The sequence below is a fragment of the Psychrobacter sp. UBA3480 genome (assembly GCF_002377945.1).
Classification (GTDB): Bacteria; Pseudomonadota; Gammaproteobacteria; order Pseudomonadales; family Moraxellaceae; genus Psychrobacter.
The window spans coordinates 1-57,671 of the sequence record NZ_DFQV01000019.1 but is presented as its reverse complement, the minus strand read 5'-3'; the positions used below and the strand labels follow the sequence as shown (position 1 = coordinate 57,671).

49 protein-coding genes (1 of these 49 running past the window's edge) are annotated in these 57,671 nt (G+C 40.8%); 14 read left to right on the top strand and 35 right to left on the bottom strand.

All coding sequences use genetic code 11. From position 1 onward, the window contains the following. The 6 genes from B2863_RS07195 to B2863_RS07170 all read right to left on the bottom strand — a co-directional run. On the bottom strand, positions 1-69 hold the 5' end (the start) of the coding sequence (locus B2863_RS07195; RefSeq protein ID WP_296208731.1) for a hypothetical protein. 570 nt of this gene lie to the left of the window's left edge; 69 of the gene's 639 nt are visible here — the first part of the coding sequence; its start codon is at positions 67-69; the stop codon falls past the left edge of the window. A 197-nt stretch (positions 70-266) separates the two neighbouring features. Beyond that, entirely contained in the window at positions 267-614 is a 348-nt protein-coding gene (locus B2863_RS07190; RefSeq protein ID WP_296208728.1) for a hypothetical protein, read from the bottom strand. A 43-nt stretch (positions 615-657) separates the two neighbouring features. Beyond that, positions 658-1,185 (bottom strand): hypothetical protein, encoded by a 528-nt coding sequence (locus tag B2863_RS07185; RefSeq protein WP_296208724.1) that lies wholly within the window; start codon positions 1,183-1,185, stop codon positions 658-660. Positions 1,186-1,221: 36 nt separating this feature from the next. Then, on the bottom strand, positions 1,222-2,031 hold the full coding sequence (locus B2863_RS07180; protein WP_296208721.1) for a hypothetical protein: 810 nt from the start codon (positions 2,029-2,031) through the stop codon (positions 1,222-1,224). Between the two features lie 12 nt (positions 2,032-2,043). Next, positions 2,044-2,547, bottom strand: a complete 504-nt coding sequence (locus tag B2863_RS07175; RefSeq protein WP_296208718.1) for a hypothetical protein — start codon at positions 2,545-2,547, stop codon at positions 2,044-2,046. Positions 2,548-2,661: 114 nt separating this feature from the next. After that, positions 2,662-4,785, bottom strand: a complete 2,124-nt coding sequence (locus tag B2863_RS07170; RefSeq protein ID WP_296208715.1) for a hypothetical protein — start codon at positions 4,783-4,785, stop codon at positions 2,662-2,664. Between the two features lie 685 nt (positions 4,786-5,470). Here B2863_RS07170 and B2863_RS07165 point away from each other — a divergent pair. From B2863_RS07165 to B2863_RS07150, 4 genes are all read left to right on the top strand, one after another. After that, on the top strand, positions 5,471-6,106 hold the full coding sequence (locus B2863_RS07165; protein ID WP_296208712.1) for a hypothetical protein: 636 nt from the start codon (positions 5,471-5,473) through the stop codon (positions 6,104-6,106). Between the two features lie 137 nt (positions 6,107-6,243). After that, positions 6,244-7,029: a hypothetical protein gene (locus B2863_RS07160; RefSeq protein WP_296208709.1), complete on the top strand. Its 786-nt coding sequence runs from the start codon at positions 6,244-6,246 to the stop codon at positions 7,027-7,029. A 46-nt stretch (positions 7,030-7,075) separates the two neighbouring features. Continuing rightward, positions 7,076-8,599, top strand: a complete 1,524-nt coding sequence (locus tag B2863_RS07155; protein WP_296208706.1) for a 3'-5' exonuclease — start codon at positions 7,076-7,078, stop codon at positions 8,597-8,599. Positions 8,600-8,767: 168 nt separating this feature from the next. Then, the gene (locus tag B2863_RS07150; RefSeq protein ID WP_296208703.1) at positions 8,768-10,036 is read left to right on the top strand and encodes a CAP domain-containing protein; all 1,269 of its coding nucleotides are present in this window, start codon (positions 8,768-8,770) and stop codon (positions 10,034-10,036) included. Between the two features lie 105 nt (positions 10,037-10,141). On the opposite strand, the gene B2863_RS07145 is transcribed toward B2863_RS07150, so the two are convergent. The 23 genes from B2863_RS07145 to B2863_RS07035 all read right to left on the bottom strand — a co-directional run bounded on the left by B2863_RS07145 (position 10,142) and on the right by B2863_RS07035 (position 41,634). Further along, positions 10,142-15,580, bottom strand: coding sequence for a calcium-binding protein (locus B2863_RS07145; RefSeq protein ID WP_296208700.1), 5,439 nt, complete (start codon positions 15,578-15,580; stop codon positions 10,142-10,144). A gap of 24 nt (positions 15,581-15,604) precedes the next feature. After that, entirely contained in the window at positions 15,605-16,171 is a 567-nt protein-coding gene (locus B2863_RS07140; protein ID WP_296208697.1) for a hypothetical protein, read from the bottom strand. 310 nt (positions 16,172-16,481) lie between these two features. Beyond that, positions 16,482-17,042, bottom strand: a complete 561-nt coding sequence (locus tag B2863_RS07135; protein WP_296208694.1) for a hypothetical protein — start codon at positions 17,040-17,042, stop codon at positions 16,482-16,484. Between the two features lie 108 nt (positions 17,043-17,150). Further along, the gene (locus tag B2863_RS07130; RefSeq protein ID WP_296208692.1) at positions 17,151-17,855 is read right to left on the bottom strand and encodes a hypothetical protein; all 705 of its coding nucleotides are present in this window, start codon (positions 17,853-17,855) and stop codon (positions 17,151-17,153) included. A gap of 101 nt (positions 17,856-17,956) precedes the next feature. Further along, complete coding sequence (locus B2863_RS07125) at positions 17,957-18,916, bottom strand: hypothetical protein (RefSeq protein WP_296208689.1); 960 nt, start codon at positions 18,914-18,916, stop codon at positions 17,957-17,959. 82 nt (positions 18,917-18,998) lie between these two features. Then, on the bottom strand, positions 18,999-19,556 hold the full coding sequence (locus B2863_RS07120) for a hypothetical protein (protein WP_296208686.1): 558 nt from the start codon (positions 19,554-19,556) through the stop codon (positions 18,999-19,001). A 42-nt stretch (positions 19,557-19,598) separates the two neighbouring features. Continuing rightward, positions 19,599-21,887 (bottom strand): M23 family metallopeptidase, encoded by a 2,289-nt coding sequence (locus B2863_RS07115; RefSeq protein WP_296208682.1) that lies wholly within the window; start codon positions 21,885-21,887, stop codon positions 19,599-19,601. Between the two features lie 32 nt (positions 21,888-21,919). Next, positions 21,920-22,807 carry a hypothetical protein gene (locus B2863_RS07110; protein ID WP_296208680.1) on the bottom strand — a complete coding sequence of 296 codons (888 nt, stop codon included), beginning with the start codon at positions 22,805-22,807 and terminating at the stop codon, positions 21,920-21,922. Next, positions 22,807-23,397 (bottom strand): hypothetical protein, encoded by a 591-nt coding sequence (locus B2863_RS07105; RefSeq protein ID WP_296208677.1) that lies wholly within the window; start codon positions 23,395-23,397, stop codon positions 22,807-22,809. Before B2863_RS07105 ends, B2863_RS07110 begins: the two co-directional genes overlap by 1 nt. Positions 23,398-23,412: 15 nt before the next feature. Then, positions 23,413-24,492, bottom strand: a complete 1,080-nt coding sequence (locus tag B2863_RS07100; protein ID WP_296208675.1) for a hypothetical protein — start codon at positions 24,490-24,492, stop codon at positions 23,413-23,415. Between the two features lie 8 nt (positions 24,493-24,500). Further along, the gene (locus B2863_RS07095; RefSeq protein ID WP_296208674.1) at positions 24,501-25,496 is read right to left on the bottom strand and encodes a hypothetical protein; all 996 of its coding nucleotides are present in this window, start codon (positions 25,494-25,496) and stop codon (positions 24,501-24,503) included. Between the two features lie 122 nt (positions 25,497-25,618). Further along, a complete protein-coding gene (locus B2863_RS07090) occupies positions 25,619-28,375 on the bottom strand; it encodes a type IV secretory system conjugative DNA transfer family protein (protein ID WP_296208672.1) in 2,757 nt (918 codons plus the stop codon). A 106-nt stretch (positions 28,376-28,481) separates the two neighbouring features. Beyond that, a complete protein-coding gene (locus B2863_RS07085; protein WP_296208669.1) occupies positions 28,482-31,712 on the bottom strand; it encodes a hypothetical protein in 3,231 nt (1,076 codons plus the stop codon). 147 nt (positions 31,713-31,859) lie between these two features. Further along, positions 31,860-33,146, bottom strand: a complete 1,287-nt coding sequence (locus B2863_RS07080) for a hypothetical protein (RefSeq protein ID WP_296208667.1) — start codon at positions 33,144-33,146, stop codon at positions 31,860-31,862. A 6-nt stretch (positions 33,147-33,152) separates the two neighbouring features. After that, positions 33,153-34,118, bottom strand: coding sequence for an HNH endonuclease (locus B2863_RS07075; RefSeq protein ID WP_296208666.1), 966 nt, complete (start codon positions 34,116-34,118; stop codon positions 33,153-33,155). After that, positions 34,115-34,519: a hypothetical protein gene (locus B2863_RS07070; protein ID WP_296208665.1), complete on the bottom strand. Its 405-nt coding sequence runs from the start codon at positions 34,517-34,519 to the stop codon at positions 34,115-34,117. The genes B2863_RS07075 and B2863_RS07070 overlap by 4 nt, the downstream gene beginning before the upstream one ends. 3 nt (positions 34,520-34,522) lie before the next feature. Beyond that, entirely contained in the window at positions 34,523-34,990 is a 468-nt protein-coding gene (locus B2863_RS07065) for a hypothetical protein (protein WP_296208663.1), read from the bottom strand. 31 nt (positions 34,991-35,021) lie between these two features. Continuing rightward, on the bottom strand, positions 35,022-35,459 hold the full coding sequence (locus B2863_RS07060; RefSeq protein ID WP_296208662.1) for a hypothetical protein: 438 nt from the start codon (positions 35,457-35,459) through the stop codon (positions 35,022-35,024). Positions 35,460-35,712: 253 nt separating this feature from the next. Then, positions 35,713-36,330, bottom strand: coding sequence for a hypothetical protein (locus B2863_RS07055; protein WP_296208660.1), 618 nt, complete (start codon positions 36,328-36,330; stop codon positions 35,713-35,715). 29 nt (positions 36,331-36,359) lie between these two features. After that, positions 36,360-37,475, bottom strand: coding sequence for a hypothetical protein (locus B2863_RS07050; RefSeq protein ID WP_296208658.1), 1,116 nt, complete (start codon positions 37,473-37,475; stop codon positions 36,360-36,362). Between the two features lie 40 nt (positions 37,476-37,515). Continuing rightward, the gene (locus B2863_RS07045) at positions 37,516-39,492 is read right to left on the bottom strand and encodes a DotG/IcmE/VirB10 family protein (protein ID WP_296208656.1); all 1,977 of its coding nucleotides are present in this window, start codon (positions 39,490-39,492) and stop codon (positions 37,516-37,518) included. A gap of 96 nt (positions 39,493-39,588) precedes the next feature. Continuing rightward, the gene (locus B2863_RS07040; protein WP_296208654.1) at positions 39,589-40,593 is read right to left on the bottom strand and encodes a DotH/IcmK family type IV secretion protein; all 1,005 of its coding nucleotides are present in this window, start codon (positions 40,591-40,593) and stop codon (positions 39,589-39,591) included. 15 nt (positions 40,594-40,608) lie between these two features. After that, positions 40,609-41,634 carry a DotI/IcmL family type IV secretion protein gene (locus tag B2863_RS07035; protein ID WP_296208648.1) on the bottom strand — a complete coding sequence of 342 codons (1,026 nt, stop codon included), beginning with the start codon at positions 41,632-41,634 and terminating at the stop codon, positions 40,609-40,611. Positions 41,635-42,163: 529 nt separating this feature from the next. Here B2863_RS07035 and B2863_RS07030 point away from each other — a divergent pair. Then, entirely contained in the window at positions 42,164-42,757 is a 594-nt protein-coding gene (locus B2863_RS07030; protein ID WP_296208645.1) for a hypothetical protein, read from the top strand. Positions 42,758-42,822: 65 nt separating this feature from the next. Here the strand turns inward: B2863_RS07030 and B2863_RS07025 are convergent, their stop codons facing one another. Further along, positions 42,823-43,719, bottom strand: a complete 897-nt coding sequence (locus tag B2863_RS07025; RefSeq protein ID WP_296208643.1) for a hypothetical protein — start codon at positions 43,717-43,719, stop codon at positions 42,823-42,825. A 73-nt stretch (positions 43,720-43,792) separates the two neighbouring features. Next, positions 43,793-44,497, bottom strand: coding sequence for a hypothetical protein (locus tag B2863_RS07020; protein ID WP_296208641.1), 705 nt, complete (start codon positions 44,495-44,497; stop codon positions 43,793-43,795). A gap of 119 nt (positions 44,498-44,616) precedes the next feature. On the opposite strand from B2863_RS07020, the gene B2863_RS07015 reads away from it, so the two are divergent. Both B2863_RS07015 and B2863_RS07010 read left to right on the top strand, forming a co-directional pair. Further along, positions 44,617-46,251: a hypothetical protein gene (locus B2863_RS07015; RefSeq protein WP_296208639.1), complete on the top strand. Its 1,635-nt coding sequence runs from the start codon at positions 44,617-44,619 to the stop codon at positions 46,249-46,251. 37 nt (positions 46,252-46,288) lie between these two features. After that, positions 46,289-47,095: a hypothetical protein gene (locus tag B2863_RS07010; RefSeq protein WP_296208637.1), complete on the top strand. Its 807-nt coding sequence runs from the start codon at positions 46,289-46,291 to the stop codon at positions 47,093-47,095. A 101-nt stretch (positions 47,096-47,196) separates the two neighbouring features. Here the strand turns inward: B2863_RS07010 and B2863_RS07005 are convergent, their stop codons facing one another. Further along, on the bottom strand, positions 47,197-47,805 hold the full coding sequence (locus tag B2863_RS07005) for a hypothetical protein (RefSeq protein ID WP_296208634.1): 609 nt from the start codon (positions 47,803-47,805) through the stop codon (positions 47,197-47,199). Between the two features lie 153 nt (positions 47,806-47,958). Between B2863_RS07005 and B2863_RS07000 the strand changes: the two genes are divergently transcribed. Both B2863_RS07000 and B2863_RS06995 read left to right on the top strand, forming a co-directional pair. Beyond that, a complete protein-coding gene (locus B2863_RS07000) occupies positions 47,959-48,648 on the top strand; it encodes a hypothetical protein (RefSeq protein WP_296208631.1) in 690 nt (229 codons plus the stop codon). A gap of 91 nt (positions 48,649-48,739) precedes the next feature. After that, entirely contained in the window at positions 48,740-49,360 is a 621-nt protein-coding gene (locus B2863_RS06995; RefSeq protein ID WP_296208628.1) for a hypothetical protein, read from the top strand. Between the two features lie 162 nt (positions 49,361-49,522). On the opposite strand, the gene B2863_RS06990 is transcribed toward B2863_RS06995, so the two are convergent. Next, positions 49,523-51,025, bottom strand: coding sequence for a hypothetical protein (locus tag B2863_RS06990; protein ID WP_296208626.1), 1,503 nt, complete (start codon positions 51,023-51,025; stop codon positions 49,523-49,525). A gap of 34 nt (positions 51,026-51,059) precedes the next feature. After that, positions 51,060-52,337, bottom strand: a complete 1,278-nt coding sequence (locus tag B2863_RS06985) for a hypothetical protein (protein WP_296208624.1) — start codon at positions 52,335-52,337, stop codon at positions 51,060-51,062. A 214-nt stretch (positions 52,338-52,551) separates the two neighbouring features. Here B2863_RS06985 and B2863_RS06980 point away from each other — a divergent pair, with 214 nt between their 5' ends. Beyond that, a complete protein-coding gene (locus tag B2863_RS06980; protein WP_296208622.1) occupies positions 52,552-53,511 on the top strand; it encodes a 3'-5' exonuclease in 960 nt (319 codons plus the stop codon). 79 nt (positions 53,512-53,590) lie between these two features. Further along, positions 53,591-54,112: a hypothetical protein gene (locus B2863_RS06975; protein WP_296208620.1), complete on the top strand. Its 522-nt coding sequence runs from the start codon at positions 53,591-53,593 to the stop codon at positions 54,110-54,112. A 79-nt stretch (positions 54,113-54,191) separates the two neighbouring features. Here B2863_RS06975 and B2863_RS06970 read toward each other — a convergent pair whose 3' ends face one another. Further along, positions 54,192-54,761: a hypothetical protein gene (locus B2863_RS06970; RefSeq protein WP_296208618.1), complete on the bottom strand. Its 570-nt coding sequence runs from the start codon at positions 54,759-54,761 to the stop codon at positions 54,192-54,194. A gap of 335 nt (positions 54,762-55,096) precedes the next feature. On the opposite strand from B2863_RS06970, the gene B2863_RS06965 reads away from it, so the two are divergent. The 3 genes from B2863_RS06965 (at position 55,097) to B2863_RS06955 (ending at position 56,829) form a co-directional block, all read left to right on the top strand. Beyond that, positions 55,097-55,522 carry a hypothetical protein gene (locus B2863_RS06965; RefSeq protein WP_296208616.1) on the top strand — a complete coding sequence of 142 codons (426 nt, stop codon included), beginning with the start codon at positions 55,097-55,099 and terminating at the stop codon, positions 55,520-55,522. Position 55,523: 1 nt separating this feature from the next. Further along, positions 55,524-56,330, top strand: a complete 807-nt coding sequence (locus B2863_RS06960) for an ArsA-related P-loop ATPase (protein ID WP_296208614.1) — start codon at positions 55,524-55,526, stop codon at positions 56,328-56,330. Between the two features lie 103 nt (positions 56,331-56,433). Beyond that, positions 56,434-56,829 carry a hypothetical protein gene (locus B2863_RS06955; protein WP_296208611.1) on the top strand — a complete coding sequence of 132 codons (396 nt, stop codon included), beginning with the start codon at positions 56,434-56,436 and terminating at the stop codon, positions 56,827-56,829. Positions 56,830-57,671: the final 842 nt, after the last annotated feature.

The following is a 57,671-nucleotide window of genomic DNA, read 5'->3' as shown; positions in this document are numbered from 1 at the left end:
ATAGATCCAATTATTACTTATTGTATGAAACCATTCGCCACTTTCCTCATCATACCACTCTGCTCTCATGCTGCACCGCCTTCGTTATTAACCTGTGTTTTAAGTGTAGCAGTTGCTAGGAAATCTAAAAGAGATTGTGCTGAATATATTGTTAGAAGGTGTGTCTTTGTGAATATACTGAATACTTGAATAGCCTAGCCCACAAAAAAAGCACTTTGCATTTTAGGCAAAGTGCTTTTTTATTAAGAGTGGTATTCAGTGCAAAGCTATAAGCCGCGGCTTCGTAAAATCCGCTGAATGGTAGAAGCTTTTTTACGGTGATACCTAAAGAGCTGGCAGCTTAAAACAGCAAGAAACAGGCTTAAGATTAAGAACACCGACAGACACTTGAAGTAAGTCGCGTATGCTGAGCCTTGCGCTAAGACTACCACCGTAGTAGCTGATAGAAACACGACTGTTGATATTAATGAGATCTTAAAGAAGAAAAATAGATGTTGAGCGTCAAAAAAATTAAACCCAAGCTCTTTAATCAACTCATGATCTGGCAAGGATTTTATAGTAATAACGGGCACCTTTTGTATGCCCAGAATTATTTTAATAGTGCTTTCAGACATGTTAAGTCTCTTTCCTATGCTATACCCACCTTACCAATTGATTTTAGTAAGGACTGTACTCATGCTTAGCATGTTTTCTGTTAATGATATTGCCCATCGCCAATACAATTAGCACCATATAGATTAAGCGGCGCATCCACATAAAACCTTCAAAAGACAAATAAGCGGTGGCATGGTTTTTCTGTGTCTGATCAAGAACGACCCAATACATGCGCGAGTGGTCAACACCCATACAGCCCGCCTTGGCACGATAATCAATTAACTCAGTGCCTGACATCATTACCTTGGCGTTAGCACCAACGAGTTCTTTGGCTTGAGCAATTTTCAAGGCGATATCGGGGCTAATTGGATTTAACGTCAGCACGCACCATGGCTTTTTACTGTCAGGCTCTCCTATTTTGTGGTAGGTAGCGACCGACTCATGCGGGGAGCGCTGCATCACGCGTTCTTTTACATAAACAACCTCTTCCGCCCACCATAAGAACGGCAATAAAAATATAAAAACATAGGCGATACGCAATGCCGCCTTAGTGGGTTTGCGCTTAAAAAAAGCGTTAATGTGTTTTCTCATAACACCTCTAAATGGTAACGACTACGCAGTAAGAAATTATTTCTCAAAATGAATGAAGGCATTGGCATTAATGTAATCCGCTCTAGCATCAATCCATTCGTCTTCATCAGATTTTCTATTAGTGGCCAAAGGATGCACCCAGGCGCTGATATGGATACTAGAGATCGCTTGAACGTCAGACCATGTAGTGAGGTCCACGTAGAAGGCGCGGTTTTTTACCAATGTCTCTGCACCTGTTTGTGGGTTCGTTGGTCGCTTATACAGAGCAGTCAGTAGGTCATCACGGATGTCGCTGCTCTTAATGGCCTTATCACTGGTCACAATGTATCGTTTGGCCACGTAGGGCTGGCTTGCACCGCTAAACTTGTTGATGTTGTAGCCACCGCGAGTCAAAACAGGCTCAACTTTGTATTTTGTGCTCAGTTTAGCTACCGCCGCCTCGAAAGTTTTTGCGCTCTTACTGGCAAGCTGTGCTGTTGTAGTGGTCTTACTTGACTTGGTTGCGTAAGTTACAAGCATTGATTCAAAAACATCATCATATAACAGGGCGTTTGATTGAGCGTTTTCTGTCACGTATGTTGAAAAATTTACGGGCTTGAGCGGGTGTGATGCCAATTTGCTCTGCACTGGTAGCACATAAGGCAAGTAAGGCAGTAGCTTTTGATAGCCGTTTTGCGGTTTGGCAGTATGTGGATTGAATGTTGGGATCGATGTGCCTTGCAAGTCAAAAACAGGCGTTTCTCTTGGGGTTACAGGCTCTTTTAAATGCGCCGCTGTCATACACCCACTTAGTAGTGAGGCTGAAAACAATATGGCACCGAAGGACTTTAAGCTGGCTGATTTCATGATGTTTACCTGTTATCTTTTTTTAAATGATTGGATTTGGTTGGTATTGGCCAGCAATTCCTGTTCTTTATGATATTTAGCGACAATCATCTCTGACTGTGACTCTGCTTGAAAAACAAGTTGTTCTATCTGCTGTATTCTCAAAAAGAAAATAAAAGCTTCATTCATACAGAACACTACTTGGTCTTCATAAGAGCGATCTTCATAGTCTGCATCTTGAACGTAAGGGTTTTCTTTGATGTAAGCCAAGGCATCCAAAAGGGATCTTGCTGCTGACCTTAGTATCTGCCTATCTACATCAAGGGGTGTTGGTACAAGTTGTTTTATATTCTGCAGCATGTCAATAAGAACGGGCTGGGGCTTTTCGTGTATATTTTCACTTATTTTATCACATAAATAGTTGTAAAACTCACTAGAGCCGCATGATTTAACAATTGATAGAGAGGCATCAAACGCTGGCGTGCCTTCATATCTACCATTAAAACTGACTGATTTCTTTAATTTAGGTATTAGCACAACGCTTCCACTCTTTTCGTTCTTTATAATACATTAGATTATAAATATTAGTTTTATGCAAGAAAAAAGCCTTGTGGACCAACAAGGCTTTGTCTGTATTCGTGCGGTCGAAAACTAAGGGGAGCGGCGTAGTGCTTTTGATGGCTCAGGTTCAGGCTCAGGCTCAACGTTGACTACCTGCTCTTGAGTGGGCTGTGGCTGCTCATTGCTTTGCTGAGCAGTTTGCGCTTGTTTGTTTGCAATGATTTGATGGTACTGCTCAACAAGCTTTTGCGTAAAATCGGTAACAAACATCGGCTCTGGCTCATTCGAGCTTTGGCGACCAGGAGTTACGTTGCTATCGATCTTAGCTAAAAAGGCTTTGGTATAATTAGGGTTAACATCCCAGCTCTCTTTTGTCAGCTCGGTAATCAACATCTTGTTTTCAAAGTTTAAAGAATTGTGAGATTTATTGCTGGTCAAAAGCTCTACCAATGTTTCACTAGAATCAGTTAATACCTTCTTGCGTTGATCTTGGTCTAGCGCCTTCAAAGGCTTGTCATCAAAATCAATGTTGCTTAATAAGCTTGCAACAGTTTTTGGCATCTTCCACTCTTTAGAGTGATCCAAAAAGCCTGCTACATTAAACACAGATGCAGTGAGTTTTCTAAACTCAGGATCTTGTATCGCCAATAGCAAAGTATCCTCTTTAGCACTAGGATTAGAGGCGTTGTTGTTGCGACGACTCTCAACGGTATCTGTGGCTTTTTTGATTAAATCATCAGTTTCTTCGATAACACTATTGAGCGCTTGAAGGTATTCTGAATCGATAACGCGCTTGGCGACTTGGCGTACTGACTCAAAACTGGCTTTAGCTGTCGGGCCATGTTCTTTTTGCGCCTCTATGGTCAATGCTTCGCGAATATTACTAATCACATCATCCCAATCAGATTGACCGTCTCTTAAATAAGGGATAGGCGGCGTGACAACAATAGCACCTTGCTCTTCACGAGCTTCATTGGCATACTTCTGGCCATCATTGTGCTCAGTCTGGTAATCGTTATCTGCAATAATAACCAGGGCAACTTGTGGGTATTTCTCTCTTAAGTCTGCTGATACCTTTGCGATATTGGAAGCGTTATAACAAGACAGTACGCAACTATCTTGAGCATCAGGATCATTTTGCATATCCATCACTGCCGCCCAACTAGCACCCGTAGTTATACCTTCCGATAGGTAATAGGTCTTAATATTTTCTGATGGATAATTAAATACAGGTGTTGCAGAGTTGTTGGCATTGGTGCCCGAGGCAAACTTCTTAACAATTGCAGGTGAACCGTCTTCTTTATACTGCTTAATGAATTTAGTCTTTTCACCAGGCGCAGGTTTTTTCTTTTCAGGAATCGCGTCATGAGAGGTGCGCTGCAGCGCTGTTAACTGGCCTGTCATGATGTCATAGCCTGGCTGATACAGAGGATAAACCTCATCAGGCTTAGCCCAACTAGCAAAGGTGATATCAGAGGCTATTAAAGACTTAAGGTAAGGTGAGTAATGCGGTAAATCTTCGCCATATTTCTTCTGCAGGTAAGCATGATTGGCATGAGGCTCAATATTGTTACCAGAAGCGACGATTTTGGCATGCGCAGCAATCGCTTTGTCGATTGAGACTTTGACGTTTTTTGCACCATCTAATCGTTTTTGCTTTCTCTCAATCTCTTCTTGTTGACGTTTTTCTTTTCGTTCTTGCTCTTTACGAGCACGAGCTTCTTCATCAACAACAATAGTAGGTGCCGTTTCGTTACCTTTAGGAACATACTCAGGCTTAAGCCAGCCTTTGTCGTTAAGCATATCCATAGAGAAGTCAGATAGATATTCAGCACATTTTTCTAAGGTGATAACCTCTTTTTTGATATCTTCACCATTAGGATAGTTGGTGCCTGATACTACTGGCGCACCATCATTATGGAAGTGTGCCCAACCTTTTTGTGAGGTGCGACCACTGATCCATTTGTCTTTTTTCGCATGGTAAACGGAGATATCATCTTTGTTTTTAAACTCACCACCGTCAATTAAATCACTGGCAGCAATGTCGATGCCAATTTCATAAAGCATGGCGCTTGCGACTTCGGCGGTATGTTGAGGGGATAGTCCGGCTTTGGCATACATAGGATGTAAGTACGAGCCAGCTTGTATCTTTTTGGCATAATTCGAGGCTGAATCATCCCAGTTTTTCTTGGGTGGAGTGTTTATATCAGACATGGTGAAATTCCTAATATTCGTAGTTTTGCTAGAATTATTGTGTAGCTACTACTTACTATTGAGCTATCTTGTTAATAATACCATTATTTTATATAGAATGTATTTAACAAAACTTTTTATGCAGGTCAATCACTTGCCAGCATAAACGCCCAAAGTGAATCGCATTTGGTTATTTTTTACGATTACAGGCGCTTTTGTCCGACTTATTTCTTAAAGCTTGCTGGGCTTTTCGCTCAAACCAAGACAATACAGATCTAAATGAGATTGCAAACAATACGAAGAGAACGAGGAATATTGAGAAACCTAGTAGGTTGTAGAACACGACATCAGACAATAAAGGCTGACTCATAATTACTAAAATGAAGTAAATTATCGTTGCTAGTATTGTTTTGCTAATGAGGTATTTACGGGAGGCGGGCTTTTTCATATAACAAACCTCTTTGTCATTATTATTTGTCAATTATAATTGCAATTGACGTAGCGGATGTGGACGTTGCTTTAGTTATGTGTAATACATTTATTAATTAATATCACACATAATAACACAACTTTATAAGTTGCAAGCCCTATACCTTATAGCTTTGTACTAGTTACTTTATAATGTATTATATGATTAACTAAAAACAATCGTTAACATTCAGCATCGCCATCTACCCAGAAAACATAATTATAGTGAAAAAAAATAATGCAAGAGTATAAATCAATCAGACTTAGCCCGGTCAGTATAGAGGTTATCGAAAGTCTTAATGCCAATAAAGACACTAATGATGTCTTTAGACGCAATCTGAGCTTGGTTTTGAATGACTATCAGGTGGTCGAGCGTTTGCTTGGAATTAAATCTTTGACAGAAAGCGAATCTTGGACTGATATCAAAAATGGCATGCAACAAAACAAGGCTGAGTCATCAGAGTACACCATCACCACTGTAACGCTCACATCAGAAGATGTTGATATTATTACTGAGCACTCTATTGGTTCAGACAGCCTAAACTTTAGCGGCACCATCAATGCAATGCTTGAGGACTTCAATACCGCTATTGACCATTTAGGCCAACTCCCCTTCACTAAGAAAGAATGGAACGTCCTAAAGAGCTGCTACAAAAACCTTCCTCTGTCTAAGCTTAGAATAAGTGATGAGATTGTTATCGCGGGCGATACCATCTACATGGCCATTAAACGAATGGCGGGCAAGAACAATCGGAAGTATGACAGAATCATCTCGAAGATCATAAATCTATCAGCAAGCGAAGTACTTATCATGTGCTGTCGGCTAAGAGGCATGCCTGTGGGTAACGGTAAAGAACAACTGATTATCGATTAAACGCACCTGTTATGTGTAACTCTACACTTTATTTCTTATCTAAAACTGCGATAAAGCCTTTAATATTATACTTGCCAGCAAATTCTTTGCTAATATAGATTATTATAACTTACTCAACAAATATAACGGAATACCCAATGGATCGCTTCACTAAGAACCAATCGATATTCATCAAGGGCGTGCTGACTATAGATGCAGCGCATGTCAACGTAGAAGACAGTCTTAGCACAAGACTGGTGATCGCTACCCAAGACCAACTACTAGACACCGTTATAGAGCAATTTCATAACGTAACAGCAATCAAGCAAGCAGCGCTGGATACAAAGGACTTACTTAAAGGCGATTGCGTTTATATCGTTGGCAAGTTGCTATGGCTTGAGAGTGAGTACTTAATACAAAGTATCGAGCAAGAGCGTACTGCAGAAGTTATTGCCATGAGTGCTGAAAAGATATCCGATATATCACTAGATGATAGTTATCAGATGATGGTTGTTTCTGGCCCTGTCGTCACACAGCCTGAATACACAGCAAGCATGACTGGCGCAATCACAAGGTCTTTGATATTAACGACTGATAAAATCATTCATGACGATATCGACCAGAGCCACAATATCTTAGCTATTGATAAGCTAGCCGTAGAACTTAAAGATTTTGTTGATGGTGACGATGTAGAAGTGGTTGCAAGGCTATTGTGGCTGAATAGCGAGGACTATACAGGTGAAACCATCATCGATGAGAGAGCGGTTGAGGTAATAGCAGAACGCATTACTGGCCAAAAGCGCAGTATAACGAGTGTTGAGGAACGGTCAAAACGGGTTGAGCAAAACATACTCAGTCTAAGCAACCGCATCAAAAACAATGAAAACAGTGGCGCGGCCTACATACAGTCAGTACTCAATAAACTAAATGGCGACGATAAATAGCGTCTTGCTTACTTAGCGTCGATCAAACCAAATAGAAGAATTAAAAATGAATCCAACCGTAGAACAAACGAATGCAGTGGCGTTGGCAAGTACTGGTGTTAGCATGAAGCTCATCGCTTTTGCTGGTGCTGGCAAGACATCTACTCTTATCTTAATAGCGCGGGCACTTGGTACTCAAAATAAGCATGGGCTTTACCTGGCTTTCAATAAAGGGATTGCAAGTGAGGCTGCCAATAAGTTACCAAACAACGTGAAGGTAAGCACCTTTCACTCATTAGCCTATCGCAACTCGCCAGCTTGGTTGACTGCTAAGCTAAGAATGCCCGTATTAAGCCCAAATGAGTTCATACGGCGCTTCCAACTAAGACCAATACCAGTAACCGCCTATGACTTCACCAAGGCCGGTGTGAAGCGTGTAGGCATCATAAAGAAGATAAGCGGGTTTGAGCAGATGCTGATTATAGATAAGGGACTAAAGGTCTTTATGAATAGCAGCTCAAAAGCACCTGCTGAGCGTCATGTACGGGCGGCTGTTGATGAGTTGTTTGAGCGCGTGGATTTCAACGATAAAAACTTCTTAGCATCACGATTGTTTGTGATTATGAGAAACATCTGGATGGACTACTTAAACCCAGAAGGGAAAATTGGACTCGGCAACAATCATGGCGTCTATTTGAAGTATTGGGCGCTTAGTGAGCCAAAGATTAATGCGGATTTCATTTTGTTTGACGAGGCGCAAGATGCAGACCCTATTATGATCGGTGTACTGCTTAAACAAGTATGCCCTGTGATCTACGTTGGCGATGCGCATCAGCAAATTTATGGGTGGCTGGGAGCGGTGAATGTCATGCAGAAGCTAGACGTGCCGGTGCGTCACCTCACTCAGTCCTTTCGATTTGGCGACAACTTAGCACAGTATGCTCAGCCAATACTTGACTATTTGGGAGAGAGTAATCAGTTTAAAGGATTAAAGGCCCCAGGTGTTACCCAAATAGATGAAACCAACACCAAACCTAAAGACTTGAGCGTGGTCTTATGTAGAACCAACATGGGCGCGCTTGAGGTAATGATGGAATATGCCAGTAGCGGGTTGTTTGCCTTACCTAAGAACCTTGACCTAAAACATACCATCTCTATGCTTGAAGCCATAAGAGCGTTTGAGCAAAATCCTGCCTCGCAAAAGAATCACAGCGTATTGAAGGGCTTTAAAGACTTCCAAGAACTCACTAAGTATAATGAAGAGTTTTACGGCGATCAGGCTATATCGCCTTACCTAAAGATTTATAACGAGTATGAGTACCGGGATATTCAAAATATGCTGGCAAGATGTAGCAATCAGAGCAAACAAGATAACTGGGCGTTTGAAGTGACCACTGCGCATAGATCCAAAGGGCTTGAGTGGGATAACGTCATGCTGCATAGCGACTTTAACGACCAGTTCTTTAATAAAGACAAATCACCTAAAGACGCTAATGATGAAGAATATAGATTGCTTTATGTCGCCATTACCAGAGCACGAAAAAAACTTTATTCAGCCAACGTGACAAAGATAATTAAAATGCTACATTAAAGATAAGATAAGACTATTAGATGATGCTGCTAATTGTACGAAAAATTAGTCTATTAAGTGTTGCTATTTGCTATTTATTTTAATATAATAGACATTCAATGTTAAGGTTTACCTAACAGCAATTTAATTCAAAATACTGGATATACTAATAATCACCAAGGGCGCATCATGAAACTATCAGTAAACAGCAGTACATTAGCGGGTATTATTTTCTCAAGCGTATTGTTGACCGCTTGTGGCGGCGGCGGCGGTAGTGACGGCGGTGATTCGAAATCAGGTACAGATACGCCAGCGCCACAAAAACCGCCTGTGGTTGTAGATAAGCCTGATACCACAACGCCAGTTGAAGAGCCGACCACCCCTGAACCAACACCACCAGTAACCAATCCTACAGACCCTGAAACTGACCCTGAAACACCTACCGACAGTGATGCGGCGGAAGAAGAATTACGAGCAGGTTTGGCGGTAGACAACTTTTTTAGTATGGAGCGTATTTCTTGTAATATCGGCGGTTACGAGCAAGACCAAGAGCTTGCTCAAGTGTCGAACAAGCATGCCAATTACCTAAAATACCTGTATAAGAATGCCAATATCGCTAATGTAAACCCGCATAGAGAAGATACCTATGCTGACTTTACCGATGTATCAGGTCCAGGCAATCCTTTCTTTGCAGGTGCTGAGCTTATAGATCGTGTTCGAGATGCTGACTATGCTAAAAATGGTCAGTTGGTTGGCGAGAATATCGTTAAACGTACTGAATACAACCCATCAAAAGGCAAAGCGTCACCAGAAGAAGTTGGCATTGAAATGGCTCGTTCATTACTATCAGCGCCTTACCATCTTCGTTCATTGGTTAACCCAAACTTTAAGAACTCTGGTTCAAGTGTTCTGACTTATACGCCGTTTGGCACAAATAAAGACTCATCTTTTGGTTATGTACTGGTTTCTACGTCAAGCTCAAATGAAGACAAGGCATTTGATAGCATCAAGCCTAGTGGTATCACAACCTACCCTTGTGCTGCGACAACAGGCACGAATACAGGGCTATATGGCGAATCGCCAAACCCTGTTAAAGATACCGGCCGTAACCTAGCGACTGACCCTGTAGGCCATCCGGTACATGTTAAAGTATGGCAGGCAGATACTATCAAAGTAAGTAATATCAAGTTTACTGATGTGGCTCGTAACATAGACATTCCTGTGCAACTGGTCGATTCAAGCAATGACCCATACAAGAACACTTACTATGAAATGCCTGAAAACGAAGCGTTCTTCATGCCGCTTACAGACTCATTGCAAAGCTGTGAGCGAGGCACGCGCAAAAACTGTGGTTTATATGGCAACAGCAAATACAAAGTAAGTTTTGATGTTTTATCGGACAATAAAACATTGCTGAAAAAAGAGTTTACGTTCAGCACTGGTGATGTAAATTACTAATTAATTAATGTTGAAACTAAAAAGCCGCTAATATTTATTAGCGGCTTTTTTATTACAGAGTGATTTATTTTACATTTTTTACCAAACCATTAAATTCAAAATGCTTTATATAATAAACGAGTCGTTAATGACAGAACTCATAATATCTTGATTTAACTGCGTGGCGTCATAGGTAGCCATAGTGCTAATTATCTTGCTAATACTTTCTGTATTGAGAATTTGGCCGTTACCCATTTCAATGCTATCTAATGGAGTGTACTTATTATAGAACCAGTCATCTATCGTTACTGAGCTTTCCCCGTCTAAGAAGTCTAACTTTAGATCCTTTCCTTCTTTAGATATCCAAAGACCATCTGTTGTAATCTCTGCACCAAGCTTTAAAGTGTCATGGCTGTTGGAGCTGCGATCATAATTATTGATGATATCTTGTCCATCGCCTAGACTATAGAAATACGTGTCATTGCCTATATCGCCTTTCAGATAGTCGTTACCTTTACCACCAACAAGAATATCGTCATCGCTACCGCCTTCTAGAGTATCGTCACCATCACCGCCAATTAATGTGTCGTTGCCGTAACCACCATTCAGCTCATCGTCACCGCTGCCACCACTTAAGTTGTCATCACCGTAACCGCCGTATAGCTCATCATTACCAGCGCCGCCTGAGATGGTATCTGCGCGATTAAAACCGACAAGTGTATCGTCTTGATCTGAGCCTTGTGTACTTAGCGTTTTTACTTCTTCAACACCCAAGCTTGTACCGTCTTCAAAGACAATACTATGTATATGATACTTAGCATCTGCATCACCGTAGAAGTACCTTTCTACGGTCACACTATCACTGTCACTAAATGTAAGCTCTAAATCATCATTGTTACGGCTAACCTGGATACTATCGATTGTAATCCCCGCGCCCAGCTTCAATACATCTTGACGGTCAGTGCTACGGGCGTAGTTATTAATGATGTCGTGCCCATCGCCTAAATTGTAGATATAAGTGTCGTTGCCGTAGCTACCTTCAAGATAGTCGTTACCTTTACCACCAATAAGAACGTCGTCACCGAAACCGCCATCCAGCTCATCGTTACCATCACCACCAATTAATGTGTCGTTGCCGTAACCGCCATCTAATTCATCGTCACCCTCGCCACCATCTAGCTCATCGTCATCGTAACTACCATATAGCTCATCATTACCGGTGCCACCACTCAAGTTGTCATCACCGTAGCCGCCATATAGCTCATCATTACCAGCGCCGCCTGAGATGGTGTCTGCTCGATTAAAACCGATAAGTGTATCGTCTTGATCTGTGCCTTGTGTGCTTAGCGTTTTGATGGCTTCAACACCTAAGCTTGTACCGTCTTCAAAGACAATAGCATTTAGATGATAACCATAGGCTGCGTCACCTTGGAAATAACGCTCTACGGTTACGCTGTCATTATCGTTAAAGGCAAGCTCTAAATTATCGCCATTTCGGGCAACTTGAATGCTATCGATCGTAATCCCTGCACCTAGCTTCAATACATCGTGACGGCTAGAGCTACGGTCGTAGTTTTTGATAGTATCTTGCCCATCGCCTAAATTGTAGATATAGGTGTCGTTACCATTACCACCTTCAAGATAGTCATTGCCTTTACCACCAATTAATGTGTCGTTGCCGTAACCGCCATCTAATTCATCGTCACCCTCGCCACCATCTAGCTTATCGTCATCGTAACTACCATCTAATTCATCATTACCACTACCACCTAGCAATATGTCAGCACCGTAACCACCGTACAGCTCATCATTACCGTCATCACCGCTCAATTTGTCATCGCCGTTACCGCCTGCCAGCTCATCATTACCAGCGCCGCCTGAGATGGTATCTGCTCGATTAAAACCGACAAGCGTATCGTCTTGATCTGAGCCTTGTGTGCTTAGTGTCTTTATTTCTTCAACACCTAAGCTTGTACCATCTTCAAAGACAATAGCATTTAGATGATAACCATAGGCTGCGTCACCGTAAAAATAATCTTTAACGGTAATGCCGTCATTATCGTTAAAGGTAAGCTCTAAATTATTGCCGTTTCGACCAACTTGAATGCTGTCGATTGTGATCCCAGCCCCTAGTTTTAGGATGTCTTGGCGGTTAGAGCTACGGTCGTAGTTTTTGATAGTATCTTGCCCATCGCCCAAGTTGTAGATATAGGTGTCATTACCATTACCACCTTCAAGATAGTCATTGCCTTTACCGCCAATTAATGTGTCGTTGCCGTCACCACCATCTAATTCATCATTACCATCACCGCCGTCTAGATGATCATCTCCTGTACCACCATCTAACTCATCGTCACCAGCGCCGCCTAGCAATATGTCGTCACCGTAACTGGCCCGAATATAATCATCTCCCGTACCGCCATCTAAAGTATCATTACCGCTTTCACCATATATTTGGTCGTTGCCAGCCCCGCCTATTATGGTGTCTGCATGACTAAAGCCTTTGATGATGTCGTTTTGGTCTGTGCTTAGTAAACTCAGTGCTTTTATAGCATCAACATCCAGACTTGTACCATCATCAAAGATAATATTATTTAGGTGATAGCCATCAGCAGCATCGCCTTGGAAATAATATTTTACGGTGATGCTATCATTATCGTTAAAGGTAAGCTCTAAATCGTCACCGTTGCGACTCACCTGCATACTAGCGATTGCTATTCCCGCGCCAAGTCGTAAGACATCCTGGCGGTTAGAGCTGCGTTCGAAGTTTCTAATGGTGTCATGCCCATCGCCTAGATTATAGATGTAGGTGTCGTTACCATCACCACCTTCAAGATAGTCGTCACCTTTACCACCAACAATAATGTCGTCGCCGTCACTACCTTCTATCTCATCGTCACCATCGCCACCATATAGCTCATCATTACCTTTACCGCCATATAGCTCATCATTACCGCTATCGCCCTGCAATACATCATTACCATCATAACCATATAACTTATCATTACCGGCCCCGCCAGCCATGATATCTGCATGACTAAAACCTTTAATGATGTCGTTTTGGTCTGCACCTTGTAGGGTTAACGATTTTATGGCATCAACGTCCAGATTTGTGCCGTCATCAAAGATAATGTCGTCTAATTGATAGCCATAAACCGCATCGCCGTAGAAGTAACTTTTTATGGTGATGCTATCATTCTCGTTAAAGGTAATCTTTAGGTCATCACTACTGCGGCTAACCTGCATACTATCGGCTGTAATCCCCGCACCCAGCTTCAACACATCGTGACGGCCAGTGTCACGATCGTAGTTTCTGATGGTGTCCTGACCATCACCTAGATTATAGATATAGGTGTCGTTACCCTCTTCACCATAAAGCAGATCATCGCCTTTACCACCAATGATAATATCGTCACCATCACGGCCGTAGAGCTTATCATTACCAGTATGACCGTAGATAACTTCACTGTGGTCTTTACCGATGATAGTATCTGCAGCAGTCGTACCTTGGGTTTCGCTGAACCAGTTATACAAGTCTTCACCAATAATATTGGCATAAGCCTCAAGCTGCTCTGGTGCTAGGCTTTCGACGAAACTTACAAACTGCAATTTTAATGAGCTGACAAAACCGCCATCCAATTCACGGCTACCATAGGTGATCAGTTCAGCTAAGTCTACGATTGCTTTTTCAGCATTAAGGGCAAACGTCTCTTCAAATTTAATGAGTACTGCGGCATAGTCATAAACTATATTGAAATCTTCTGGAGAAAAAGATACCTTAACTTCGTCTAGATATGGCTGTAAACGGGTTTGGAATAACAGTGACTGGTAGACACTAGAAGTAAGGTTGCTAAATGCCTGCTCGACATTCTCCACTACATCTAATGCGCCATCCAAGCTACTAACATACACATCATTAGATGTCATTCCGCTAAAAGCGTTTAAAGCAGCCATCTTGTCACTGGACTCATTGATGATTGCTGTTGCTTGGTCTGCGATTTGCGACCAGTTTGCTTGCATTGCTGCCACTTGTTGTGGTGTTAAGCTAACACCTTCGCTGGCAGTCTTTTCTGAAAAGCTATGAACGCCAAACTCGCCAACCGTACCATGCAATCCTGTTGCGGCCCATTGCTTAATCAACGTGTCAATTAAAGCGATTTGCTCTTGTTTGGTCTCAAGTCCAGCGTAAGTTATCAACGTACTCTCTAACTCTGCAGATAAAGCAGCGGCATCACGTAGGTTTCTGACGTTACCAGTACCATTGATATTGATTAACTGTTGCTGAGCATCAGTAAGAACGGGCGCGTCGATATAATCGGTATAAAAGCCGTTAGAGTTAAAGTTAATATCACCCATGGCGACAGTAGAGCCGTCTTCCTTATTATAAGAACCCAGATGCGTTAATGTATTACCATTACCCTGATCTACTGACTTTTCTTCATAAGTGACATTTAATGACTCAATACCAAGCTCTTCAAGGGTAAACAATTCATTTGCCTGGCTAACACCATCTTGATTAAGGTCTTGCCATACCTTGAGGTCACTAAAGGTTTCGTCATTGGCATCAATAACACCGTCATTATTGGTGTCATGATCTTTTAAAGCTGCAAAGCCATGCGCGGCATTTGAGCCATCTTTTAATTCATAATTATCGCCAAACAGCTCATTACCATTGTTAATGATATTATCGCCATTCTTATCAAAAACTAAGATACCGTCATCAGGGCTAACCCAGCCTGTCGCTACACGGATACCATCTTTGTCGTGATCAAACATCGCGGCATCTTTATCACTTGCGCCAACTGTTTCGATGCCATCACCATCCAAATCAAGCACTAGCGGGTCGTAGATGAAATACTTACCATTATGATCAACACCATTAACCCAAGGATCAACATCACTTTCATCGATATCAGTGACGAACCTATCTCCTATAAAGTGCCCCAAATCACCGAAGTCGCTGACAAATAAGTCATTTAAACTTTCCGACAATCCGGCATTTGGAGATGTTAATCCAACATAAATACTAGCTCCCGCTGCAGCAATGGCTATTGCAGTAAGGCCGCCAATCAACAAAGGCGCTGCAGCAACCCCAGCACTAGTAGCCAATACTACACCTATAGATGCTGACATAGACGCAACGTTTGACGTAAGACTAAGAGTATCTGCTAACTTAACCGAGTCGCCGTCGTCTATAGAGTCTACGATTTTCAATGTATCAACAACCACTCCCAATGCAGCCAACCCTATATTAATTTTAGCTAGAGCGTGAGCCCCTTGGGATAAAGTTCTTTTAGATTCAATAGACGAATCCGCATTACCCAGCGTTTTTTCAGCAATTTTCAATGCGTCCACGCCTGTTGTTAAAAGAGAGTTTCCTAGATTTGCCCAAGCTTGCGCTGACGCAGCTACTTCCAACGCCGTATCGTTACTGTTGTTCGGATTAATTTCATCGTTTGGCTCAACCAAAGCTTTAACACTAGAAAATGTAAGATTGCCAGCAATCGCATTGTTAATAAGGTTTACGAACATATCTAATTGATCTTGACTTAACTTAGTAGCCATAATTACAACCTCTCATATATAAAATTATTTTTCTTTATAGATAAAGTCTTTTGGGTAAATCACAAAAATAAATATAACTGTAAATATTATCGTGAAGAATAAGTAAACAAATGAAAATATTTTATTTTTCCTTTTGTTTTTGTTGACTGTCTCTTCATAAGTTTTAAGGTGTTTACCGTTAACCTCTAACGAAACCAATTGCGGCATATTGTTTTTAAAACCTAAAAAACTAGGTTGGTAATACCATCCAACAGTAGCTTGCTTACCCAAATAACTCTCGACTTTATTGCGACTAATACATGACCCAGTAGTGCTTGATATAAATGCAGTATAGCTACAACCAAAGACCGTATCTTGGCTAGACCCCTCTATTGAGCGTAAAACGGTGAATGACTTGGAGTCCTTGCCGGTAGTGCGCAAATAGTCCAGTACACCTGTGCTGTAATTTATCTCTGATTTTTGAGGAAAATCCCTGCCTTTCCATTCAAGAAAAGACTTTGTGGGCATAAAGGACATAAATAACAAAAACACGATAATATGCGTTTTCTGTGACTTTGTTAGCCCACTAAACTTTCTAATTATTTTTATCATAAACACCTTCTTTTTTAGACATATCACTCCCTTGATTAATGAAATAGTTTATTCGTTACCTATCTTTCGAAAGAGCAAATAGATAAACGCTGCAAGATGCAGAGAGAATAAAACTAAAGATTTATATATTTTATTTTTACCATCAAATCTCTTACGAGTATCCGCGTAGTTTGCGTGTTTTCGTGAGTTAAGTATCATTTAGTCTTATATTAAAATCAATAGCCATTAATAGCTATGCGACAACTGCTGACGCCTGATATCCACGCCCTAGAAGGACGTATTTTTACGGCGTTAGACGATAAAATTATTTTTATTTATGAATGTCGTTTTTTGGGTACAAGAAAAATATAAATATAAATATAGATAAAGCCATGAAGAACAAACATATAAAAAGACCTGATTTATTGGTTATTTTATAAATTCTTTTTGTTTCTTCATACGTCTTGATGTATTTACCATCGACTTCTAACGAAACTAATTGTGGTCTATTATTTTTAAATCCTAAAAACTCAGATTGATAATACCAACCAACTTTAGCCCGCTTAGCTAAATAAGGCTCAACACTCCTAAGTCCCATACATGAGCCAGTAGTACTTGATGTAAATGCGGTATAGCTACAGCCAAAGGCAGTATCTTGGCCAGATCTATCTATTGAGCGTAAAATAATAAATGAGGTAGAGTTCTTACCAGGGGCTCTTGAATATTCCAAAGTACCTGTACTGTAATTCAACTCTGATTTTTGAGGGAAATCTCTGCCTCTCCACTCTAAAAAATTATTAACCGGCATAAAAGACAAACATAATAAAAATAAGATAATACTTGCTTTTTGCAATCTCGATATCTCACTAAATTTTCTAATTTTTTTTATCATAAACACCTTCTTTTATTTATCATTCAGTAAAAGGGTGAAATCAACAAGACGCAACTTACCCGCCGGAAGTTGTTTTACCAGCTAGATGTAGCTAAAAAAAAGGGCTTATTACCGAGTGGTAACTAGGTTTTGCATATTGTTAGATCTTAACCAGGACTGCCACTCACCAAGATACTTCACCAGCTTTTTTCTATAGACAGCATTATGCTTAGGCGTCCAAGAATGGTAGCCTGCAGCTCTCGTATAGATATCTTTGCTTTGCATAAGGTTGTGGTTTAAAGCCTCGCTGAGCAGCATGGCAGCAAACTCTGCGTTATAGCAGCCACGAGTGGCTAAATCTTCACGAGTCGCCTGATACTTTAGTGCGCGAGGAAGGTGTATTGAATTGATTTGGAAAGCGCCTATATCCTGTGTGCCATTGGTATTACCAACAAACTGACCGGTCTTACCACGCTCGATACTGTTAATAGCAAGCAGTAGGTCAACTGGTGCGTTTTGACGTTGAGCAGCTGAAATCACACACTCTAATGTCGGTTTACCTATAGGATAGCGCTCTTTACCACCCGAGCCATAGTTACTGCTTGAGGCCATAGTGGTATTGATAGACGACCCAGCATAAGGATTGCTGAGTTGGGAGGAATAAGAGTTTGGATAGATAGAGCTAGGGCGTTGCGAACTCACATTACCGACGCTCGACCCTGTTTGGTTGGCAGAATTAGCCCAAGCTGCTAACTGATCTCCATTTGCATGAGTATTCATGCTGGCAAGCAGAAGTGCAGCTGACGTAAATATACCGATTAATTGCTTTGTCATCACAACAAACCTCAATTGCTAGAATTATTAGATACTACTTTGCTACTTAATGCAGGTAAGACCCTCTGAAACAGAGGGTGCTTAAAGTACTGTGGAACGGGTTATTTAATAGTGCTGTTGCTATCGCCTTTAGTGCTATTTGCAGCCATTGATTGATCATTAGATGAATGGTCAAACTCAGATTGAAGGGCGGATGTATTTAAAAACTCATTAGATAATAAGGCTTCATTACGTTGCTCTTCTTGATTGCGAAGCAGCTGCTCAGGCGTTAAATCCGACAGGTACTCTTCGGTATCGTATTGACCTGATACATGGTCAAATTCAGCATATTCATCATCGTAATAAGTTTCAGCAGAGTAAGCATTTAAGGATGTTTTATAGTTATGCGGATAAGCAAACCATTTCTCATTAGAAAGCCACCAATGAAACTGTTCTTTAGGATCGGCAACAAAAACATTGTCTGTATATAGCTGCCAAGAGCGATAGGCAAGCATAATAGCAAGCATGAGTATCAATAGAGCGAAAAGCAAAGCGGTAAGACAGAACATGATAGCGCCGTTGTAGACACCAAAAAAGAAAAACAGGGCGGATATAATAGAAACCACTCGCAAACCACGAGCAACTTTTATCTTTGACTCCACTGCTTCTAATAACCGGCCATCTTCTAGCGCATCCAGTCGTTCTTGATAGGCCTCACCATTTTCGTAGTATTCACGGCCTGAGCTTGACAAAATAGCAGCTAGCTCTTCGATGCTGTTATCTGTTGTTTCCAGCTTTTGATCACAATGATTACACTCCCATATTTGAGAGAGTTTTGGCGGAGTGTGTTGCTCTTCGTTGACACTGCTAGGAGGTTTTGGGATGTGACTTTCGGTAATAGGGATTAACTGACCATGCCCACAATAAGGACAACGAAACGCGCGCGCTTTCTTAAGGGTTTCGGCATAATATTTATGCGTCTTAACAACCGCTTTTGGAAAAGCCACACGACCAGGCATGGTGGCTACGCGCACAGGGGCGGATACAAAAGTCTTTTTTAACGCTGTCTTTAAAAAACCCATGATCAATTTCGCTAGTATTATTAATGTTAAATATATTCTAACATTTTTTTTAAATTATATTTACGAAAATAAATAATATTTATTAAGAACTTGGCGCAAAACCAAAGCCTGATTTTTCAGAAAAAGAGAAACAAATAGAAGAGTCCCCGCGCTCTACTGGAAACCCGCCATACGCTTTAAGCATTCTATCACCGCGAAATTTAGCGACTTCATCAGCACATAAAGTTGATTTTTTCGATGATATTTCTACTTGCTCAAACTTCGTTGGATCGTCAGAGTAAACGATAAAATCAAAAGGATAAACCGTCTTGGTAACAGGGTTGACGGCGGCGTACTGCATATACTTCGTGACTGGCGATTGGCCTTTAAAACCAATCAGCACATACTTGCCATTAAAGTTAATATTATTGCTAGTGCCAAGGCGCTTATATGCCGCTATAGCACGCTTGCCACAGAAATCTAAAGCGTTTTCACTCTGATTGATTTGGCAATGCTGTACTGTATAACCACCAACCTTTTTAGTATCAGGCGAGTAGTTAGACACCACCTCGGGCTGGGCTGCGTTCGCAGCACCAACAAAGCCACCTAACACACCTGTTAGGATAAAAGATGCAGCAATCACAGGTTTCATAATATTCATAACATACCTTTTATTTTCAGTTGTAAGCGACGCTATGCTCATTTACGGTGTGGCTGGCGTTGTAGGTGCCGCTGGAGTTTCAGGAGCCGTAGGAGCTGCAGTAGAGCCACCCATACCCTTATCAGCCACCTTACCACTAAGAACGTCTCTCGCCAGCCCTGGGTTCGCTTTATTCCAAGCTTCAATCTTCTTAAGAACCGCCCATGCCATATCAGTACTTTCTTGGTTGCCCTTGTTGATACCATCGCCGCCATAATAAGACTGGTAGTTACCTACCGCATTTCTGCCGTCTGTGTTAGTAGGCAAGCCGTCCGGTACACCAAATGAAGCCCATTCCATCGACAAGTCATACATCGCTGCACGTACTGACGCTTTTGGATCACCTTTAATCAACTTGGTTAGGTTTTTACGCACAGAACCACTCAATAAGAAGTAGTTTCTGGCAGCAAAATCCTGAATCTCTGGGGTAAATGGCACGTTAGCATATTTAGGATATGCAGCAACAAAGCCGCTGTTACCGAAACCGCCAGATGCATAGCCTGCAAGCGTATAGTAAGTTAACTGATAACGCCCAGCTGTAAACTTACGGGTGACATCACAGCTACTAGTCGTTGCAGTTGCCGCTTTCCAAATTTCACGCGGTGTCATTGTTGTTATCATTGGTGTACCAGTAGCACGAGCAGCAGCATCGGTTGAGAAGCCTTTCATAGCACAAGGACCATTCGTACCTGTGTTATAAGCATTGTAACCACCCTCGCCATGACTAATAGCATCCATTAATGAAGAAACTAGCGCATCCAGCTCATCAGGCAAGTTTGCAGCATCAAAGTTTCCACCACCGCCACTGCCGCCATAAGCATAACCCAGATCTTCTAGCTCTAAGTCAAGAACAGCTGGCGCAGCAGAAGCTTGAGCTGTCACCTGTATCGCCTCAATCTGCTTATTAAACTCAAATAAGCGGGCTTGAGTAATACCGGCCATCAACATCTCAACTCTATTTCTAAGAATTTGGTTTTGTTGATGCAAATAGTTTTCGGTGGCATTCATCATTAGGTATTCAGTAAGCATACCTTTAGACGACAGCTTCATCATCGCCTTTTCCCAGTCTTCGTTCCCGAAGCGCTGACCACCAATCTGCTCAATGATTTCTTTTGGTGTCATTGTCTCAAGACTGACAGGTTTCTGTGGTTGTGGGAGCGATCCAAACTGCTCCCCATCCTCAGATGAGATAAATGAAGAAAGCGCTTGGTAAGACATACTACCGCCACCAAAAGCGCCTTGATAACCTGACCAATCTGCGTACTTAGCACCTTTCACAATTGATGTTCTAGCAGCGGCTAGATTTTCTGGCGTCCACTCAAAACCTTGATTGAAGATAGGCACAGCAGGCAGTGGCTTTAGGTTTGATGTGGCACCAGGACCTAAAGGCATACGCGTATTGTATAGGGTGTTAAATTGCTGACGGATAGTTGAACCTAGCCACGGTGTGTACTCATCTGGGGCAACAGCGACATCTTCCGCCAAATAAGGTGTTGGATCTGTGTTATAACCATAACCTGTCTTAAAGATATGCTTTGTGCTGTTTAACAAGCCTGATGATCGCGGCGACTGGCTTAACCATAAATCGCGGCGGCGGGCAGGATCATTGTTGGGCAGAATATAGTCAAAGTGCAAATGGGTTGCATAGCGGATTGGTAGACCAGTCTTTTTACTGGTTAAATTACTTGAGCCACCAGTCACACCAATAGGCTGGCCAGTTGTAATAGGAGTGCCGACAGGGAGCTTGTTTTTTACGTTGTGCTCCATGTGCATATACATGTATTTATCACCGTTTGGGCGCTTAATATTAATAATATTACCGCCACCAGTGTTAGTACCAACGTTAACAACCGTACCATCGCCTGCAGCAAATAGCTGCAAGTCGCCTGCAGGTGTTAAATCCAAACCTGCGTGAAAGTCGTTAGCACTACTACGATCCCTAAACTCACCAAATCGGCCAGCAGATCGTCTAAATTTTTGCGGCATGGCTAAGATAGGAGTACCAGGTGCGACACCGGTATTTGAGAAATAATCTTTAACGTATTGGTCGCTATAGGTACTTTTATCAGGATTTTCTGGCTGAGCAGGATCGTTTGTGGTTTGTACGCCAGTTTTTGCAGCAGCATTGGTACTTGCAGCAGATCTGTTATCAGCATTTTGACTATGTAATTGACCAGTGGTTTGATTACCAGTAGTAGGTGCTGCGCCAACATAGGTGCTAGCAGGCGCTATCACAGATAGCAGTATCCCGATACATATCGGCTTTAGTCTGAATACTGTCGCTTTATCCACGGCTGATCACCTTAATTTATTTTTTGCTAAAATTATTGTATTTCAATGCAACAACCTGAGTCGGAATGTTTTTTAATATCGTCATCAAATTTGGTGATTTTATCAATGACATCTTGACTAATATCAACACGATATCGATAGTTCAACATTCTTAGAGCTGATTGAGAATCGAATTGTAGCGCAATATGGTCTTTTAAAGAGAAGCCACTTTCAGAATGGTCAACCATATTTCCGTTACTTAATAGATTATATAGTATTTTTACGTGAACGACATAGCCAATTAGCTGCTCTAGTCGCTCTTCTAGCGCGATACCCATGACTGGTGCTGGAGATATCAGATGCATAAAGCAATCATGGAACGGGTTCTGATTAAACGCGTCCTGTATTGATATGCCTCTCACGTTTTTTGGCTTAACAAAACTGGTCATCTCAAAAGGCTGTACCAAAATACAAGACTTATCTTTATAAAGACGATTGTTATTAAAGGTGAAGTTATTCACACCCATCAAACGACTAAAACGCTCAAGCTCATTGGCAGGAATTGCATGCGTCAAGACGATCTGCTCATGATTGACGATAACCCATTCATCTTCGGGTTTAGGCGGTTCGATAAGATGGTTTTGGTTGAAGTGATAGATGTTATTTGGGTTCTTATCTAGCACCTCTTGAGTCAACACCTCTTCATTGCCCAAAGCGACAATCTCGCCCTTTATCGACTCAAACACGTCATAAATCAAACTTAACGAGTCGTGATAAGCAAGGAAATCAAGCGGCTGGTCGCTTGGGGCATCAATATCGATATCTTGCGGATCAGCGTTGGGTTCGCGTATTTTGATATCGCCAATTGGCTGTGGAGGGTTTTGTAACGCATATAAAATAGCTTGTTCTAACACAAAAGAAGTTAGCGTACGTTTATTCATTAGGTGAAAGCCTTTGAGAAGGATTTAACATGCTTGTCCTTATTTGGTGCCGACTTAAGCATAGGAACAACCGGGTTGCAGACCTCTCTTACCGTAAAGTTATTTGTGAGCTGACTTTTGGTGATTAGCGTAAACGTCATAAAGTCACACTCATCTTTTATTTTTTTATAAACAAGTGGACTCTTAATTTTAAAACTCAGCATGAGTGGTGGTATTAAGTAATCTGAATACTTAAGCGCTTTAAACATAACGCAGACAGCATCATCCTCAAGCCATGCTCCTTGAGGGGTTAAGATGCTTAACATCTCAAACTCATGGGGCTGCAGATGTATCAAAAAGGTTTGTGGTCGAGCATGAGTGGCGTTAATAAACCCATACGCTATCTGTCGCAACATGGCGTTAGATAGCGTTATGCCACCTGTAGGGCTTGGCGATAAATCATTCTTCTGATTAAAAGAACTCAGCCAATGATAGGTTCGTAAAAAAGCAGTCAGAGTTAGCACTTCATGAGTAGATTGCTCATACACTCTTTCTTGGATTTCTTCGTACTCTGCCTGTTGCTGAGCTCTTTCTTCGGTGGTAAGTGGCATAACGTCCTCAATCAGTTATTGGCTTAAGCAGCCTAAGTCAGACGTTGAATTAAGATCAACATTCATCTTATCAAAAACATTATTCATAGCTGCAGTTTGCATTTGAGCCATCTGCTCAGGACTGGGCATACCTGTTGTAGAGAGCGCATAAGGATCATAATTGGACTGCGGGCTAGCAGATGCAGTTGTATTTGGCATTAACGAGCTAAACGGGGCTGCTGTAGACTGAGTGTTACTTGTACCTGATTTTAATGTCATAGCAAATGCTGTTACACATAACGAAACGAGCAAAATTGACCCAGCTATAATGCCAATTTTTTTGCCTTTAGAATTGTTACTGCTGTTAACGTGTCTACGACTCTCATTGCGAACAGGTGCTACATCTGCAGTGTCAGAGGTCATAGAAACCAGCGCAGAGGCAAATTCACTGTGCCACTCTTCTGAGATATAAGTTTTTGCATCTTCTGCAGACACAAAATCAAGGCCATCTTCACTCTCAGATGGAACCACAGTGTAAATTGGATTGGCAACAACAAAGACTTCTTTATTGCCAAGCTCTAAACACACTTGACCAAAGATAATACCCTCTTCATGCTCAAAAGCCTCTTTGATATTAGCGATCAATGAGGCGTCAAGGGTTCTGTCATTATGATATTCATCCGACGGGAACACCTGATCTTGCAGCTGAGTCATGGTAAGGGTGTTTTTAACAAAGTCTACCGGCTGAGTCTCAAAAGACTCAGTGGTAGGTTCTGTTTTATTTTCAACATCCAATTCTTTAGAGAGACTGTGACCTGTACTTGTATCAACGTTAACAGGCTGACTCAACACATCATCATGAGTTGCTAGACTTTCTGCCACAAGCTCGTCTGAGAATTCATGATAGATTTTGTCAAAACCTTTCACGAATATACGAGAGATATTGGCAGACTGCTTTTCATCAAGGCGCGTTTGAGCGACTTTCTGATTCATATCTTCTTCGCCAGAGTCGATAATGACTTTAACTTCCTTACCTATACTTAAAAAGCTTAGGTAAGGCTCTACGCTAAGGGCGACAGGTTCAGGTTTGCTAAGGAATTGTTTAAAGTTGAACATGGTGGCTCCTATTCGCCAAATATAGATTTAAGAATGGCTGGTTGTTGTGGTCCATAGACCATTCTTGGCTGACCATTACGCTTATCTAAATAGAAAGCTGCAGGTACTGATTTAGGTTGACCTGGGAATGTTTGATCGCTGGCTGCGTATAGCAATTCCAAGTTAGCATCTAATGCAGTTTGATGCGCATCGGTGACTTTACCTACGGTCGGCTTGTTACCTTTGGCTGCAGTAAAGCTTAGAGCGAATTCAGCAGGAGTCTTAGCATCTAGGCCGTAAGCTGCTTGACCGATAACAGGATCATCTTCACCTGATACACCTAGAGCTACCGTTGGCAACCACTTAATCGTTAGACCTTTGGCTTTTAGATCTATATTGCGGCTAACTTCAAACATCTCATGGCAGTACGGGCAGCGTGGATCGTAGATAATATAGACGGTATTTGCAGGTGATACGCTAGGATCTTCTTTAAAGCCACCAAGCAATTCTAAGGTATCAGTAAATACCGCTGGAGTCTCACCTTCCCATTCGCCAAGTGCTTGTCCTGGAGTTAAATCAGGCTCTCCTGGCTGAGCGGATGAGGCAGCAGCTGATGCTGCTGGCGCGTCTGTTGGTTGACCCGCTATTTTATAGAAAGCTTCTTGAATTTTAGCCGTGATTTGGTTGCCAGACTTAACGTCAAACAACTCACCTGATGCAATGGTCTTACCGTCTCTTGTGGTGTAAATCAAAGTTGGCTGACCAGTTTCCTTCAAATTAACCACCCATGCAGTCATCGAAGAATCTGGAACTGGCTCATGAGAAACAACTTTACCAAGGCGTTCTAAATCAGACTCAACACTTGATAAAGAAGCGGCTTGGTTGTTAAACAAAAGGACCAGTAAAACCACGATAGAGCTAAGCATAAACGCGATCAAGATCCAAACGATATACGAAGGGGTTGTACCGGTTTTAACGACGCCACTACTGCGGGTTTTTGGTTTATTTCTTAAAGAATTTGACATAAACATCTGCTCTATTAAGGTTGGTTTTTTTTAGATTTAAGCTAGGCAAGCTCAGCTTGTAATATTTATTAATAAATATTATGCGTATTTTATATGATTACGCAGCCTTTTGCATAACTTAATTAAGAGTCATCTTTTGATGCAAGTATATACGAGGTCGCAGAACGCAAGGTCTGTAATAAGGCCTCTTGCTCGTTGGTATCAAGTATAGAAGACTGCTCTGACTGCATGGAAACAGTGTTGTTGTTATCAATGCATGCCTGAATCATCTCATAGCTCAAACTGTCTGCTTGCTGCTTACTTACCAGTGCCGCTAGTTGGCTTTGTCTATTGTGACCTCTAGCAACACCTTCTGATAGGGATTGTTCATTTAGCTGATCATCAGCGTTGTACTCAATATCATCATGAAGTACATGTTCAGCCATACGACTATCGGTTAACTCTTCATCCTTATAAACATCTTCTGATAATTGGTTAAGTATCGCTTGCTGAGCCGCGCTACTTACATTGGCACCGCCTTGTCTTAACTGGTCTTTAATTTGTTTTGCTTTTTCTGGCTGAGCTTTATCAAATGGGTTGATATCTGAATCGTCGGCATCTTGGTTATAAACGAAGGTCAAGGCGTTATCTTGAGACTCAGGATCATGGGCATAAGCATTAGACTGCAGGTTATCTACAACACGTCCTGCCTGCGTTTTGGTGATTGAACTATTAATTGTCGCTTCTGTGTCAGCATCTAAGTGCGCAGGTACGTCAGCTTGTAAATTGGTAGGCATGTAATACTGAGTTGAGTCAATTGACTTGAGTGTGCTACCAAAAAGACTCAGACTCGTTTCAACAACCACATTGTTATAACTTGGGTTGCTGGCATGTGCTTTAATTTCTTCTGCTGCAGTAATCAGCAAAGAAGTAATATCGCCACTATAACCCTTAGACGACATTAATGTGGCACCACAGCTCGACAGAACTGCGTTATCGATATCAGTACTTAACGTGCCAGAGGCAATCGCTAATCGAAGCTGCTCTTGTCTTAGCTTCGTCTGAGAAGAACCAGGCTCAGCACCAGTAACAGGTATAAGGTCGTTTAGGTACATGTTAGAAGATTCAGCACCGCCGCCAGTGAATAGACCTAATATTCTTGTGACTGAAACACCTTGCGTTTGGCCGCCTTTATACTTCTTAGGAACAATGATTGTAAACTCGCCATTTTCCTGACCAGCCACATCCTGATAGTTGACCTGAGACGTTGACTCACGGCGTACTTCTTTGTTGGTAACATACTTAAAGCCATTCATGCTATCGCGCTGCTCATAACCACCAACAAGCATCTGATTTTTCTCGCCAGCAGCACCTTTAACTTTCTGCCAAGTCTCAGACTGATCACCACCAACAATACGTCCGATAAACTTAAAGTTAGAGTTATCCCAAATCGCCTCTGCTTCCTCTGCACTACCACGTTTGATATCGGTATATGATTGGGCTGCAAAAGTCATTGAGATATTCAACGAGCGGGCCTGAGCGGGAATAATACTCATTCCCGTTACCATCATATAGCCAACTTCATCGAGTATGATACGGAAGCTGTTATTAGCAGTCGTTGGACGAGAATCAACAGTAAGACGAGTAAGACCTTCAAGCTTACTACCAAGAGAACCGGCCATCATCTGCTTAATAGCGCCAATGATGAGCTTGCCAAGCATGTTTAGCGTAGGCAAAGAACGTTCTAGCGATGGCAAGAGTACGGTTAAACAGCGGCGATTCAAAACAACGTCACTGATATCAATCTCACCGATCTCAGTACCAAAGATATGGCCATAGTTATGGCCCAAATCGTTAATAGCACGCGTAAGCTGCATGGTAATGAAACCAAACTGCTCGTTTGTTTCCTGTGCCTGTGCCATCTTCTTAGTAGTGTCATAACCTGGCAACGTGGTTAAGTAACCTCGTAGCGGCTTCAAGACCTGATCAAAGCCTGGGTAGAGGCTGGCTTGCTCATAAACAAGACGCTCTACCTCTGCAAGCTCCATGTAATCCATGTACTTACTTGGCGATAACTCAATCTCACCTGCATCACGCAGATAAGTCAAAGGTCTTGTGATGGCTGCAATAAAGGCAATAGCACGCCCTTTCCACATATCATCACCACCACCATCGCCATCAAGCATGCCTGATAAAAGTTCTATCAACATGCCAGCACTGGTTGACGACATAATATTGAAGGTGTTTGTCGGTCTATCGTGTTGTGCCTTTAAGAAATCTCGGCTACCAACCGCAAACGAGATAGTCAGCAAATCATCTTCTCGACCAAAGCGGCGTAGTAACTGACAGCAACGACGTTGGAACGCGATATCACCTTTAGCATCGACGGCGATAAACCCACTATCTTCAATAAGCTGGTTCAGTAGCAACGCGAAAATAAACTCAGTCTTGCCCGAGCCGGTCGTACCTAGAACCGTACCATGCGTTCTGTTGTCAGAATCCGTACCCCACGTTTGCAGTTTGGTCTCAAGGTCCATACCAAACAAGGTAACGCCTTTACCATAAAACTTATTAGCAATTGCAGGTTTGAATTTCTTGTTAGGCACTTGAACAGAGCCATCAGGGACTTTTAAGTGCTGCGGTACACGTAACGGGAGGTCGTGAAGGCGGTTTTTTGGATCAAGAAACTTTCTCGACAAAACCAAACTTGGGATTGATGAGATGATAGGGCCTAGAGGGATGAATAGCAGTACGAAATTGATTGCAGTGAGAATCATTGCAAGAATGGTAGCGCCATCTGGTGTTGACCACTCAGATGCCATTCTATCACCCCAACGCCGCGTATCTACTCGCTGCTCATTAGGGATGTTATTCTCTCTAACACCTGCAAATCTTGGCATTTTTACTTCCTAATTTGGCTAAAATTATAACTACATGCGCAGAATGTAACTTAAAAAAGCAGAGCTTGGGTTTTGCCAAGCCCTGCATTAATAATGATACTAACGTTTAAGCCGCCGCTTGGCGGGCAGCTACACGTCTACGTGCCAGCTCAGCCTCATAAGCAGCAAGCGCTTGGTTGGCAAGCATTTCAACTTGACCACTGGTACGTTCTTCGATTTCCTCTTTAGAGACGTTAGGCGATGCATCAACGGTCTCACGGATCTCTTTAATACGTGAACGCGCGCCACCTGGGAAGTAATAAGCCAGTGCAGCAATCGCCAAGGTACGATTACCAGCAATCTTAATCATCAGCGTTCGAATGAGTCGATCATCCTGATCTGTTGTTAAAGACCATAGGCGCTTATCCCCTACTGTACTTGTAATCAACGAACAATAGCTGTTGGTCTTAGCAACAATGTAGGACATAAAGGTCAGACCATCACGAGACAGTCCAATACGCGGTAATTGATCTAGAACAGCAGGGTTATCAGTAAAGTACTTAGTAAAAGAATCTAAGTCGTTTGCTTTTGGCTGTGAAGCAACAATAAGGTTGGTCACATAACTCAATAGCTGTACGCGATCTTCACCTTCACCAAAATCGAAATCGGTTAAGTTCTGAGACGCAAACATCAACTCAAGACCCCATTTACGACCCTCACGAGCATCAGTCTCTAGGAGCTTCATAAGCGCCTTGTCACCCTTGGCGTTATGCATCTCATCGATTGCAAGTACCTTACGGTCAGTTTCAAGGTTACGAAGCTGATTGCGGTAGTAAGACAGGTAAACGTCTGGTATACGACCACCAAGTAAATCTTCTTCTGTTAATGATAACTTCTTAACACCGATCATACGTGCAATTTGCAGGAACAACGACGACTGCCAGCGGTTATTTTTATCAAGAACTTCTTGCAGATCTAGGGCAACAATACGAGCCGAATCAACATCGAACTGTGTAAAGTTAGAGAAACACGGGTAGATACTTGAAACCTCATTGATTGTACGCTGAGCGAAGTCAATCATGGTCTCCCCAGTATCAATTTCGTTCTTATAGATAGCAGCTGTTACCTGGTCATTCAAAATATTTACGACATCAGGCAAGATAGGCATTGCTGTACGGTGAGCCAAGTCACGCGCGCGCCATAAATCAAGACGCTCATCACTACCAGCAGGATAACGCTCACCTTCAATATGCAAGGTACGGGTTAGACCAAAAGAGGTTACTTTCTCGAAGTTTTCACGATCGATAGTGGTAGAGGTTGTTCCGTCTGCATTAACAACTTTAGTTTCTTTAAATGAAATAATGTTGTAAGCATCAATAATGTTATCAAGCTCTTTGTTATAACCATAAGCATGCATCTTAGGATTACCGGCAGTGGTATCCTCTTGGACAGTTTCAAACACACGCTCAATGAGATAGTTAACAAAAGCCTGTGTACTGGCGTAAGGAGCCGTGTTCTCCGCAGGTGTTAGCAAGGCTGTTAGGAACGAAACCATCTGGTTCTTTTCAGCTTCAAGCGGCATTGTTAACCCAACTTTGATGTCGAACGGGTTAATTGCATACTCTTTGGTTTTACGAAGCTTCTTACTAACCGCTAAGGACTTCATGTTATTAGGTAGCGCATCACTAATCAGGTTAATAAAACCTGTGGACGAGATACCTTTATCGATAATGGTAATAAGCGGCAAACGCTCAAGACCTGGCATCATACAAGTTTCAGTAAGCATGTTGTTCATATAAACAGACTTACCCGAACCTGGCGTACCAACCGCACAAGAAACCCAAGTGTTCTGATTGGATGAAAATTTCTCATAACGCATCAGCTTACCATCTAGCGTCTTCTGTAAAACGGTCCCGCTATCAAAAGGAGATGCTGGACGAGTCCAAGGTAGTAGCTCGACCACGCGGGCAAGTGGTGCAGCACCTTTTGGTCCATGATGGATATCACTTAATCCCAAAATGTTACTTTGGAAACCTAGAATTGGATCACCTAAGTTTTCAATAACATTCATACCGCCCCATGATTCCATGATATGAAACAGACGGGTTTTACGGTTACGAAGCTTACGACGGCCTTCTGGTGTATCTTCTACCCATGTCATCGCAGATACTTGGAAACCTACAATAGCGGTGTTAGCACGTTTGATCTGAGACAACTGGTTATAAGACGCTTGTAGGTTTTCATTGGTGACAGGCGGTACGCGGGCAAAGATGTCTTTAAACATTGCTTTTAGCGAACTACCAGCCATACCATCACCAGAAATCATATAGGTGATAGACCATGGCATTGTACGAGCGTTACCATCAGCATCGATAGATGATGATTGGTTAAAGGCGTTGAAAAGCGCATCAAAGATAGCAGGTTGTGATGGTGGAATGTTCATTACAACAGAAGAGAATAAGCGTCCACCAGTCGCTACTGTATATGGTGGCACACCTTCTTTAGCGCCAATGACACGAATACCATTAGACATGATCTGCTTTGGTAGTGATGGCGGGAATAAGTATGAAAGGTCATGCGGGTTTGAATTGATTGGCCAGCAGATCGGCGTTTGATAGCCTGGATAGCCAAGTTTAGCAGCCATTTCTTCACCAATAGCAACACTTGGTAGCCAGTTCTTATCACTACGATCAGGAATAACCTGGTGACGAACCATGGCAAGACCGGTCAAGCAGTTTACGACATCGGCTTTAACGTAGTAGTCTTTATTGCTGATTGCCGCCATGAATTTTTCGACGAAACTGGTATGCTTAGAACGTAAAACTTCGATAGGAGCCAAAATGTTCTGAGCGGTAGGCAGGGCTGGCGATGAGATAGACATTCTTTGTTCAGCTGCACCATCCTGTTCCACTTTATCCATAACAGATGGTTGAGTGATCAGCGCAAAATAAACCTCTTCATCATAAACACTGTTGCGATAAACCTCAGTGTTCTCTTCGATAAGATCTTCTAAGTTCAAATTCAGGTTACGAATCGTTTGCTTTTGCTGCAGTTCAGTCTTTTTCAGAGAGGATTGAGCATCCAAATCCTTACGGAACACACAAGCAATTTTATAGCCGTTGTGCTTCATTAAGGCGTTTAGCTCATTCGATATGCCTTCAATCATATCATTAAATACTTCTGGCTTGATTGTTGATAGCAAACCATCGTACTTAACAAAGGTCATCATACTGTTGTTTTGCATAACAATAGTACTATAACCATCGATCGTTTCTATATCGCAATAGTCAGTTGAATTCATACGTGCGGCACTCAGCACGTTCAAAAATATTGAATTTATTTTGTCGGCAATGGACATGCAGATATTCCTAATTGGCTAAAATTATAAAAGCTAAAAATCGGTAGTAAATATTTACTAAAAATTATACTTTGTTAAAGAAACTAAAACAATACAATTTAAAACTAGCTCTACCCTGAAATGATTTACGAGAGACATATAAGTTTGTTAACCACCACTCATCGCATCAATAAATTTCTTGATGACGCTCTCATGACCATTTTCAGTCATAAGTACATCCACTAAAGACTTTGTGCGCTCTTCATCGTCAAAGAACTTCGCCATCTGGACACCTTTGCTGGCAGGTTCTTGGCATATAGCCGCCAACACAGGCATTAATGCATTGAATTTAATAAGGTCCTTCTTAAGATCGAAGGGGTTTTGTGGGTGGTATATAATCTGATAAAGCCGCCTATTGGAGCTCTCATTAGACTGGTGAGCGTATAAGAAACCTTCGGCGGCAGTGGTAAGCAGCTCGTAAGGATTGTCGTTGTCGCACTCGATCGACCAGTACCCAACACAAGCAAGCGCGGTTAATGCTGTTAACAGGGTGTTTGGTAGATACTCTGACCTAAACCAGCCATCAACACCGTGTTCTTTGTATAGCAAGTCATCTTCATTATATATAGGCCTCTTTTGAATCCAACTAGGTGCAATCTTGTGTGTGTCACTCAAGTACCTAGAGGGTGAGACGTAATAATCTGAATAAATCAGCGCTTTAATCTGATTAAGCCTTTCTGCCCTTATCATTAGGTGTCGATTAGCGGCAGCCTGTAACTGATATGAATCATCACCTTCTACATACTCGCTTTTGAGGTTTTGTAAAAACTGAGTTTTTATTCTGGTTATTTTAGAAGAAAGGGCTGGGCTTACAGAGGTTAAGCTTGGAGGTGTGCCATCAAGAATAAGATTAACTTCTTGTGCTAGAGGGTTGGGTATCTGGTAAGCCTCAATAGCTCTTGACTGATGGCTTGGGCTTAGTACTTTGATATGCCTCAGTAGATGGTACTCATCTACGGTGACTGTCACAAAGTCATCGACTCTTGGCAATTCGAATAAGTCAAACCACGCTTGCTGACGCTGTGATAAGTGCTCAGGTAGCGCCACCTGATAGCCTATAGTTACTTTGGGGTGCTTGCTACCTGCAGGCGGTTTTAGGGCGTATAGGGGTAGATTTGCGCATCTTAAAGCAGCGCTACTATTATGTGACTTGCTATAGACGCCGACACTTCCATCATCATAATAGTAATCATCATCCTCTTCGTCATCGTATTCGTCAGCATTTATAAAGCTATACTTAGACCAGAGCAGAAAAGCGTTCTTTGAATCATTATTTTTAGACAAACCATCATCGCCAGCCCACTCTTCGATATGCAGGCTGGTTTCAGGGTACAAATCATCCAATGTGAAATGAGAGTCAAACACAAAATACGAATGGTTGTTGTCGTTTTCCATCTAAACCTAAGACCCTTGCTCACGAATGTTCTGGATGATTGACGAGATGCCTGACGGAGTAAAATAGTTTAACTGATTGTAGTAATCCATGCGGTCTTCGATATTATAGCTATTCTCAAAGGGATCAAAGACACTGGTGTTAAACCAAACCGCCATACGACCTCGCGTACCTTTCTCTTGCGTATCAAAGAAATTATCTACAGGATTTGATTTTGGGCGGGTTTTCGTTAAATTACTCTCATAGGCAATATGCTCTTCGCAAAGGGCATCGACCAAATCAATAATATGCAAATCTCCTGTAAGATATGCAGCATCGCCTAGCGTATTAGGTGTAACTGGCTTAGGCTGAGACCTTTCTTCGGCTTGCTCTTTAAAGAACTGGTCTTTTTCTTCTTTACTCATGTTTTGTAGATTGCTCTGAGCCTCTAGTTTTTCAGCCTTTACTTTCATAATGGCATGATAGTCGCCTTCGAAATTTCTACGTTGAAAAGCGTTTAGAAGGTCATCGATAGCGGTCATCATTGGAAGGTCATAAAGCCGTGTGCGTTGTTGCGGGGTAAGATATGACGACATCAAATAGAAACGTTGAATGATATTCAGCACCTCTAAAGAGTATTTAGGCTGTTTGTCATCATCATAATCAGCGCGACTTGGCAAATACATCAATCGACCTAAATTTTTAATACCTACCCAACCGAGATGCTGACTTCTATGGCACAAGCTACAAACAGCGCAAAGATTCTCATCTTCGTAGTTAGTATGGTCATGGTCAAGATGGTGTATTTCCAAATACGGGCCGTCAGGAAAGCCGCAATAGTAACAAACGATGTTGTCGCTATTTAGGCGAAGATGGTTTAAGCGATCTAAGTACTCAGGCGTGGTATGAATATTGACCTCAGTACGCCAGTGAGGGCGTTGAACATTGATAGACAATGTGCCAAACCCTTCGGGCAAAAATCCTTGTGTGGTCATGTCGTTTTAGGCTCCAATTTCTTGAGTGATAGTTGCCAATCTCGTAATTGCGTATGATCACTAACGGTGCCTTTAGCGAGTATAGCCTGCTGCAACAATGCACTAGGTGCAAGCTGTATGCTGGTGAGCGCGTTATAAGCCTGATTAGCTGTACCATGACGGACAATAACACTCATGACTTCATTGAAATCAAAAGCGACGTTCGGCATCATCTCGATAGTGCGACAAAGCTTTATGGCTGATTCAATATCTTTTTCAGCCAAGATTGTTTGTTGCACCCTCAACTGCAAAGCGGCGTCATTAACCCAGTCTGTTTGTGCCAAACATTTTTCTAATAGCTCGGCACTACAATCAGGCTCTCGACTAAGCGCAAATAATTTTTGTCTTTGTTGAGAGTCCATGAGTTAACTTGCCGCCCCCGCCCCAGTAATATCTTCGGCGGTTTTTGCGAAAGCAAACAGCCAAATAGCGACACTAGACATCATGCCACCAACAACAAGACCAGCGAAAGCGCCGCCAATGCTGCCATCTTTTTTACCATTGCTGATATCACGAATTCTTAATAGAGAAGCTATAACAAGAACTAGACCTAAAACGATTGCGCAACCCTTAATAAAACTCCATAAAGAAGTACCAAGAGAATCCATTCGGGCTTCCATGGCGGGCAAGGTTGCATTAGGGTGTGGGGAGTTGGGAAGTGCGTCTAACGGAGCGGCCATTACCGTAGTGTGCCAACAGGCGCTTGCGGTAACGAAAAGGAATAAAGGTAGGTTGGTTATTTTTGTTAGTTTCACAAGCAAGACCTCTGATTTAGCTAAAATTATAGGAAAAAACCAAATATTTTTGAAAAAAAATGCCGCAATTAGCGGCATTTCTCTCTTTAGCACTAGAGTTTGGAAAATACTAAGGCGTGGTAGTACCGTCAGCACCAATAACGTTAGTAGCTGTTTTACCAACTGCGAACATAAAGAAGCCAACTACGGTCAATAGACCACCAATACCAAACGAGATCCAACCAGGCATCTGACTTTTCTGACCTTCTGTTTTAGCTGCTTTACTAACGGCCATTAAGCCACCGATAGCTAAGAATAGACCGATAACAATGGCAATATATTTACCAAGATTATAGATACTGCTTAGGCCCTGTTCAGCCGCGCCCTGATTACCAGTTAGCGAGCTTGCAGAGGTACGGTCAGATTTAACGGCATCTTCAAAAGCACCAGCTGTCGCTGTTGATGCTACAGACATCATAGCAACACTGGCAACGACTGACATTGCTAGTGTTTTTTCATTAAACTTAGATACCAGAGTACCTTTAGTACTTTCCTGTGTATTGCTCATAAAAACCTCTTCTTTGGCTAAAATTATCAATTTAAATTAATTACAAACGCTAACAATTGTGTAAATATTGGATACGATGCAATATTAACACTACGAAACAATTTTGACAAACAAAAAAACACATTTATTTAAAAATATCTTTAACGTTTTCAAAATCATGCGATTATAACTCATCTAATGATAATAAACCGCATCTTATTAAGAATAAAATAATTCCAAAAAAACCTGGCGGCGATGCCGCCAAGCGCCTATTTTACATGAATAAACCAAATAAATCGAAACCAAGTGTATTGGCAATTAAAGAGTTAACCCACTGGAATGACATACACAATGTACCAAAGAAGAAATACCCGATAACGCGACTGGCGCGATGATCAGTAGTACCTTGCCCCATCTGATACCAAGTGTTAAACCCTCTAAAATAAGCCAGCCATCCAATAAACTGCATTAACGTGCCGATAACATCTTGTATTAAAGCGCGAATTTCTGCGTTGCCTGCAGTCGATGGCGAATACGTCCCAACAGAGTATATTTGAACTCCGATAACGTCTCCTGTCACTAATGAAGACATTACTGCTGCTGGCAGCATTTTATACGCCATAATAAACAACAGACCAGCTACTATCGCCTGCATCCAAGCGCCTGCAACGGTTGGCTGGGCTTTAGACGGTAGCAGCTTAGTTGGTTGACCACCCCCGGCCACACTTACTGACCAGAGGTTAAAAAGAGCGAAAAACATCCAAAGTAAAGATAAAATAATTAAAAAATAGCGAAAGTATAAAGTGAGATAACTAAATGCGTTGGCTAAATTATTAAGCATAACAAACACATCAGGCTGATCCACTGCTGCGAGTATGGTTGCGAATTGCATTTACGTTCCTTACATACCATCGGTACAGGTTATTTTGGCGTTACAAGAACAGTATTAGTTGCTTCGTCAGTACTAGCAATTCTCAATTCAGTGCCGTTAATAACTTCACCAATACGATATGTTGTGAGTCTGCCTTCTTGATCTGCGTACCATACTCTATCGCCAACGATGCCTTGTTGGGTTAAACCTGTACTTTTAGGCAGCATAGTGGCTCGTAAGCGCTGGCTTGCGATTGGAGAGTCTTCGATACGTTGCATAACATCAATAACTTGCTTGCGTTGATCAAGCATATCGTCTTGGACATCAGCAATCTTATCGCGTAAACGCTCATTCTCGCGCTCTTGAGTTTCAATAAGATCTAAATACTTGCGCTTTTCAGTATCGTCTAATACCGACTCTACGATAATCTGCTTTTCAACAACAGGCTCTACTACTGCAACAACATTTTGTGCTGCGCCGTTACTTTGATTTAGGATTTCTGCGTCTAAGTTAGTAGCCGCAATTCTATAAGCTTGAGCTTCGAATGCAGTTGCTTGAGTAGATACGCTTAGTGGCGTCATTTGGCCAGTAGCATCATCTCTTACTAAAATAACAGCATTACCAGTAGTAGGATCTACTTGCGTTTGAGTCATCGACTGCAGTTGCTGAGTTGTATTTGCAGCAACACCATCACGCATCATGATTAGCTCAGGTGTATTTTCACCGAGTGTTACCCCGTTAGCCAGAACTAAGCCCTGACCTGCCACATAAGCACTGTGGTCTGTTAGTGCTTTTTGAGTAGCTTGACGGCCAAGCTCTTGAATAGGTGTTGGCGATGCTAGATAGTAACCTTCTGGATAGATAGGAGCCGCATCGACAGGGAACTCATCTACAGTCTCTTGCGGTGCTATGTCGTTAGCGACAACAGCAGTATCAGGTGTTGATGCTGGCCACAACATATAAGTAACGAAAATTAGAACTACTAGGCCAAAAGCAACACCTACTAAAACAGGAGCACCAGGCATTTCAAATTTTTTCTTTGGGGTTTTTTCAAGCTTGCCGCCTGCACCTGCAGGACGCGCGCCAGGGCGAGCTGACGGTCGTGCAGATGGACGAGGTGTAGCCGCGGCGTCTGGTTGACTTGTTGGCTTTCTAACGGGTTTCATATAAATTCCTAATTTGGCTAGTATTGTTGTTTAAACTTCATTACAAGCTTGTACGTCGAGTATTTGAATACTGCTGCTGTGGTTGCTGTGGTGGTTGCTGTTGCTGACCAGAGTTAGCTGAACCGTTAACTGTTCCATAGATATCTAAGTTGCTCAGCAAAACCATCTGCAGAACAGTACCTTGATTAATAATGAACGTTGGTGGACGATTACCTAAACTACCAATGTCCTCATTAAGCTTATCTGAAAACTGGCTAAGGATTTCCGCAGTTACTTCTTTTTGTGTGGTTTCGCCTTTGCTCTCAATAACAAAGCCATCAGAACCTGTTATTACAGTCTCATTGTTGTCAGAATAAGCTTCGCCATAACCACCAATAACACTTGTTAGAGCCATAATGCCGTAGTTCTGCGCATAGTGATTTTTAACCTGACTCGCTACAGCTTCTTTTTGGCTACCAATGGTTTGAGCCAATGCATTCAACGGAATGATTTGTTTGCGCGGATTCTGAGGCTCAATACGATTGAACACTACACCAATATTTCGGCCTTGTTGTTGTACCGATCCATGCACAGCAGCGCCGTCGAATGGACCACCTACAATCACACCAGACACATTAAGACCTTCATCGGTATTAACATGCTTAGTAATAACTACAGGCCAGCGCGTGCCAGCGCGAATAATATTCTTAGCTAATAACGGCGGAGGCGTTGCAGCATTGCTTTCACTGGTAAACTGTCCTTGGTTGCCGTAGCTTGAATTGTTGCTATAAGCTGATGGCTGATAACCAGAAGTGGTTGGTTGTGCAGGCCAGTAACCTGTATTTTGGTTATTGTTGCTAGTGCCATTACTACTGTTGTCACCATTGTTTGTATTTTGCTCAGGCATGTATTTTTTGCTAGTGAAGCCGCCACCTGTTCTTTTTTGTGCTTGAGACTGCATCTGGCTAGCAAGAGCTTGAGCGGCTTGCTGCTGACGCTGCTGTCTTAGTTGCGCGACTTGCTGTTGATTAGCGGCTTGCTGTGCAGCAAAACGATCCTCTTGAGCTTGCAATTCTTGCATTTGCTGATTATAAGAATCGTACAAGCGTTGTTGAACGATTGGCAGATCAGCATCAGGTTGACGCTCTTGAGGTTGGTTTTGATTATTAGCAGCTGTACCAGCACCGGTATCACCGCCATTATTACCACCGTTGTTAGCGCCATTGCTGCCATTATTACCGCCGTTGTTAGCACCATTGTTGCCGTTGTTAGCACCACCATTTTGATTGGTGTTGTAAGTTGCATTACTCGCATTAGCTTTAGCAATCGCTGGATCTACACCTGGCTTCGCTTGAACAGATGCTGCTGCCACACGCGCTCTCTCTATAGCAAGCTGATTGGCCTGCTCATCAAGCTTTGAGGCACCAACAGTACTAAAGCGGTCATTAGAAGCAAGACTCATTGTCTTGACATCATTAGGATCAGATTCTTCTTTAGCGTAATAACTCTTAGTGCTACCTACAGTAAATGCGCTAGCATCAGACACTGCGTTTGAATCAACACCAACAACACTTGCTTTCGGTAGTATCAACGAAGGAGCGTTCGTAACACCTGAGCGGGCTTGCTCAGCTGCTTGTTGACGATTCATCTCTCTTAAGTACTCTGCTTGAGCAGGATTCAGGTTGTCGGTTCCGTCCGGAATACCCGTAACAACCATACTAGTACTACCATCCCCTGCGTCTTGCGCAACAGGCTCTGTTGATGCGGTTTTAAACAGTACGGTGAAAAACACTATGGCAAATAATGTACTTACGATAAGAGCAACACGTAACCACGTTTCCGTAAGTAGGCGTTTAATTTGATTTTTCTTGTGCTGAATAGCGCTAACATTACTAGCTTTTATTTGCTCAGCATCTTCTTCTAAAGGAATTGAGCTGGTCATCGTTTTTGGTTGTGCAGGCGCAGTGTCTGACATACTTGCTGTTTGTGGAGCAATGTTCGAAGTATTTGGAACGGCCTCTGTATTTGTATTACTCATAGTCATGATACTCATTCTTATTGACATTAATAGAGTGTTTGTCTGCAGTAATATAGATGGTTGGTGATCTATGGCTTGCATGTGAATACCCTCTCTTTATTGGTTATACTGATAATACGGGGCTGGTTCAAAGCTAACCGTAACTGGCTGACCATGGCGCTGCATTAGAGTAATAGAGTTATTTGGGGTAGTTGTGTCAAAACGATAGATGTTAACGCCGTCTGCTGTACTGGCTCTTGAAGAGTAAGCAGGGAAAAGAACATCTAGTCGAGATTTCACATACAAGGAGTTGTTATGCTCCCAACCTTGTGCTGCGACATCACTTGCTATTAAAGGTTCTGCAAGATCAGGTATGCTTCCATCTAAGAAAGCCAAAGCATCGTTATCGATATCAGTTTGAGCACGAACGGCAGATGCACCTGGTACATAAGCGGCATCAGGATTACGGCCTGGAATTCGAGCGTCAACACGCATATCAACAGTAGGCTGGCCAGATGCAAGGATTAAGATAACTGGTAGCGCTTTACCTTTTAAGGTGATAGAGACGTTACCAAACACAAAATTCTCATTAGGTTCTAAAGTAAGAATGTTCGTTGGCGTTACTTCACCTGTTTCACCAGAAGGCATATTGGCGGCATCAGAGAACTGGTTACGGTTAATAGTAACTTTATCGATATACCATGGCTGACCATCATTATCAGTAAACACAATGCTTGTTAGCATGTCTTTAGAGACTCTAACCAAAGGCGGTTGTTCGCCTGGATTTAAAGAGACTGCAAGCGATCTAACAACTGGCTCAGGAATGCTTAAATAAGGGTTAGCACCAATACGCTCTTTTTCAAGTTCAATACTTTTGATTCGGTACATCTCTTCTGGCGTAAGTTGACTGTACTGATATTCAGCTACTTGGTCAGCAACCATAGAACGCGTACTTTTAACCAGTTCGTCACGGACGCTTGGTGGAGCGATTGCTATGGCTGGGCTAGTAATATTGCTGCCGCCGCCATTGACATCAATTGTCGTAGGCGGTGGTAGTGCTGCATTAGCAACACCGTAGGAAAACAAAGCAAATAATGCAACTGCGGGCTTTAATTTATACATGATCTTTTACCTAATTTAGTCTCGTGTCTCAAGAGTGGCAGATACTATACCTAGTCCTTTGGAGTTCTGTGCAGAGGCGGTACTAGCAACAACGCGAACGGTAGCAATGTAATTCTGAGTGTCTTCCGGTTGCGCGCCGCCTGAATAGATGTCAATAACAAGCGGGAAACGGACGATCCAGTATGGTTCGCCTGCAGCAGTACGGCCTTTTTGCTCAATCTTAGCAGCTGATGTTGCTCCAGCTTGCAAAGTTAAAGCCTTCTTCTTAACAAAGTCTAAAATCTCAATGGCAGCCATCGCATTAATGGTGTCGATACGACCTTTTGGCGTGTACCAACGATCAAGCGTGTCATTGATTTGTTTTTCATGGTTAACATAATCAAAAGTGTATAAATTAAGAATGCCGTCTTTTGCAAAGTCAGCGATTGATACATCGGTGATGTTTGGATTGTTTTCAGGAGTAACTTCACAAATCGCTTTATTGTCGTAGGTTGGAATGTATCTAGTCTTTGGATAAGACATGAAAGCGGCAAGCAACACAGCGACCAATATCGCTAGGCAAATACTTACCAAACAAGAAAGGAAGAAGTTACGACGATAGTTTTTGATGTTTTCAGTAAGATGAGCATTTTCACGAATAACACCACCTACGCCATAAGCCTGACTTAAAAGCACTGCTGCTTCGTCAGAATGGTCTTTAGGATAGATAGTTTTCTCATCTAACGCGTGAGTCTCATCTTCGTTTAAACCCTGATTAGTTTCAAAGAAGTCATCATCAACACCTGGCACCGGAGTAAAATCTTCATCGAAATACTCTTCATCCGAGTAATCTTCATCTGAGTGATCGTCTTCGTAGTTGGTGTCATAAACAGGCTGATTATCATCTTCTAGGTCATTAGTGTTAAAATCTTGCTCTATCGAACCCTTTTCGATTGAAATTTTGCCATCGTTTTCAATAGCGTCTTGACCGGCCGGCGAATTGTCTTTTGGGGTATCCATATCATCCTGTTTTGCATTTGAGTTGTCGTTTGGTGTAATCATGGCAGTACCTACCCTAGTATTCAGTAACGATCGAGCCATCAGGCTCAATGATGCACGATAGATAAGTTCCATCGTCAAAAACAATGCGTTCGTAGTCTGTAAAGAAAACCAACATAATCAAGGCGCAAAAAACACATATACCTAAAGCGACATTTAAGACGCTAGAGAGTTTAATAAGTGTTTTTAGGATGCTGAGTTGCTGGGTTTTGGCTCTTTTGTTTTCGAGGTAGGAACTACTAGGCTTGCGCCACTTACTGTGGATGTCAGTATTGGGAGGCTCCGGCTTGTAAAGGACAAACCGATCGGTATCTGCTTTATTTTTGTTAAAAAAAGACATGTCGTTGGCTCAGTATGTGGCTAAAATTGTAATATATTTATTTAAGTTTGTTTAAATTGTGTATGATTATAATACAAACTTACTACTAAAAAAACTTTATAAACATATTTTTTAAAAAAAATTTATTTATATGCGGTAAAATGCATGCGTATATCTAACTAAATCAAAACTAACTATTATCGAAGGTACACTATGACAGCCGATTACGCTAACAGGTTTGAGGTTATGCGTGAGAATATACACAAAAAAAACCCATTACCGACAACCATTTTCAACATAATGTCAGGCTTGCACATTAGTCAGAAGCTGGCATGTCAGATGTGCTATGACATTAAACGCAGCAACATCAGAACGTACCTAAGAAAAGAGTTGGAGAATCCAGAAGATATACCAATTGGTTCGCCAATTACTCCTATGCCTTACAACATGTGGAGATACTTTAAACTTAATTGCGCGGTATTTGCTGATAGATATGCGCACCCAGCAACATATAACGGAACGAATTCTAAGTACTCAGGCAAACCTTTACTACACATAAGCCTAGATTATATTAGGTTTTTGAATAATTGGTATAGCATACGCGCCAGTATTTTTAACGAAAAGAAATATCTAGGCCTATTTCTTGATAAATCCGACTTAGAGCCTGACGAACCAGGTATAAAGGTCTTGCTTGAAAAAGGTGATGAGCTTGCCAGTATTTACGGGTTTAGTACAGCAGAAGATTTCTTTGAAGCAAAATTACTATATCCAGAAAAAAACAAGGTGACGCTTGAAGAGGTGTTTTAGCGGTTACTACTAACAAAAAAAAGCCCTCATTAATTGAGGGTTTTTTAGTATTAATTTTTAGGTTATTAAGATTCAACAAATGCGATACTCTTATGTTTCGGGCTAAAGAAGAATCCATTTTCGGCCAAAATCTCAATAGTTCTGGCGTACAAGTTGGTTTTCTCAATACTCTGCTGTTTCGACTTTCCAGAAACAGTAGTGGCATTTTCAGGATCAATGTTTTCTTCGATTAATATCTTAAGCGTGTGCATTGGTGATATTAAATCAGTATTTAGTGTTGCTCTCGCCTTCTGTGTCTCATAAGCGAAGTACAAAAGACTTTTTAGCATCGCCTTAGCTTCACGGAAAAGACCCGTTTTAATCTTCATATTAATAACTCTTATGACGATCTTGATAAGCTCATCGATACTTTCAATCTCAATTGGTGCAGGTGGATATTTAAAACGCAGGCGAGTTGTCCAATAAGACTGCGATAGGTTTGATACGTCATTCAGTTGGCGGTATGTAAGGCCGCTAAGACCTCGCATTGAACGCCCAAAAGCGTTTGGTAACGTGTGGTATTCAATATCTAATAAGTTACTAGTGGCCTTTTCAACGTACAAACCCCAACGCTCAGAGTCCATCAATACACACTCATCAGTAGACTCACAGTTTCTGTATGTCGATAAGCGCGTACTGATTAGATTGGCTGCTTTAGTTTGCGTAAGTCCTATCCAATGCCTCATAGCCGCCACCTGAAAAGGCATAGGCGTTTGACCATCACTCATAATATAAAAGTCGATATCATCGAGCAAATCAACTCTCTCAGTATCTTGTTCCTCTACTGCTGAATCTAAACTACTAATAGCCCATTGAACTAAGGGCATATTGCGTCTTTTTGCTGCTTCATGCCATGTAGGTTTTTCTAACTCCAAAATTTCAGGCTTTGCAGAAGTAGCAGTCTGAGGGTGCTGATGTGTCATTTGTAAGGATCTCTTGATTTGCTTGCTATAATTTTATGTGAGGTAAGGATAAAAGCGAGTTCAATGTAAAATATTAGGGTTTTTTTGCATAAACCTTCCATGTTCCATTGTCTGCCATCGGGTTGTTGTAGGCATTTTTATACTTCTTAATCTTACGCTCTATATTATTAATGACCTGAAAGGCACTAATGTCATGGGCAGCCACGATAAGACCAGTTGTATAAAATTGGGTAATATGCGTATCTTTTTCAGGCTTTTGAGTGATCGTGTTAAAAAAATGCATTCTAGCACGAAAGTCCACAAACTCCCGATGGCACACAACCCGGCGATCAGGGTTTTCTTCAAAGAATTTAATGATATTCTTTTCGTCTTTTTTATCAAACTCACCGCATCTTGCTAATACCGCTGTAGCACTACCAAAAGAAATTGAATCTTTAGCAGGGTTTTTAGAGATGCTGACACGAGTGACGTTATAAAATATCTTAGGTAGTTTTAATTTAGCTGGTAAATTAGCATGTTTGAATAAATTCGCTTGAGGATAAAACTTATGAGCGAGATCAAAAGCCTCTTTATATTTAAGGTGGTAGCTCTTTACATCCTCTTGAGTTCCGAGCCATATTGGAATGTCGGTATCAAGCAAGACAAGTCCATCCTCAATAGCGGGCGGGTAAAAGCTTGCGCGTTTCTCTAAGCACAAATCTTTAAGTTTGCTCAGCATCATTGCGGCATCAACTTCGGATAAATTATCCGGAATAACCAGGGGTGCATTGCGAGACATAGCATACCTACTTTTAAGTTATAAAGTAACTTAGACAACATATATTTTTCATTATATATTATAGTAACGAGATTTACACAAAACATTTACATTAGTTCTTTCAATTTAAAAGGTTAGTTATGTTAGAGAGAGAGTTCATACCTACAGAACACGCTAATTTAGGTGATAATTTTGAAAGAATAAAGAATAATATGGCTCCTAAGACCAGAGCCAACTATTCCAAGAAATTTAAAAATATAATTGAACGCATTACAAAAAGTAGCGACGGATCAGCCAAGGCAAATTACAATAATTTATTAAAAGAACTAGAGATTATTGAGCATAAGCGAGAAACCGGCTTACTTAAGCGGCCCTCTATGCGCCAATATAAAGCAAGTATCTTATATGGGTTCACCATGTGCTACGAGTACATGAAGGATGCGAATGCTAACGGTGTGGGCCATGACGATGAATACAATCAGATATTTTCTTCCCTTGCAAAAACATTAAGCGTTTACGATCTGAACAAATTATATGGAAGAGTGAGCAACTGGAGCTCTGAGGCATCAGATATTGCAAAAAACCTAGATAATATGGCGCACTTGAGATCAAATACTAGCTCAAGAAAAGCCAAGCTTTTTGATGAAGGTCTTTTAAGCATTCTCTTATCTGGGGATGAGCCCAGATTAGATTTATTAAGAATGTTTTTGCGGGTTAATATGATATTAGGATTACGGCCAAATGAATGGTATTCATGCAAAGTAATCACAGCAGAAGAGATGGAACGATTGAAAAATGAAAGCAGCTCCCCTATAGGTCGCCATACAAACGCGTCATCAGAGGATGCAACCTTTATTAAGCAAAGCCTAGCTTTTTTAGAGCTGCCCTATCCTGGCATTGAGAGCAGTGTCAAAAAACCAAGTGATGATGCGCCAGTGCTTGTAGTAAAAAACTCTAAGGACTCTCACGGTAGAGCAAATGGCAGCTTCCGGTACATACTTCTAGATAAGATGGATGATGAAAACTTGGAGCGCGTTCACTCTTTAATAAGTATGTTGCACCAGAAAAAAGAACTGGTGGCCAAAGAGCGCGATATCGCTGCAGATGAAGATTGTTTTGACAACTATGTAATGCAACCACTACAAAATCAGCTGAAATACGAGCTTGAATCCAACCCTGCTTGCCAAATTATTATCGATCGCAGCTACAGAAAGAAATTGGCCAGCTATATTAATGAGAAAACAAGGGCGATAAAACTGGGTAAGAACTGGAGTCGGAAATCACCAATAAAAATGTATCCAACTCTTTATAGCACAAGGCATCAAGCAGTGAGTAATGCCAAAGCATCTTTGATGAATCCTGTTTTAATGGCGGCTTTGTTTGGGCATGCCTCTATCGTGACTGCAGAGCGACACTACGGCAAGCAAAGTGATGGTTGGGGTGGAAGTATGGTAGAGCCGCATCCGGACTCTATTATCAACGTGGTTAATGGATTGACAGAGAATCAAATATCAAATTGCTTAGCGCTGGCAAGTACTGCTGAGATTTTAGATGTGTGCAATCAAATAGAGTCTGACAACAATATCGCTGCAGAACCCTCTGATAGTAGCGATGCTGATAGTGAATTAGACTTATTAATGAGTAACAGCAATGTTATTCATGTTAAACTTAACAGTGCTATAAGAGCGACTGCTAGTAACGGCTCCAATAATATCGGAGCAGACAGAAAAGGTCGTCAAAAATCAGCGCGTAAGCCTGTAACACGCAAAAAATAAGTCGTTCAGAAATGAGAAACAACACGGGAAATAAGTAATGACAGAGCCGTCCACCACAATCAACAACAAAGAATGGCGATTAATTGGTGTCACCAAACAGTTTGTTCGTACCAGAGTTTTGCATGACGACGACATCATACAAAGCATAGGCTCTGGCATGGTGAGTTTCGCCTGTGATTTGGATTCACCAGGTAAAGTAAAACAGATCTCGATACCAGTCACCATATCAGGTAGTGGCGCAACTTATGATGAGATTTGGGATGGCAATATCCGCGTAGACTCAAGACAACACACCCATGTTGCCATAGTGAATAACGGGGAAGTAGAGTCATTAAAGCAGCTGGAATATCAACTAGAAGAGTTTGAGGTCATCGTAGACGCCCTAACCTCTCCAGATCACATTAAAAGAGAAATCTTTAAACAAATGGGTTATGAGCCCAACTTTATCCGATTAGATGTTGTTGATAGTGGTGGCGAAGTTCTATCGTTACCAACACGGTTTCTTCCTACAGTTTACACGCAGGCCAAAGAGGTTTGTACTGTTGTTAAGCACACTCAAGAAATTGCAGAGTATGGCTATGAGTTTAAGGTTCGAGGCCCTTACACGCATTATCTTGTGTTGATAACACCCCTCAATAAATGGGTGGTTTGTGCCCGTACGGCAGACAGTAAAGAGCCTCTACCAACGTCAGAAACTATAAATGAGAAAGTGGTTTATTTTGAATACAAAAACGAAGATAAGGTCATAGAATACTTACTAGAGGTAGGTTTTGACGAACATGATGAAGACTTGGATTATATTACAGAGAAAATGCTTGAGGCATCAATGTCTCAAAGGCAGTAGGTAGACAGATACACCAAAAAAAACCCAGTAAAATTAATTGTACTGGGTTTTTTGTTATCAGAGCGATTGCAAAATACCATTCTTACAAACTAGTAGGTACTTCACGCATTAATCTCGATAGTTGGCGATCTTAAGGCACGTTCTGTACTTACTTCGGTAAAGACACGGTTTTGTGCAGTGCGTCTTTTGCGCAGACGCTTATCTACAGCCAATAAGGCCTGTAAATAGACCGTCAGGACGTAAGACCAAGTATCACTAGGCATCGCCTCAAAATGAGTAAAGGAGGTCATTGTGGCGAGATTACGACGCAAATCGACGACCGATATACCAAGAAGTTTTGCAAAATCAGGCTGCTTCAATCCAGTGTCTGCATGAATAATAGCTAAGTTATATGGTGAATAACCAAAATCAGGCAGTTCATCACGTAAATTAATACCTTCTTTATCAAGATGCTTTTGTGCAGCGATCAACAAGTTTTCATATTTGATGTAATCAAGATCTTTGGTATTGTTTTTAGCGTCAGTACTCTCTTGAGCATCAATTTTCACACTCTTTAATATGCTATTGCTCACATCTTTGCCTAACAAAGACAACACCTTCTTATAGTTGGCTGATGTGTAACCAAGGCCTACAACCTGAGCTTCTGGGTTAAGCTCCCCTATCTCTTCAATCATAGACAAATCGGGCTTATGCTTAGCATAAACGGTCATTTTTATTCTCCTTAAGTTTACTATTTGTAGATTATATCATTTTAAAATAAATAGTCAATAATAAAGTTTATTGATGTTAATTTTAATAAAATACATTGACTTATACGCCTCTAATTGCTATATTAAAAATAACAGTAATAAGAGGGTTTATCGATGCAAAGGTTAATGAGAAAAACCATTAAACCGACCACTAAATACAAAGTAGCCGTTGCTGCTATGAACGAGCTAGGCTTCGATGATCTAGTGGCCAAAGCCACAAAAGTCTACGGGCATTCACCATACGCTTTTGCACGTATTGGTTTGTATCTTAAGTACAACGAGCAGATGGTATCTAGAGTCAAAAAGAAAGGTGTTGATGTCTTTGTTGACCAAGTTAAAGGCATGACAGTCGATGCGATTGTTGAACACTTAGCTAAAGGTAGCAAGAACAGCCCAGGTGTTGAGATCCATAGAAACAGTTGGATTAGATGGGCGACCCCAAAACATAAATATCAGTCAAACAATATGTACTATGAAACTTGGGTATTGGTTCGCGACTCATTGAATGAGTTATTAGCCAAGACTAATCGTAGCATTCAAGATTTTACAAATGGTCCTACATATAGCCCTGAAAACCTTACAGCACTCCGCGAGGCAACTGGCCTTAGTACAAACGAGTTCGCAGAAATCATTGGCGTAGCTAACGGTTCTGTTATTGAAGAGCTTGAGAGTACCGATGTATCTGTGAATAAACGCGGCATGGGTTATGACGACTGGTCTATGGTGCTAGATCGAGTACATACTGCTTTAAAACTTAAGTCAGACTTAAAGCATGACAATCACGACCTTGCGATGGCAAACTAAGCCAAAGCAAGGTGGATAAAACCACGCAGTAATAATGCAATTAAACAGTAAGGCATTAGCCTGCAATTTAAACTAATTAATGGAGTACGTTATGAGTGAAACAACCGGAAAACGCATGCGAATCAGCCGAAAAAAACCTGAGCCGAGCCCTGTTATGACAATGAAAATGCAAAGATCTGCTATCTTTGAATTACTCGATGTCCAAGAAGATCGAAGCGGTGTTTCTATACTAAGCAGTAGCAAGAACCTATTGAAAAATATAGAAGACATGAATGAAACCCGTAAAGATATGGGCAAGGTAGAATGGGTCACACATGACAAATTGTTGAAGAATCTGGAAAGATGCGCTGACTTAGAAGAAGAGTTGAAACAATATGGATTAGCAGGTTCGCACTCTCCAAGCTTGTTCTTAAGCAAAATTCAAAGCGGTGCTGATGATGATCTTAAATACGAAACATTGATCGAAGCCGAAAAAACAGCAAAGAAAGACCTTGAACACTTTATTCAAAATGCTAAAACCGACAAGGCTATTTCTGGCGATTCTGTCACAAAATTTAAGTCTGAAATTCAAAAACTTATTAGCTTGCAAGAAAATTATCATTACTTAGAAGCTACTCAAGGCTTCTTTTGCTTCGAAGTGTTATCTGCTTACCATTCAAGCTTAACAGATGCTGTTGAGTCGCTGAGCAAGCAAGGCAAGTCTGTTCACTAAATAATCAACGTAATAAAGAAAAGCGGCGCATATTGCGCCGCTTTTTTGTGGAAGTAACTTTTCAAATGACAGGGTTGGTAGTGTTTCATCAAAAAGTGTGGTGGACAGCTAACAAGCCCCGAGAACATCCGCGTTACTTATTAGCACTAACCCACCTAATCACTACTCATCACCAATGAATATGTCGTATATATTGGACAACAAACCCTCTTGATGATACAACCATTTGGTTTTTAAGGTTTGATCATGTATCAAGGTATTATCATTAAAAGCATCAAATATCGGGACTAATGGTAGAGCCATGGTTAAAAACATTGCGGCACACAGGTAAATTACCGCTACTTTTTTGGACGTGCGTTGTTTGATTACGGAGAATAGGAAAATCACAATGTTAAAAATCAAAAAGAACGCAGACAATCCCATACCAACCATCGGCATCACTACAGCTTTATAAGCCGCCCTACCTATAGCTTCCGGCTGTTCTAAGTGAGCAGGCGGCCTGGTGCCAGTCCTTTCAGCCATCTCATAGCCAGTCTCAGAGCTATCTGATGGACTATAATCTAGATAAGTTGGAATAAATGATTCTGGTAAGCTATCAACAATAACTGCTGCTTTCTTTTCAGCATAACCAGGATCATAAGGGTATATATCCTTAACACTTGACGCCGCATTTTCTTTGTAGAAACGCTTTACGTCAGGGTGCTTTGTGAAATAACTAAAACGGGCGTCTTCATCTCTACTTGTATAGGGCTGTATGGTTGTCTTGAAGCCAAACAACTTATCAACTCTTTTACGCCATTCTTTGTCTGCACGCTCTTTTGAGAAGCGAGTGCCTTCTTGCCATTCGAAAGATCCAGGCAAGAAAAAGTTCTCATACACCTGAACCAACATGGTTTTTCCATAAGAAACATTTTCAGTATGCGTATCAAGGAAGCGGTTATTACTTAACAGACACTCGTAATGATCCTTTACCAAAGCTTTATACTTATCAGCATTTTGTGGCGCTGTCTTTAAAGCTGTATATGCAAAGAAAGCCCTGTTCAAACCATCAGTCATGCCAAGCGCTTCTCGGCTGGCAGGAACACAGTCTTTATAGGCAGCGCGGTAGTAATGTTGATACGTGTAATAATCTTTGTCTACGTTGTTGAAGGCGCTGTCAGCCTTGCTATTAAAAGGGTACAGGAACTTTTCATGTGGCTCTAACGGCGAAATCCTAACTTGCGAGGAAGTATTAGAAAAGTCGTAATAAGGAACAATGGTCCTTTGTACGGTGGCCACAAGTAAGGCGCGGTTTTGCTCATCAAGCGTCGAGGAATCAACGATCTTATTTATAATTTGATGCTGCAGAAAAAAACTAAATGGAATGCAGACAACGCAAAGATATCGAAACACCTTTGATGGACTGCGTAACTTTCCTGCCATGTAAGGGTTTCTATCAATCATCTCTGGAGTAACGACTGTCAATCTAGTTAAGACGAGCGCCATGCCCATCCCAGTAACTATTTTTCCCCAAAACTCTAATGAATCAATAGCCATTAGGTTGCTTGAAGTGGATAGCTGATAATAGATATTGTAGTTAATTATAACCTCAATAATAAAATACATTAACGTTAGGATACCCATAATAGCTACGTTAATGCTTGCTTCCTGCTTTGCATAATACATCTAACACCTTCTTATTTATTTTGTTAATTGACGGCTAATTTGCAACATCAAATATTGAATCACAATCGACGCATAGTATATTCATCGAGGGCTTACCCCAGAGATTACTCTTGCAGGTTGGGCATTGGTATTTTGTTTTATTAAAATCATACTTAGGCTTTGTGTCTGGAACACCTACTATGTCAGTCATGTCTTTTAATGGCTCAGTAACTAAGTGAGACAGTGCATCTTCAAATACATGTTTTGATGTTAGGTCTTCTACAACACCATTCCCTAACGCTAGAACGTCATCTGTAGGCAAAATATCATCATCAAGTTCATCTTCATGGCTGTATTCACCACTATAAATGCCAATATTTTCACTGCTGTAATTGTCATAACCATCAATATGGTGGTCAATATCATCAGTAAATGAAGTAGCGTCTATGATATTAAAATCACTGGCATTACTGGCGTCACTAGCATCGGCTTTTTTAAGCGATGTAAGGCTATCATCCCTGTCGGTTTTTGGGGCAGATTTAGGGGTATCTTTTGGCTCTAATGGTACGTTTTCTGCTTTCTTTGAGACCGATGGCTTAATAGAGTCTTGTTCGAAGTCTTTGTCGGCATCTTTGTCATCATCATTCTCGATACCATGATCATGATCATAATCATCGACATCTATTTTTAAAACCTCTGATGGTTGTCGAGCAGCATCGTACCCAATAGCTTTAGATTGCCAACCTTCATAATACTCGGTGAGCGACTGGTTTTTCTTCACACATTCAAGCAATAACTGGTTTCTAAGTTTGAGCACATCAGCATCATCAATTGTTGCGTCAACTAGATTTATGAAATTGCCCTCTAGAAAGAAATCAACAGCTGCGGCTTCAAATGCACCACCGGCTATCAAATAACTAGACATCTTCTGACCCACTTTTTTACCGCCTGGCAGACCCGTACTCGATGGCATCAGACCTATTGATTCCATTTTGTCGCCCCACTCTGTGTTGTGGTATCCAGGACGACTTGCTTCACCATAGGTTTTTTGCCATAGATGCACCATCTCCTTAACAAGTGTTATATAAATTACCAATGGTGTGCTTTGAACTATTATTTGAGGATTGATGGCGATTGAATGCACATAGACACCATCAGTAGCTTGCCAACTAGCAGCCTTGAAAAGCCCAGCGACTTGTTTTTTGTTTGTCAATTCGAACATGATTTTTGGCAAAGCACCATCAAACAGACGGTCATTGAAGAAAACAAAGGCATCATCAAGATGGCCATAGAAATCTAAAGTAGGGTTTTTGGATGTAGATGCAGCACTCATACAAGACCTTAATGTCAATATTTGCTATCTGTTTAGTACCAAACATGAAGCAAAATGGTTGGATTTATAAAAAAGCTATTGGGGTAATTGTATTTTATCACACAATAGCCTAATTGTTATTCTTTTTAATATTAAAAAGGCGTTTACCCTTTTCTTTTATGGTTATTTATACTACAATAAACACTATTCATTTTAATACTTTTAGGTTGGTATTATGCGAAACTCCTACAAAAGAGTGTTTGGTATAAGAAATCCTAACGACTACCCTTTTGCAGTGGCGGGTATTCTCAACAGGGTTCTTAATCACACCTTGAATAACTCTGACATGAACAAAATGTTAGATTTGAGCTGGGGTGACTATGTAGCCGTAAAAGAGCATACAGGTGTTGATTTGCGGGTAGCTTTAACAAAGAAATCAGATGTTGAGATATTTCATAAAGATGAAGCAGAAAGATACATAAGATTATCGTATAAAAGCTATGAAGTTCACTTGTATTTCGATGAGCAAGTAAAATCAAAGAAGAGCTTTAAGAAGAAGAAAAGTAGATTCAAGACACCACTACCTGAAAGCTCTGTATTTGACGAGATACTAACAACTTCGCAAGAACTACTTAAAATCCCTGGCCTATCGCTATCTGATTTTGTATTTGTAGATACAGAGACAACTGGGTTATTCAACGCCGATCATGTTATAGAGCTTGGTGCCGTCGATAGTAATGAAGTGATACTCTTCGACAGCATACTAAAGCCAAAGCGCAAGCGAAAAATACATCCTATGGCAGTCAAGGCTCACGGAATAACCGAGAATAAACTGGTAGGTAAACCACGATTGATTGACGTACAAAATGACGTGATGAGATGCTTAGAAAACAAATATGTTGTCTTTTACAATGCTAGATTTGATGTCGGGAAGATGTTAAAAAGTAGTGATGGCCATATTTTTGATAGCTGTGCTGGCGTGATATGCTTAATGAAGATTTATAAGGATTATCACAAGAAGTCTAAAAACACTTCCCTAATCAAAGCCTGTGACAGTTATGGAATAACATACAATGATGTGCCTAACCACAGAGCAGTTGGTGATGCGATAAAGACAGCTAGACTTTGTTCAGTGCTGTTTCAAGATATGATTGATGGGCGTGATTATATCAACAACACCCCTGTAGAATGGTAGTATAAAAGATAAGTAAAAGCACTTTCATTACTAACAGGTTATAACCGTTGGTAATTAAAAATTTAATTAAGGAAATAATATGAAAAACGATATCGATGCCATTCTTGGTCGTTACAATGCGCAAGGTAATTCTGAGATTATCACCATCCCTGACTACTTATTCAAAGAAGAAAGACCTGCATGGAGCAAGTATTGTCTGCAGCGGGCAATAGAAAGCAATCAGCAAGGGCCTCAGACTAATAATCTGGTTATTTGCTATGAAGAAAAGGATAAATCAAACCCAATTTTCTTAACTTTAAATATCCCAGTAATTATCAATCAAACAATAGCTGGCGTTTGGATGGAAAGAGATCTTGAAAAAACAGATAAACTCTTAATTGGCGAATCTAAGAAAGGTGATTTTAAAAACCTATTTATTGCTGATCGATTAGCTATTGGAGGAAATATTATCGAGCAGTCTCAGGTAGTCCGATGCCAACCTATAACTTCTTATAAGGTTTATGAACTAGGTAGTAATAGTAAGCAGTCTTATCATGTTCTAAAAACATTAGGCGGTCTCGATGAGGTTTTCAAGATACTATCCAAAACAAATAAGACTTAATAAAAAACAGTTAGCCCTACCCATAAAAACACCTTTCAAATAAAAGGTGTTTTTTTGTTTTAAAAACAAATCATAAGGATTATGTTTTCTGCAATAGGTTTTTTTCAGACCTTTTTCTATTAAAGAATAAAATAAATTGGAGCATGACAAAGTAGATAAGCAAAGTTAGACAAGTTAAAAGCCCTCTCGCCTGATTGTACCCCTCATTTATAACTCTAGTTTCATTGTAACTTTTTATGTACTTACCATTTACTTCGAGAGACACCATTTGAGGATAAGAATTTTTATAGCCTAAAACGCTCTTTAATTTATACCAGCCAACAGTAGCAACACTTCCTTTAATTGGCGCAAGAAGTGACGCATCCAAACACTGATTAGAAACAGGATCAGCCTTCATACTGTATGCACATCCGAAAGTTATCTGATCTTTAAGGGTTGCAGAAGGAAGTACACTAATGGTTGCTATGCCATCATTACTATCAACTCCAACGAGCCCAAATGTGTACTGCATCTCTTCTTGAGAAGGTGTTAATTTCCAGTGCATTGCGGTATCAAGGACAGTATAAGTAGAAGCTACAATAAATAAAGATATGTAGAAATATTTAGACTTAGACGACTTAACAGGGCTTTTTTTTATATGGGTTTTCATTTTTCAACTCTCTTAAATGCAAAGGTTTCAGCCTACGCAATGCTTATTCTGATAAGCCAAACTACAAGCTTTCTCGCTAATTTTCCGCGCAGCAGCTAGCATTGCTTGATATAAACAGGCGTAATATAGAGCTATATACATCGTAAAATAATCATATAGCAACTTCTCAATAGTTATTATACTTTAAATTGCTTTAATATACTTTAACTTTATAGCTTTAATAATCTTTATTTTTCATTAATTTGCTTTAAAATTAATGAAAATAGTCAAATTTCGCTTGCATCTTCTTTAAAATGCTTTAATATTGTCTAAAGTAACACAACGGGGAAAGATTGATGGCTAAGCCTAAACTCACAAAAGAGGCAATCAGGTACATAGCAAGCCTATATAACTCCGAAACGGAAAATCATACATTTTCAGAGATCAAAAATAAGATTAAAGAGAAGTATGGGATTGAAGTTTCTTTGCAGGCGGTTCAGCAGAACTACCACAAATATATGGAGGATTTAAATAAAGGTAAGAAGGTTGCAAACCTCGTAAGTATTCAGAATAAGAATGCAGAAGCGAGTAAGAAATCTGATGATATTAGGCCTACGCCAACATCATCATCAACATCAACATCATCAACATCTAACATATTTGGTGCGTTCACTGCTAAAAAGCAGGCGGAGTCTGCAAAAAGCGTACAGTATCAGGACTTAGATGATCTTGGTGTGACATCAAATGAAATTAAAAAATTACTACTAAAGGCAGATAAATAATATGAACACTAACAACATAGCTCACTTCGTACTACAATCTAAAGGCGGTGCTGGAAAATCTGTTTGCAGCTCAATCTTGGCTCAATATTTGAGCGAGCAAAATAAAGAAACCCTTTTGATTGATACTGATCCTAGTAATAAAACTCTGGGTAGCTTTAAAGGTTTAGATGTAGAAGAAATTCAAGTCCTAAGTAAAAGTAAAATTGTAGATCAATCTGCTTTCGATGGTTTTGTAAATAAATTTATGTCAGTAGATTCAGCCATGCTCGTAGACACAGGTAGCGGCGATTTTTTACCTATTAATAGTTATATTTTACAAAATGAATTGCCTGAAATTTTTCAAGAAAACGGAAAGCAAATGGTTATTCATTGCCCGATTAACTTTGGTCAATCAGAAGAAGAAACAATTAAATGTTTAATTGGGATTGTAGCAAATTATCCTAACACTCCTATTGTTGTATGGGAAAATGAATTCTTTGGAATTAACACTAATGAATTTAGAGAAACTGTATTATTCAAACAAACGAATAATATCATTGGTTCAATCAAAATTCGTAAGATGCTAACAGATACAGAAGAATGTGATTTTTCATACATGCTAAAGCAATCACTTACTTTTAATCAAGTAAGTAAAGCTACTGATAGTAACTATTGGGGATTTATACAAAAAACGCGTATAAATCGTATCAAAAAAGAAATCTGGGAACAGTTGGATGATCTATTTGATACATTCCATTCTTTATCTATAGCAAATGAAACATCTGATGCTGAACAAGTAGATCCTAAAAAAGTTAGCAAAAAAGCCTAACAAATAATTGGTGAGTCGAATGTTTATTCGGCTCACTTTTTTAATTTACTTCATGCGTATGAGTGGCTGTCAGTGATGCATGACGATTGATATAGGTTCAATTATGAGCGATCAAGAAAATACTGATGAACGCAACAACGAGATTAGAAACAAGGTTTTTAATACTACGGGGATGAAAATTTCTGCTGACGATCCTATAGTGCAGCTAATCAAAGTGCAACAGTCATTTATAGACGCTAGTTACGCCCTTGCATCCGAGGAACTCAAGCTAATAGCATCTGAGATAAAGGCTGATATTGATAATCACAATAGAAATGCATTAGAAATGCTTGATAGTAAAATAAACGACTTGAACAATCTCCATTCTAAGTTAGAGCTAATACTTGATAAGTCGCAAGAAAAGAAGGTGAACTACTATCCAATCTTTTATATTGTAATTAGTATCCTATGTTCATCATTAGCAGCATACATAGTGGCAAGCGCCTTTAAAGTACAATAGAAATGACTCATGCAGAAAAAAGCCTATATTTATAATATAGGCTTTTTTTATGGGTAACGAGTTATAATATACCTAAATATACCAAAAAAATAGCAAATACATAAAAAGCAAATACCCATCGGCCGATGATATCTCTGGTTGTTAATCGGTCGATTTATAGTCTTTTTTATACTTCGTATAAGACGGTTGATTTATTGGTTCTTTTTGAGGATCGGTCGATCTGCAGAAGCATACAAATACCAGGTATGTCTATTTAGCAATATACCTAAATATACCAAAATATACCAAAAAAAATAGCAAATATATAAAAAGCAAATACCCATCGGCCGATGATATCTCTGGTTGTTAATCGGTCGATTTATAGTCTTTTTTATACTTCGTATAAGTTCGTATAAGACGGTTGATTTATTGGTTCTTTTTTCGCTACGCTGTGTTTATGGTTCCCATAAAACGGTTGATCGTATCTTGCATTTATTAAACGGTCATTTTTAAGGTGCTTCTTGGGTAGACGGTTCTCGTATAACTATGATTGGTCAGATGGTCGTTATGCGGCTCTTCGTAGGTAGACGGTTCTCGTATAGCTATGATTGGTCAGATGGTCATTATGTCTCTCTGTAGATGGTTTGTTTGATTGTCTGCTCATTCGATTGTCTTCTGCTGATATGTCTGTCTGTAGATGTTTTATTTATTTCGTCAGTGTATCAATTCTCTTCTGTTGATGTGTCTCTCTGTAGATGTTTTATTTGATTGTTGGCTCATTTGATTCTTTTCTGCTTAAATTTCTTTCTGCAGATGGGTTATTGATGTCGTTTGAGACTTACTTGGCTTCACTTGTTATTGCT

Coding starts and splice junctions, on each gene's coding strand:
- B2863_RS07145 (WP_296208700.1), bottom strand. CDS start 15,580: ATGGCTACTAAGTTAAGTCAAGATCAATTAGATATGTTCGTAAACCTT.
- B2863_RS07120 (WP_296208686.1), bottom strand. CDS start 19,556: ATGAATATTATGAAACCTGTGATTGCTGCATCTTTTATCCTAACAGGT.
- B2863_RS06985 (WP_296208624.1), bottom strand. CDS start 52,337: ATGAGTGCTGCATCTACATCCAAAAACCCTACTTTAGATTTCTATGGC.
- B2863_RS07140 (WP_296208697.1), bottom strand. CDS start 16,171: ATGATAAAAATAATTAGAAAGTTTAGTGGGCTAACAAAGTCACAGAAA.
- B2863_RS06970 (WP_296208618.1), bottom strand. CDS start 54,761: ATGAAAACCCATATAAAAAAAAGCCCTGTTAAGTCGTCTAAGTCTAAA.
- B2863_RS06990 (WP_296208626.1), bottom strand. CDS start 51,025: ATGTATTATGCAAAGCAGGAAGCAAGCATTAACGTAGCTATTATGGGT.
- B2863_RS07075 (WP_296208666.1), bottom strand. CDS start 34,118: ATGACCACACAAGGATTTTTGCCCGAAGGGTTTGGCACATTGTCTATC.
- B2863_RS07030 (WP_296208645.1), top strand. CDS start 42,164: ATGACAGCCGATTACGCTAACAGGTTTGAGGTTATGCGTGAGAATATA.
- B2863_RS07010 (WP_296208637.1), top strand. CDS start 46,289: ATGACAGAGCCGTCCACCACAATCAACAACAAAGAATGGCGATTAATT.
- B2863_RS07150 (WP_296208703.1), top strand. CDS start 8,768: ATGAAACTATCAGTAAACAGCAGTACATTAGCGGGTATTATTTTCTCA.
- B2863_RS07165 (WP_296208712.1), top strand. CDS start 5,471: ATGCAAGAGTATAAATCAATCAGACTTAGCCCGGTCAGTATAGAGGTT.
- B2863_RS07060 (WP_296208662.1), bottom strand. CDS start 35,459: ATGAGCAATACACAGGAAAGTACTAAAGGTACTCTGGTATCTAAGTTT.
- B2863_RS07100 (WP_296208675.1), bottom strand. CDS start 24,492: ATGTTCAACTTTAAACAATTCCTTAGCAAACCTGAACCTGTCGCCCTT.
- B2863_RS07035 (WP_296208648.1), bottom strand. CDS start 41,634: ATGATTACACCAAACGACAACTCAAATGCAAAACAGGATGATATGGAT.
- B2863_RS06980 (WP_296208622.1), top strand. CDS start 52,552: ATGCGAAACTCCTACAAAAGAGTGTTTGGTATAAGAAATCCTAACGAC.
- B2863_RS06995 (WP_296208628.1), top strand. CDS start 48,740: ATGAGTGAAACAACCGGAAAACGCATGCGAATCAGCCGAAAAAAACCT.
- B2863_RS07185 (WP_296208724.1), bottom strand. CDS start 1,185: ATGAGAAAACACATTAACGCTTTTTTTAAGCGCAAACCCACTAAGGCG.
- B2863_RS07015 (WP_296208639.1), top strand. CDS start 44,617: ATGTTAGAGAGAGAGTTCATACCTACAGAACACGCTAATTTAGGTGAT.
- B2863_RS07135 (WP_296208694.1), bottom strand. CDS start 17,042: ATGATAAAAAAAATTAGAAAATTTAGTGAGATATCGAGATTGCAAAAA.
- B2863_RS07005 (WP_296208634.1), bottom strand. CDS start 47,805: ATGACCGTTTATGCTAAGCATAAGCCCGATTTGTCTATGATTGAAGAG.
- B2863_RS06975 (WP_296208620.1), top strand. CDS start 53,591: ATGAAAAACGATATCGATGCCATTCTTGGTCGTTACAATGCGCAAGGT.
- B2863_RS06965 (WP_296208616.1), top strand. CDS start 55,097: ATGGCTAAGCCTAAACTCACAAAAGAGGCAATCAGGTACATAGCAAGC.
- B2863_RS07050 (WP_296208658.1), bottom strand. CDS start 37,475: ATGAAACCCGTTAGAAAGCCAACAAGTCAACCAGACGCCGCGGCTACA.
- B2863_RS07130 (WP_296208692.1), bottom strand. CDS start 17,855: ATGACAAAGCAATTAATCGGTATATTTACGTCAGCTGCACTTCTGCTT.
- B2863_RS07065 (WP_296208663.1), bottom strand. CDS start 34,990: ATGCCGCTAATTGCGGCATTTTTTTTCAAAAATATTTGGTTTTTTCCT.
- B2863_RS07020 (WP_296208641.1), bottom strand. CDS start 44,497: ATGTCTCGCAATGCACCCCTGGTTATTCCGGATAATTTATCCGAAGTT.
- B2863_RS07155 (WP_296208706.1), top strand. CDS start 7,076: ATGAATCCAACCGTAGAACAAACGAATGCAGTGGCGTTGGCAAGTACT.
- B2863_RS07080 (WP_296208667.1), bottom strand. CDS start 33,146: ATGGAAAACGACAACAACCATTCGTATTTTGTGTTTGACTCTCATTTC.
- B2863_RS07085 (WP_296208669.1), bottom strand. CDS start 31,712: ATGTCCATTGCCGACAAAATAAATTCAATATTTTTGAACGTGCTGAGT.
- B2863_RS06960 (WP_296208614.1), top strand. CDS start 55,524: ATGAACACTAACAACATAGCTCACTTCGTACTACAATCTAAAGGCGGT.
- B2863_RS07190 (WP_296208728.1), bottom strand. CDS start 614: ATGTCTGAAAGCACTATTAAAATAATTCTGGGCATACAAAAGGTGCCC.
- B2863_RS07170 (WP_296208715.1), bottom strand. CDS start 4,785: ATGTCTGATATAAACACTCCACCCAAGAAAAACTGGGATGATTCAGCC.
- B2863_RS07000 (WP_296208631.1), top strand. CDS start 47,959: ATGCAAAGGTTAATGAGAAAAACCATTAAACCGACCACTAAATACAAA.
- B2863_RS07105 (WP_296208677.1), bottom strand. CDS start 23,397: ATGCCACTTACCACCGAAGAAAGAGCTCAGCAACAGGCAGAGTACGAA.
- B2863_RS07025 (WP_296208643.1), bottom strand. CDS start 43,719: ATGACACATCAGCACCCTCAGACTGCTACTTCTGCAAAGCCTGAAATT.
- B2863_RS07090 (WP_296208672.1), bottom strand. CDS start 28,375: ATGCCAAGATTTGCAGGTGTTAGAGAGAATAACATCCCTAATGAGCAG.
- B2863_RS07160 (WP_296208709.1), top strand. CDS start 6,244: ATGGATCGCTTCACTAAGAACCAATCGATATTCATCAAGGGCGTGCTG.
- B2863_RS07070 (WP_296208665.1), bottom strand. CDS start 34,519: ATGGACTCTCAACAAAGACAAAAATTATTTGCGCTTAGTCGAGAGCCT.
- B2863_RS07040 (WP_296208654.1), bottom strand. CDS start 40,593: ATGTATAAATTAAAGCCCGCAGTTGCATTATTTGCTTTGTTTTCCTAC.
- B2863_RS07055 (WP_296208660.1), bottom strand. CDS start 36,330: ATGCAATTCGCAACCATACTCGCAGCAGTGGATCAGCCTGATGTGTTT.
- B2863_RS06955 (WP_296208611.1), top strand. CDS start 56,434: ATGAGCGATCAAGAAAATACTGATGAACGCAACAACGAGATTAGAAAC.
- B2863_RS07180 (WP_296208721.1), bottom strand. CDS start 2,031: ATGAAATCAGCCAGCTTAAAGTCCTTCGGTGCCATATTGTTTTCAGCC.
- B2863_RS07125 (WP_296208689.1), bottom strand. CDS start 18,916: ATGGGTTTTTTAAAGACAGCGTTAAAAAAGACTTTTGTATCCGCCCCT.
- B2863_RS07095 (WP_296208674.1), bottom strand. CDS start 25,496: ATGTCAAATTCTTTAAGAAATAAACCAAAAACCCGCAGTAGTGGCGTC.
- B2863_RS07110 (WP_296208680.1), bottom strand. CDS start 22,807: ATGAATAAACGTACGCTAACTTCTTTTGTGTTAGAACAAGCTATTTTA.
- B2863_RS07045 (WP_296208656.1), bottom strand. CDS start 39,492: ATGAGTAATACAAATACAGAGGCCGTTCCAAATACTTCGAACATTGCT.